Below are 56,727 nucleotides of genomic sequence, written 5' to 3' on the forward strand. Positions count from 1 at the left end.
GCAAGGCCAGCCCTGTGGCATCGTCCACCGGCATTCGCTCTCCGATGCACTGCTCAAGCCTTTTGCCACCGACCTGTTCGCCCGCAAGCCGATCAGCCGTTTAATGAGTGATGACTTCCTCGCCGTTGAGATGAGCCAGTCGTTGCAACAAGTGAGTCGCCTGATCACCAGCCGCGCGCGGCAGCGCATCGAAGAAGACTTCATCATCACCCTCAACGGCGGTTACCTGGGACTGGGCCGAGTGATCGACGTACTTAAATTGATTACCGAACTGAAAATCCAGCAAGCCCGTTACGCCAACCCGCTGACCCTGCTGCCGGGCAACGTGCCGATCCAGCAATGCCTGACGCGACTGCTGCAACAGCAACGGGAGTCGGTGATCTGCTACGTCGACATCGACAGTTTCAAACCCTTCAACGACATCTACGGCTACGGCCGTGGGGACGAAGTCCTGCTGTGTCTGGCGCAATGCCTGAATGATCGCGTCGACCCTTCCCGCGACTTTGTCGGCCATATCGGCGGCGATGACTTCTTGCTGGTGCTCGGCCCGGAAGACTGGCGCAAACGCTTGAACCAGCTGCTGGACGACTTCCAGAGCCAATGCCGACGCTTTTATCGCAGCGAACATCTGGAAGCTGGCTGCTTCATTGCTCCCAACCGCCAGGGCGTGCGTCAGGAGTTTGCGTTGCTGTCACTGTCGATCGGCGTGGTGCATTTACATCCACAGGCCTGTGGACAACTCGATGCAAGCCAGCTGGCGGAGATGGCATCGCAGGCCAAGCATCACGCGAAGAATGTGCCGGGGTATAGCGTGCATGTGATTGATAGTCTGGCGGTGCCAGGGAAAGAGGATGCCTTGCTGGAAGGTCAACGCTGATTTGTCTGACGCCATCGCGAGCAAGTCGAATCGTCGCACCGCCGCTCCCACATTGGATCTGCGTCGCTCACAAATCCCCTGGGGAGCGAGCTTGCTCCGGGCGGCGTTCCGACGATGGCGTCCGCTCAGACAACACAGGTTTGGGTTACTGCTCTTGACCACGGGCCGCCAGCTCTTTCAGTTTAAGCTCGGCCAGCGGATGCCCTGCCTTCGCAGCGATTCCCCAAAACCGCGCGGCTTCAACCGCATCCGGCGCCTTGCTCGGCGTTCCGGCGAGGCTGATCACACCCACTTGATACGCCGCTTTGCCATCCCCCGCCAAAGCCGCCAGGCGCAGCAATCGAACACCTTCCTCACGAGCCCCCAGGCCAACGCCGCGAAAGGTCAGGATGTGGCCGTAGAAGCTCTGCGCGCCAACATCACCCAGGTTCGCCATACGTGCGAACTGGCCTTCGAGCCAGCTCCAGCCACGCGGCTGGCGCACAAACCATGACCAGTGAAACAAGCGGCGAGCCAGCCAGTAGCTGGCCCGCGCCTTGAGTTTTAAAAACACTCAGGCCTCCGCCGATTCCGGGTATTCGTACTCGAACACCCGCACCACTTCCGAGGCATGCCAGGATGCCGCCGCCACCCCATCGGACGGCCCGGAGAAACGCCCCAGACGCTCGACACACTCAAAGAACCCGGTACGCGGCAGGCGACTGGCGCCTTGGCTGATCACCAGCGAACTGCGCAGTGGCTGCTCGGCCTTGGCGTCCAGCGCGGCCAGATGCTCCAGGGCCGCCGTGAGGGTTAGCATGGCCGGCGTCGGCAATTGCAAGCGCTCCAGCAGCGCCCGATAGGTCAAAAGATGTCGTTGACGGCGCGCCTGATCCAGTTCCCCCAGCAACCCGTCCCAATGTTGACGACTGATGCGTACGCTCACGATTCATCCCTCCACCCTGGCACCGTCAATTCCCAGGCCAGGCTGCGGCGAATCGCAGCGTCGGGCAGACGCTCGCCACTTTCGATCAAGGCCAGATAAGACGGGCTGATGCCTACCGTGCGGGCCAGCGCCTCAATGGCGATGCCCTTCCCTTCGCGCAAACTGCGTAGTTGATCCAGACCCGGAAGAATCTGGTCTGGTGTTGCCGCGTGACGCTCTGGGGCTGCCCGCGGCGGCTGTTCATTGATGCCTGCTGCTTTCAGTAGAGCCTGATATTGAGCCCATGGGAGAACCGCATACTCGGGCTCTCCTTCGCGTGTAATTATCTGAATATCCATGACTACCCCGTAGGACAACAACACTTAGCGAGTCGGCACTTTTCCCTAGAAGTGTAATCCTAACAGCGGCCAAGGTCGCGGGGGTATCAATCTATGGATGAGACTGAATCAGTTCAGTTTTTTTTCGGCCCCTGAAGTTGAAGTTGTTCCGGGGTATCGGGAAGGCGTTCGACCACCGCAAGCTTTTCCGGCAACTGACGCTTGCGCCAGGCGCGGAAGGCGTTGAGTTCATCGTCGAGAACTTTCATCAGCCAGGCCAGCACCGCGATGTCATCGAGCATGCCGAACACTGGGATGAAGTCCGGAATGGCATCCAGCGGACTGAGGAAGTACATCAGGCCTGCCACCACCGATATCAGGGCTTTGGGGCTGATGGCCCGATACTCACCGCGCCAGTAAGCCAGGCAGAGTGCCTGCAACAGGCGCAGATCATCCTTGAGTTTGCCCAGCCGGTTACCCTGGCTGGCACCTTTGCTGGCTACCGCGAAGAGCAAGGTAGGCAAACGTCCACGCGCGAGCAGGCGTCCGGCCAGAGGCAGGAAACGAGCGAAATTCCAGGGTATTTTCATCATTCCTCCCACTGAAATGTTATCCACACAAATTGTGGATAACCTTGTGAACAGAGCTGCATTTCAAGGCTGAAAGCCCCGTTTCATAAGGGCCCAACTCAGATCGGGCGTTTTTTACTCACATAAAAAAACCCAAGATTTCATTGACTTGGCGCTCTGGCGCGGCTAGCACGGGCGTCCTCAATGGCTATGACTCCAGCCTACAGCATCCGTTCGCTTTGTTTACCTTTGCTGAACGCCAGATGCAACAACGCCCCGCATAAGCGAGGCGTTGTTTTTAGAGCAGACGCTGATTACTTGGCAGGAGCGTCTTGTTTTGCTGGATCCTTGATCGCCAGCAGTTCCAGGTCGAATACCAGCACCGAGTTGGCTGGAATCGCCGGGCTTGGGCTTTGGGCGCCGTAAGCCAGTTCGCTAGGGATGTACAGTTTGTACTTCTCGCCAACGTGCATCAGTTGCAGGCCTTCGACCCAACCCGGAATCACACCGCTGACCGGCAGATCGATCGGGCTGCCACGGTCGACGGAGCTGTCGAAGGTAGTGCCGTCGGTCAGCTTGCCGGTGTAGTGAACAGTCACTACGTCGGTCGGCTTAGGCTGTGCGCCATCCGCTTTCTTGACCACTTCGTACTGCAGGCCCGAAGCGGTGGTGGTTACACCGGCTTTCTTGGCGTTGTCTTCGAGGAATTTTTTGCCGGCAGCTGCCGACTCTTCGCTCATTTTGGCCATACGCTCTTCAGCACGCTTTTGCAGTGCTGCGAAGGCTTCGACCAGTTCGTCATCCTTCAGCTTCTGTTCTTTCTTGCCGACGGCATCTTCGATGCCTTGGGCTACGGCTTTGGAATCCAGATCATCCATGCCTTCCTGAGCCAGGCTTTTGCCCATGTTCAGGCCAATCCCGTAGGAAGCTTTTTGCGCCGGGGTTTTCAGCTCTACGCTGGTCTGCGAATCACAACCCGCAAGTACCAGGCTAACCAGGGCCACCGCCGCCGCCAACCGATGCTGTTTCATGCTATTTCCTTGTTCATGCGCCTAAAGGGCAATCGAATAAAGCCGCGAGCTTATCAGGCGGCCACGACCAATGGCTACCGGCATGAGAGCAGGAAACTTCTGATAAGTTCAGGGGTTTTAACGCATTTCGGGAATGGGCTGATGAAGCTTCTGTCATCTTGCGCTCACAGAGACGGGTACCGGATCCCCCTGCATCTGGCGTAATGGCCACTTGCCGCACCTCAGATGCTGAGGCATAAGGAAGCTATAAATCGACAAGGATGTTTATCTTGCACCTCTTCTTCCGCTTGCTGGTTCTGTTCGCAGTCCTGCTGGGGCTGGGCCTCGCCGTGGTTCTGTACTACGTCGCTAACCCGAAACTACCGGCCTGGTCACCCGTGCAGCAGGTGCATTACCTGGAGCAATGGAGCGCCGCCGACCGCGAAACTTACTACTTCACACCCCAAGGCACTCAGGTCAAAGGCTTGCGCTATGACTGGTTCAAGGCCCTTGAATTACCGTTCTCGCAACAGCGATTCGCCGCTCCCGAATACCTCGCCCGCTTCGGTTTTCTGATCGACCCCAGCCAGAGACCCACGCCGAACAACCCCGGCAATCTGCCCGTGGGTTTTGCCCGTCATCAGAACCCTGGAAGCCAGGACGAGTTTCTGGACATTACCTGCGCCGCCTGCCACACCGGCGAACTGCGCTTTAACGGCCGGGCCGTGCGCATCGATGGCGGTTCGGCGCAACACGTCCTGCCATCCAGCGTTCCTACGTTGCGCGGCGGCAGTTTCGGACAAGCGCTGGTAGCGAGTCTGACATCGACTTACTACAACCCGTGGAAATTCGAACGTTTCGCACGCAACGTATTGGGCCAGGACTACGATGCCCGGCATCAACAACTGCGCAAAGACTTCAAAGTCTCTCTCGACACCTTCTTGAAGGTGGCCTGGAACGACACCCATCGCGGGCTCTATCCCACCGAAGAAGGCCCCGGCCGCACCGATGCATTCGGGCGCATTGCCAACGCCAGCTTCGGCGATGCGATTTCCCCCGCCAACTACCGTGTAGCCAACGCTCCGGTGGACTATCCGCAACTGTGGGACATGTGGACCTTCGACTGGGTGCAGTGGAACGGTTCGGCGCAGCAACCGATGGCCCGCAACATCGGCGAGGCCTTGGGTGTGGGCGCCACGCTGAATTTCTTCGACGCTAACGGCCAACCGCTCAAAGGAGACGCCCGTTATCCGTCCAGTGTCCGCTTGCGCGATCTGCACCTGATCGAACAAACCCTGCAACGGCTCAAACCGCCATCCTGGCCGGAAGAACTGTTGGGGGCCATCGACAAAACCCAGGCCGCAAAAGGTCGCGAATTATTCACCGAGAACTGCGCCGGCTGCCATGTACCTCGATCGGTCCAGAGCGACGGGCGCTGGGTGCAACATTTGAAAATGCTGCCCGTGGAGTTCATCGGCACAGACCCGGGCGCCGCCAATAACATCGCCGACCATCGCTTCGACCTCACCGCCTTGCAATGGGACCCGGCAGAGCTGGCGCAACTGGATGTGCAATTGCAGCCGACGCCCGTTGAATCGCTGGATTTGAGCAAGCTCTCATCGGCTAAAGGGTTGGCCTACGTCACCGCTTTCGTCGGAAACCGTGCCTTCCGTGAAGCAAACATTCCTGCGGCCGAACGACCGGACATGGATGGCTTCGGCCTGCCGATTGGCGTGCGCGAATTGCGCGCCTACAAGGCGCGACCATTGGCGGGAGTCTGGGCGACCGCACCGTTTCTGCATAACGGTTCGGTGCCGAGCATTTATCAGTTGCTATCGCCTCAGGATGAACGCGCAACCACCTTCTACAAAGGCACTTTCGAGTACGACCCCAGGCACCTGGGTTATCGCACGGAGGCCTTCACCGATGGCTTTTTGTTCAACACGCGCATCACCGGCAATCACAACAGCGGCCACGAATTCCGGGCAGGCAAGCGTGGCAACGGCGTCATTGGTCGCCTACTGCAACCGGAAGAGCGCTGGGCGCTGCTGGAGTATCTGAAAGTGTTGGGCGGCCCGCTGGAGGCGCAATTGCCATGAGCAGACTCTGGATGCGTTTTGGCGCCTTTCTCGGCAAAACCCTGCTGTGGTCGCTGGGCCTTGGATTGCTCGGCTGGGCGCTGGCCACGGCGTGGTTCGCCTGGCAGCACAGCGGCCCGGTTTCGGCTGAAGAACTGATTCCGGATGGCGAATCAGCGATGACCCAAGACATCATCCAGACGGCCGTTCGCATCGTCGATCAGCACCGTGAAAGCACCCGCTACCTGCGCGACGCCCATGCCAAGGCCCATGGCTGCGTGAAGGCCGAGGTTCAGGTGCTGCCGGATCTGGCGGGCGAACTGCGCCAGGGTGTGTTCAGCGAACCCGGCAAAACCTGGCAAGCGACGATGCGGCTGTCCAACGGCAATGCCTACCCGCAGTTCGACAGCATCCGCGATGCACGGGGCATGGCAATCAAGTTGCTCGATGTGCCCGGTAAACAACTGCTGCATGATCAACAGAGTCGCGGTGAACAGGACTTCGTGATGTTCAGCCATCCGAATTTCTTCGTCAGCGATGTCGCCGAGTATCGTCAGAATGTGGCCGCACAGGCTGACGGCAAGAAGGTGATGGCATTCTTTCCGGGCTGGGACCCGCGGACCTGGCAGATTCGCCATCTGTTTATCGCGCTGGCGACACTTTCACCCGCTCCAGAAAGCCCGACCCAGACGACTTACTTTTCGGTTTCGCCCTACAAGTTCGGCGAAGCCAATGCCAAGTTCCGCGTCATGCCCGATCCGGCAAGCTGCCCGACTTACACCCTGCCTGCGCAAAACCAGAAGTTGCCGAACTTCCTTCGCAATGCGCTGAACCAGCAACTGTCGACCGACCGGATGCCGGCCTGTTTCGTCCTGCAGATACAACGCCAGGACCCGGCCAAGTACATGCCGATCGAAGACACGAGCATTGAGTGGCAGGAAAGCGATGCCCTGTTCGAGACCGTGGCACGGATCAACGTACCCGCCCAGGACTTTGATACGCCTGCGCTGAACGTGCAATGCGATAACCAGTCGTTCAACCCGTGGTTTGGCCTTGAGGCTCATCGCCCCATTGGCGGCATCAACCGGTTGCGTAAAGCCGTGTATGAAGCCGTGAGCGACTACCGACACAGCCGCAACGCCGAACAATAAGAAGGCAAAACGAAAAAAAGCGACCCGAAGGTCGCTTTCTCGGTGGAGCCTTGGCAGAAGCCAAACCCCAGACAGCAAAAAGCCCGCATTAAGCGGGCTTTCTGTGGTGACCTGGCGTTCAGCGTTCCAGGTTACCGAATATGGCGCAGCGGACGGGACTCGAACCCGCGACCCCCGGCGTGACAGGCCGGTATTCTAACCGACTGAACTACCGCTGCGCGTAGCGTTGAAAGTAAGTGGTGGGTGATGACGGGATCGAACCGCCGACATTCTGCTTGTAAGGCAGACGCTCTCCCAGCTGAGCTAATCACCCTTTACCTTCGTTGCGGGGCGCATTGTGCCACAGATTTTCATAAAGTGTTGATTTAATTGAATAATTTTTCAAAAAAATCTGAAAACCCATAAAACGACGCGACCTGCAGGAACAACTTACAAACGTTGGACAGAAAAAAACCCGCGTTAAGCGGGCTTTTCCGTGGTGACCTGGCGTTCAGCGTTCCAGGTTACCGAATATGGCGCAGCGGACGGGACTCGAACCCGCGACCCCCGGCGTGACAGGCCGGTATTCTAACCGACTGAACTACCGCTGCGCGTAACACTGGAAGCGAATGGTGGGTGATGACGGGATCGAACCGCCGACATTCTGCTTGTAAGGCAGACGCTCTCCCAGCTGAGCTAATCACCCTTCACTTTCGGTGTGGCGCGCATTCTACGGAGCGACCACATCTCTGGCAAGCACTTTTTACATTAATTTTTTCAGGCCTTCCAAAGGCTTAGAGAAGGGTTGGCCTATGGCGCCGCGAAGAGAATAATGCCCCCCTTTGTATAAAGGAGAGACTCGCCCCATGTGGTTCAAAAACCTGCTTATCTATCGCCTGACCCAAGATCTGCCTTTTGATGCCGAGGCGTTGGAAACTGCACTGGCCACCAAACTGGCGCGTTCATGTGCAAGCCAGGAGTTGACCACCTACGGTTTCGTCGCACCATTCGGCAAGGGCGAAGATGCTCCGCTGGTGCACATCAGCGGCGACTTCCTGCTGATCGCCGCGCGTAAAGAAGAACGCATTCTGCCGGGCAGCGTCGTGCGCGACGCCGTGAAGGAAAAGGTCGAAGAGATCGAAGCCGAACAAATGCGCAAGGTCTACAAAAAGGAACGCGATCAGATCAAGGATGAAATCATCCAGGCCTTCCTGCCGCGCGCCTTTATCCGTCGTTCGTCGACTTTCGCTGCTCTCGCGCCGAAACAGGGCCTGATCCTGGTCAACTCGGCCAGCCCGAAACGCGCCGAAGACCTGTTGTCCACCCTGCGTGAAGTCATCGGCACGCTGCCGGTACGTCCGCTGACCGTGAAGATGTCCCCTACCGCGACCATGACTGAATGGGTCACCACCCAGAAAGCCGCGGACGATTTCTTCGTGCTGGACGAGTGCGAGCTGCGTGATACCCACGAAGACGGCGGCATCGTGCGTTGCAAGCGCCAGGACCTGACCAGCGAAGAAATCCAGCTGCACCTGAGCACCGGCAAAGTGGTCACCCAGCTGTCGCTGGCCTGGCAAGACAAGCTGTCTTTCGTTCTTGACGACAAGATGGTGGTCAAGCGTCTGAAGTTCGAAGACCTGCTGCAAGACCAGGCGGAACAGGACGGTGGCGAAGAAGCCCTCGGCCAACTGGATGCCAGCTTCACCCTGATGATGCTGACCTTCGGCGACTTCCTGCCGGCGCTGGTTGAAGCCTTGGGCGGCGAAGAGACTCCGCAAGGCATCTAAATACCTGTGCTATCTACTGTGGGAGCGGGCTTGCTCGCGAATAGGGACTGACATTCAACACTGATGTTGACTGACACTCCGCTTTCGCGAGCAAGCCCGCTCCCACATTGGTTTTGTGGCGTTAATTAATAACAAGGATCAGGCCATGCGCGCATTGGCTGCATTGAGTCGTTTTGTCGGCAACACCTTCGCTTACTGGGTATTGATTTTCGCTGTCGTGGCGTTCCTGCAACCGACCTGGTTCATCGGCCTGAAAGGCGCGATCGTGCCGCTGTTGGGCCTGGTGATGTTCGGCATGGGCCTGACCCTCAAACTTGAAGACTTCGCCGAAGTCGCTCGCCATCCATGGCGCGTGGCCCTGGGCGTGGTTGCGCATTTCGTGATCATGCCCGGTGTGGCGTGGTTGCTTTGCCAGGCTTTCCACTTGCCGCCGGAGATCGCTGTCGGCGTCATCCTGGTCGGCTGCTGCCCTAGCGGTACCTCGTCGAACGTGATGACCTGGCTGGCCCGCGGCGATCTGGCGCTGTCGGTGGCCATCGCCGCTGTCACCACCCTCCTCGCCCCGCTTTTGACCCCGGCTCTGATCTGGCTGCTGGCCTCAGCCTGGTTGCCGGTGTCCTTCATGGAACTGTTCTGGTCGATCCTGCAAGTGGTGCTGTTGCCGATCGTGCTTGGCGTGGTTGCCCAGCGTCTGCTGGGTGATCGGGTTCGCCACGCGGTGGAGGTGCTGCCGCTGATCTCGGTGGTGAGCATCGTCATTATCGTCACCGCCGTGGTGGCCGCCAGCCAGGCGAAGATTGCCGAATCCGGCCTGCTGATCATGGCCGTGGTGATGCTGCACAACAGCTTCGGCTATCTGTTGGGTTACTTCACCGGGAGGCTGTTCAAGTTGCCACTGGCCCAGCGTAAATCCCTGGCGCTGGAAGTCGGCATGCAGAACTCCGGGTTGGGTGCAGCGCTGGCCAGTGCGCACTTCTCGCCGCTGGCGGCGGTGCCGAGTGCGTTGTTCAGCGTCTGGCACAACATCTCCGGTGCGCTGCTCTCGACCTATTTCCGCCGGATGAGCGAGAAAGAAGATCGGGAAACTGCGGCGCAGCAGGCTATCGACTGATCCGCAAACTTGATCCCCGGGTTAATGATGGGCACTCTATTGCACAACGCGAGGACGACCTCGCGGCTCGATCGAGTCATTAATCTGGGGACGACCCCGTCAATCGATGGAGGTCTCTCATGTCCTGGATCATTCTGTTTTTCGCCGGCCTGTTCGAAGTTGGCTGGGCCGTCGGCCTGAAATACACCGATGGCTTCAGCCGCCCTCTCCCCACCGCGTTGACTGTTGCCGCCATGGCCATCAGCCTCGGCTTACTGGGCCTTGCCATGAAGGAATTGCCGCTGGGCACGGCCTACGCGATCTGGACGGGCGTCGGTGCAGTCGGGACGGTCATTGCCGGGATCATTCTGTTCGGCGAATCCATGGCGCTGTTCAGGCTCGCCAGTGTGGCGCTGATCATTTCCGGGCTGGTCGGACTGAAGATCAGCGCCTGACTGATTGCTGCCATTACGAAAAAGCCCGCCCCCCTTTCGATACAGACAGGGGGAGCGGGCTTTTTCAATGGCGTGTATTAAACGATCAGCTCTCGGCCATCGCCATGCGTGCTCGCGCGACAGGAGCCTTTTCCGCACGCTCAAGCTGCATACAACGCTCCAGGAACAGGAACATGTAGTCGTAGCTCTTGCAGACGGCCTGACGCAATTCCACTTGCAGGGATTTGCTTGGGTTCACGCCCGCCAGTGTGCAGATGATTTCCAGCGCTTCCCACGGATGGGCATCATCGTACTGGGCATGCATCTTCAACCACTTCATGGCCCGCTTGCGATCTTCCTCCGGGAACGATGCCCCGTAGACGCCACTGGAACATACCAGCGCGGACCACTCCCCGGTCGCACCTTCAATGGCGTAGTTGGTGGCGGCAATGGCAACGATCAGCGAATCCGACGAACTGGTGTGCCAGCACCAGTGGCTCAAGGCGTGAAGTTCAGGCGCAACGTTTTGCGCGTGCAGATCTTCCAGGCTGACACCGTGAGCACGACTCCAGTGCACCCAATAATCGGCATGATTCAATTCGACGCGTATGTTACGCATCAGCCAGCGACGCGCCATGTCTTCACCTGGATGGCGGGCAAAGCGAGTCTTGCTCAGGTTCTGTGCCATATATAACGCGAACTGTTCGACTACCGGCCAGCCACCAACAAGGTACTGACGCATGGTCTTTGCACTGAGTTTGTTATCACGCAGACGCTGATACAGTTCGTGTTCGACAACCCGGCGTTTGCTCTCGCTACAATCCTGGATCAGGCGTTGAGCCCAGGCGGGATAACTTGCAGCTTCCATGAGTGGTCCGGTTCGGTTGAATGTGTCGATCACTGTCGAGCTCCTTTTGATTGTGATTATAAGGATCAGCAAGAGATTTCAACGGAATGTGCCAGGCGCCTTGAATAACAAAGACTGAGGCCTGGCTGGACGACTTTGTAAACTGTCGCAGGTAAACAAATGCGGGCGTTCAATAACATACCCTTGAGCGTAATCCACCCCGATCTCCAGCAATGCCTGCTCGATCTGTGGTGTTTCAACAAACTCGGCAATCGTACGCTTACCCATAACATGACCGATGTGATTGATGACTTCGACCATGGCGCGGTTAATCGGGTCGTCCAGCATATCCTTTACGAAACTCCCGTCGATCTTCAGGAAGTCTACAGGTAAATGTTTCAAGTATGCGAATGAGGACATTCCGGCGCAAAAGTCATCCAGTGAAAAGTGGCAACCTAAACCTTTGAGTTCATTAATAAATCTGATTGCACTTCCGAGATTGGAAATAGCACTGGTTTCAGTGATTTCAAAACAAATCATTTCAGGCGGTATGGAGTAAGTAACAAACTGTTCACGCAGGAAGTGCAGAAACGCCTCATCTCCGATAGTTGTGCCTGACAGATTAATCGCACACATGGCCAATGGTCCTTTGTGCTGTTCGGCGATGCATTGGGCAATGATCTTGAAAACGTTCTGTACAACCCAGCGGTCAAGGGACGTCATCAGACCATAACGCTCAGCAGCCGGAATAAAACTGTCGGGCAAAATCATGCGTCCGGCTTCGTCATGCAGGCGCAACAGAATTTCGATATGTCCACCGCCCTTCTCGATATGACCAAGTGGCGCGATTTCCTGGGCGTACAGACAGAAGCGGTCTTCTTCCAGCGCCATGTGCAGGCGCTGCACCCAAGCCATCTCGCCGAAGCGCAGGGACAGTTCCGAATCGTCGGCGTGATAGACCTGAACCCGATTGCGACCCTTTTCCTTGGCCATGTAGCAGGCCATGTCGGCAGCGCGCAGCGAAGCTTCGAGCGTGGTCGGATTCTGAGCGACGTGAACCAGCCCGATGCTCACAGTGGTTACGAATGGTCGGCCTTTCCAGACGAAGTGCAGGTTCTGCACGGTCTGACGCACGCCCTCGGCGATTTTTTCTGCGGCTTCCGGGGCGCAGTTCTCCAGCAGGATGCCAAACTCGTCGCCACCCAACCGGGCCAGGGTATCGCCTTCGCGCAAACCGGATTGCAACAGAGCGCAGATATGCCGCAGCAACTCGTCACCCGCCGCATGGCCGCAGGTATCGTTGACCAGTTTGAACTGATCCAGATCGAGGAACATCAGCGCATGGCGCCCCGATTGCCGTGTCAGGTTGTGCAGCGCCTGTTCCAGGCGATACTCGAATTCGCGGCGGTTGGCGAGCCCGGTCAAGGCGTCATGGCTCGCCTGCCAGGACAGATTGGCAATGTATTGCCGCTCCTGGGTCATGTCGTGCAATACCAGCACGGTACCGCTGACCTTGCCGGCGTTGCGGATCGGCGCACCGACCAGAGTGACCGAAACCGTGCTGCCATCCAGGCGCTGGATCAGTTTTGAGTGTTCGCTGCCACCGCTGAGCTGTCCGCTCAAAATGTGCTCGATGAGTGTGAAGCCATCGGCCTGAGCATTCTCGTCCAGCAGATTGAACAGCGCCGCCAGCGGCAAACCCGTCGCCTGCTCGGCCTTCCAGTGGGTCAGTGCCTCGGCAGCCGGATTCATATAGGCGATCGTGCCGTCGACATTCGTGGTGATTACGCCATCGCCAATCGATTGCAGGGTGATCTGCGCTCGGTCCTTCTCCAACTGCAGGGCCTCGGCGAACGCATTGCGGTGCTTGAGCAGTTTGTGGGTGCGCATCAAGGCCAGCGCAATCAAGCCCAGGGCCGTGGCGAGGTTGGTCACCAGCAGCACCCGCAGGATCATCCGCGAGCCTTCTCCCAAGGCATCGCTGAAGGCCTTCGCCGCCGGCGTCACACTTTCGTTGATGACGAATATCTGATCCTTCCAGCGCTTGATATCGGCATCAGTGGCCTGCCGGGTGGGGATGCGCTGATGCATCTCCCGCGCAATGGCATCGAGTTGCACCAGATACGCATCGCCCACCGCCCAGAGGTCGATGGCTTTTTTGTGGTAAGTGAAGTTCCGGAAATTCAGGTACAGCCAGATCACACTATTGATGTCATCCGGGTGGTTGCCGCCCTTGAGGATCGCCACGCGCGCGGCTTCGATATTCGGCGGTTGATGATCCAGCGCCACACGCAATTCGTGGCCACCCTGAGGCACGGCAATCGCGTTCTGGTATTTGTTGAATATCGTCTCGTCGCGGCTGTCGGCGTAGAGATTGAGGTAATAGATGGCGTCTTTTTGGCCTTTGGACCACAGGCTTTCACCGGCAACATAGCCGCGAACCGCCGACAGAACATACAGGCTGACACCGCCCAGCAAGGCTTGGAACAACACGACGGCAATAAATGGCCAGACGATGCCCAACAACCGTGGCGTTCCGAGAGTCCGTGCTTGATTCATGAGGTCCCTTGTTTTAGCACTGCCAGATCAGCATCCACCGTGATCGCTACAGCTAGACTAGGGTGCGTTCCCGGTTCCGGCAAGCAGAGGAGCGGCCTCAATGCCGTACACATGCGCGTCATATAGATATATACCGCCGATACCGGTTTCGAGATCTATTTACTAGGCACTTCGGGCTCCCCCTATCCGTTTCGGGAACCCTTTCAAAGGAGTGCGACATGACAGAGATGTCTTTACCTTCACCTGATCAGCCCACCCAGTTACCGGCGGATGAAGAGTTTCGCGCCAGACAGGCTCTGCGACTCGACGACGGCCCGGATATCGAAATCTTGGGCCTGCGCCCCACTGCCCGGGATCGAAGAGGATTCAAGGCTATTCAGCGCGCGACCCCCGACCTCGCGCAACACATGACCCTCGACACTTACAAGTCAAAACGCATCAATGTTCAAATCATCGACATCGTGAAGGCCTTCCTGAACGGCAAGCGTTCGTTAATCGGTCATCTCGGCGCCTCTGTACTGGCTTCCGCCTCCATGGATCAGCTGCGCGCGACGCCCTCTGTATTCCTCCTGCGAATGCTGAATACGGTCGAAGCAAAAGAGCTGGGGGACAGGCTGCTCAGGACGCTCAAGTGGTATGGCGCAGGCCCTGGCGAACAAACTTCGGCGTCCGTGCGCCATCAACTGGTTTGCAAAGCCATATGCCTTCACTTGCACGCCCCGTCAGCCGATGAGCCGCAGGAACTCGCCGGCTTCCGCTGGCAAGACCCGGCTCACTGGGGCAAAAGCTACCAGACCCTGCGCAGCGATTTTGAACAGCACTTGCTGCGCACCAAACGGGTCACTGATGCAAAAGAGGCGTCCTTTCTGACGCGGGTGTTCGAGACCCGCCTGTCAAAGGACTTCGCCGTGCGCGATATCCCGCCCGACCTTCCTTACAAAAGCTCGGTGGTGTGGGTGAACTTCATGCACGGCGTGCTGCTGGCAGATGACCTCGGCCTTGATCGATTGCAACCGCTGTCCTTTCAACAACTCGTCGACCTGCCCCTGACCCGGAGCGCCGACGCCTCGTCCGAACAACTTGAGCAGATTGCGCGACTGAGGATGGGTCCAGCACTGGAATGGGCGGTCTGCAGTGGCATCGTTCAATCGCGGACGGAATCCGATTACGACGAGGACGATATGACGCGGGCGATCGCAGCTCTGGAAAGCCACAGCGAGAGCCTGAACAACGCCGTCATGACACTCGATTTGCCGCCCCCTGAAAGACTGAAGATGGCCAAACAGGTAAAGGATGATCTGTTTGGCGATGCAATGTACGAATCGGACGGGCGCAAGTTGCTGCGTGATGAGTTACCGAGCAGCTTAGGGTTCGTAGAAATGCCCTCATTGGAGCTACCGGGCAAAACATTCACATTCCTCGATGTCTATGCCGATGGCCAATTCGATAACGCAAGCAAATGGTTTGTAACCCAATCCGATGGGAAAACACGAACCAGTCACTGGATCAACATCGACGACAAGCGAACCCTGCATCATGAGGAGTTTCGCAAGGATCATAGGGGGATCGAAAGGCGAATATTTACTAGCAGATACAGGGGCAAGACGCTGCCTGATATCAACGCGCAGTTTGAAACAGACTTCACAAACTACCTCTCGAAAATCAGGACGGCCTATCAGACCCTGATCGCCAGCCTACTGACTTCGCTGCCACTGGCCGACCGCCATGCCCTTGAACGGGGTGACGTCCGCTTGCTGAGCCTGCACTTGGGAAAAACACTCATCCAATCAAGGGGAGACATCCGGCCAAGAAAAGGTTTCGTTCTACAGGTGACCCACAATCATGAAATCACCTATTACGAACTGATCCCGAGTGCTGGCGTCATTCGTTGCCGACCCCACTTGAGGTTTTCAACAGTCGAAGGGGTTCGCACCACGTTTCCCTTGCACGCCTCAATCCCCGGACAAACCTATACGGCTGAAATCAGCACTTCTCTGCTTCTCGATTGGTCAGCGCACTTAAATGGCAAGCAGCCTGCTGACAGGGCGTACTGCATAGCGATCCTCGGCGTGGTAGGTGACGTGCCCGCCGCTGTATCGCCAAGCGCAGCCGTTAGCCATAGCGAAGGAACAGCGCAGGTATCCCCCCGTTTGAATGCAGTGGCCCACTACATTGCAACGAATTTTCTGTACGTAGACGAACGGCAGTTGCATACCCAAGCCCGCGGCATGACGGCATTCGACACCATCAGGGCTAGAAACAAACAACGATGGAATACGTTCGTAGAATTGGCCAAAGGGTTTGTGCCTTTCTGGGGCAGTATTGAGGACCTTTTGTCGGGCAAAACTGACCGGATACTCACAGGCGTGATCGGACTCGTATTGGACCTGGCTTCATTCCTCACCCCTGTCGGGAAATTCATGTCGGGTTCGGTGCGGTTGATCAGGGCCGGGACCACAGCCTCGCGCATGACCGTCAAAGCAAGCCTGCCCTCCTTTTCAACGTTGACCCGAAAACTCCTGACCGCTTCGCTGAGCAACCTCAATCCGGTGGACGGGGTACCGACACTACTCAAGTCAATAGGAAGCGGTGCATGGAAAGGACTGCACACGGCGCGCCGCATTGGTGTCAGCGGGCTCAAGAAACTGGCAGGGCACGCCGACAGCTACCGACTGGTGGACAACCTGCCCCAGACAATCGATCCGGGGCGCTGGAAGCCGCTGACAAACAATGATCGACTGGCAACGATCAACGGCGTCGATGATGTACTTGTGCGCAATACCAGCCCGTCGGACCTGAACCGATTCTACCCCGTCGATCCGGTGACGTCCTTGCCCTACGGCCCCCGCCTGCACAATCACAGCGACAACCTCTTACAGGGCCGGTCAACCTTCAAAACGTTATCTCCTACCGAATCCCACGTCCTGGTAGAACTCCCGGAAAACGCCCATATCCGTGAAGTACTTGAGGTCGATGGTCGAACCACACTGTTTGTTGATGACATTCCCTATCGTCTGGACGGCAACCAACTACGCCGCGCCGACTTGATTGATGATCAGGCGATGTTCCGATCCTTGCCTTGCCGGGCACGACGTAACCCGGGTGACGATGTATGCACGACCACATTCGTCACCCGTGATCCGGCACCGACGCCGGCCATTGGCAGTTTCGACGAAAGCAAAGGCTGGGCGCCGTGGTTCGGAGACAGTATCTATACGCCGGCCACTAAGGATCGGGCGATGTTGCTTAAAACCCTGAAGAAAAAAAGCCGGCTCCCGGCCACGATGGAGTTCCAAAAAGGGGTTTATGGGAGGATCAAGGTGAGTATTCCCTACGGGAACCAGAATCAATTTGATACCTTTCAGGCCGGTGCCACCCTCTTCCCGGCGATAGACGATTCGAAGCGCTATGTGTTCACCCGGCTGGATAGCGGAGCTTTTTACGTCGCCGAACTGGCGCAAGGTCAAAGCATAAGAGACACGCTGAATTTCAAGAAAGCTTCCACATTGCCGGAAGATCTCAAAGCAGAATTGTTGACTGTCTACACCGGATCGTTGAATGCCAACAATATGGCAAGGATTCACGGTACGGAAGCGGTGGAACATGCGTTAAAAACAATGGAAGAAATTGCCATTCCAATCGGCGGCCACGTGAACCCGCCCGATACGCTCAAGCTGCTCAAGGTCGATACCAATCCAGGCGAAGCGGTGCTGTTCGATCACTCGACCCGAATGATTGTCACCCAGCTGCCGAAGGGTGCGACAAGCTGGTCGCGCAGCAAGGTCGCATCAGAAGCCTTCCGTCAAAGAACAGTGGAAATTTTCGATACATTGTTCCTTGAGCCGATCATCGTGCTGAACAATGCCGACAGCGCACTGAGGATCGACAGCACGATGAAAAAGCTTCACAACCTTATCCCTCGTCACCAGCGCTCCTTCAATGCTAGAAACATCGCTTATGCCGAAGTAGTCACCACCACCGGGAAGCGGGAGGTTTATGTCAGTGTTTCGGGAGCGCAGGGGGCGACCGGACATCTGCCTTTGTTCAGAAATAATCGTGGCGCAGATCAGGTCAAGGTAGGCGAAACGACCTACTTCAATGTTGATATGAACGAAGTATTTCCCAGCACATCACTCCATGTATCTGATGAAGGCAAATTACTCGCTGTGCCGGCGACAATAAAAGATATTGAAAGCTATAGCCCGACACTGACTCGCAAGCCCACGTCACTGGACAGCGAAAGCAAGTTGATCCGCGTAATTCGCGAAAAATACCCCGATCCCAAATCGATCGAAACGGTTAATGTCGCCACCACCATGCCACCCTGCGAATCCTGCTCGGTTGTTATCAAGGAATTCGGTTTCGACGGCGGTGAAAATGCGCTGAACGTCCTGTGGCACTGATCTAATGTTGCTGCAAATGCCCATACAGCTTGGCGTACAAACCACCATCAGCAATCAATTGCTGATGGTCGCCATCCTCGGCAATCTGCCCGCCATCAAACACCAGCACGCGGTCGGCCTGTTTCACTGCCGATAACCGGTGCGCAATGATCAGCGTGGTGCGGTTGCTCAAGAACCGCGCCAGCGCCTGGTGCAGGTTGTATTCGGTGGCGGCATCCAGTGCCGAGGTGGCCTCGTCGAGGATCACCACCTTGGGATCGGCCAGCACCATCCGTGCAATCGCCAAACGTTGACGCTGTCCCCCGGACAAGCGCACGCCGGAACGTCCGACGATGCTGTCCAGACCATTGGGCAATTCACGCACCGTGTGGTGCAACTGAGCAATCTCCAACGCCTGCCAGCAGGCTTCGTCGCTGCGTTCGCGACCCATCGTCAGGTTGGCGCGGACGGTGTCGTTGAACAGCGCCGGGTGTTGCAGGACCACGGCGACATTTTCGCGCACGGTTTCCAGGCCGATCTCTTGCTGGGTCGAGCCGCCGAAACGGATCGTCCCGGCGAGCGGCGTGTACAAGCCCAGCAGCAACTGCACCAGGGTACTTTTGCCGCCACCGCTGGCGCCTACAATCGCGACCTTTTCGCCGGGGGCGATCGACAGGTTCATCTGGTTCAACACCAGCTCGTCGCCGTAACCGAAACTCAATCCCTGGACTTCGATGCCCACGGTTTCGCGACCGTTGAACGGGTCGACACCGCCCGGGTATTCAGGCTCATCAGCCCGGGCCAGCAACTCGTTGATCCGCGACAGCGCGCCGCCGGCTGCGTAATAGGCGTACTGCAGATTCAGCAGCTGTTCCACCGGACCGATCATGAACCACAGGTAGCTGAACACCGCGAGCATCTGGCCGATGGACAGGTCGGAAAACAGCACGGTGAGCATCGCCGCCGCACGGAAAATATCGATGCCGAACTGGAACAGCAAGCCGCTGGCACGGTTCGAGGCATCGGTTTTCCACTGCGAGTTCACCGCGTAATCGCGCACTTCCCGGGCGCGCTGACCCAGGCGCCCAAGGAAAAAGCCCTGACGGTTACCGGCACGCACTTCCTGAATGGAGTCGAGGGTTTCGGTCAGCGCCTGGGTAAAGCGCGAGGTGCTGTCGTTCTCGAGTTTCTTCAGGTGCTTGACCCGTTTGCCCAACTGTACCGTGGCATAGATCACCAACGGGTTGAACAGCAGGATCAGCAACGCCAGCTTCCAGTGCATCCACATCAGGATGGAGGCGGTGCCGACCAGGGTCAGCATGGCCACAAGGAAACGACTGAGGGTTTCGCCAACGAATTTGTCCAGCGTGTCCAGGTCGGTCACCAGGTGGGTGGTGACTGTGCCGCTGCCCAGGCTTTCGTATTCACCCAGCGAAATGCGCTTGAGCCGTTCGATCAGCCGCACACGTATGCGGTACACGATGTCCTTTGCCAGCGCCGCAAACAACCGCGCCTGCACCACGTTGAACAGCAATGCAGCGCACCGCAGTCCCAGCGTCACCAGCAGCATCAGACCGATGTAACCCGCAGCTTTCTGCCAGTTTTCGGGCAACGCGTGGTTCATGATCTTCAGCGCGGCGTCGCCGTGTCCCAGCAGCACTTCGTCCACCAGCAACGGCAGGAGCAAGGGAATTGGCACGCTACACAGGGTTGCCAATACCGCCACGCCGTTGGCAATCCACAGGGATTTTTTGTGATGCAGCGCCAGGCGACGGATTTCCGCCCAGCTCAGACGGTCGACACGCGAAGCAGGTGGCTCGTCGTCGGGCTGATCATGCACAGGCAGCGCGCTCCAGCCAGCGGCCGAGCAACGGAGACAATACGCTGAGGGGCTGATAGCCATTGGTCAACAGCGCCAATTGACCATTACGCTCAGCCAGTAAGGTAGGGAAACCGGCAATCCCCAGGTCCTGGACCCAGGTGAAATCGGCCGCCGTCGCGGCATGCTGATCGGCACGGTCGAACGCGGCGGCGAACTCGATACGCGGCAGACCGGCTTGCTCCGCCAGCTCCACCAGAACATTGGCATGCGTGACGTCGCGACCTTCGGTGTAAAACGCGTGCTGAATCAGCCCGAGCAGTTTCCACGCGCAATCCGGCGCCAGGCTGCGTGCAGTCACCAGCGCCCGACAGGCAGGTTCGGTGTCGTAGACAAACCCGTCGGGCAACGCGCCTTCCAGCTTGAACGGTTGGCCAGTCGCCTCGTTGACCGCCTGCCAATGCTCAAGGATGTAGCGCCGAGTGGTCGGCTCCAGCGCGGAGCCGCTGCCGGTACGCAAACCGCCCACCACCAGGTGCACGTCCACACCCGCTGCTTGCGCCTGCTCGACCAGCGCGTTGGCCACCGGCGCGAAGCCCCAGCACCAGGAACACATCGGGTCCATCACATAGAGCAGGCGTTGCGCAGACATGGTTCAAGCCTCGGAAGGAGTTTGCTTGTAGTTGTAACCGATCGGGTGAGGCAGGTTGCGAGCCTTGGCCAGTTCGATCTGCTTTTGCCGGTCGATGGCACTGCGACGGGTCTTCTCGCTCAGCTTATCCCAGCAATGCGGGCAACTGATGCCGGCCACGTAGTGCTCGGATGTGCGGTCGGAGGCGCTGATCGGTGTACGACAGGCATGACATTGATCGTAGTCGCCTTCGCTGAGGTCGTGACGCACGGTCACGCGGTTATCGAACACGAAGCAGTCGCCCTGCCATTTGGTTTCTTCCTGCGGCACCTCTTCGAGGTACTTCAGAATGCCGCCCTTGAGGTGATAGACCTCGTCGAAGCCCTGGCTGAGCATGTAGCTCGACGCCTTTTCACAACGAATGCCGCCGGTGCAGAACATCGCGACTTTCTTGTGCACGGCCGGGTCGAAGTTGGCTTTGATGTAGTCGGGGAATTCGCGAAAACTGGTGGTCTTGGGGTCGATGGCGCCTTCGAAGGTGCCGATCGAGACTTCGTAGTCGTTGCGGGTGTCGATCAACAGCACTTCCGGATCGCTGATCAGCGCGTTCCAGTTCTCTGGATCGACGTAGGTGCCGACCTTTTTGTTCGGGTCCACGCCCTCAACGCCGAGGGTGACGATTTCTTTCTTGAGTTTGACTTTGGTGCGATAGAACGGCTGGTCGTCGCAGTACGACTCTTTGTGGTCGATGTCGTCCATGCGCGGGTCGTTCTTGAGCCAGGCCATCAGCCCGTCAATGCCTTCGCGGCTGCCGGACACGGTGCCGTTGATGCCTTCTTCGGCGATCAGCAGGGTGCCTTTGATGCCGTTGTCGACCATCGCTTGCAGCAGTGGCTCGCGCAGGGCGACGTAATCTTCCAGAGTGACGAACTTATACAGTGCCGCCACGACAATCTGTTGTGTCATGGGTGATTCTCCAGGTGGCTACCCTCGTAAGGGGTGAACCGGATGCGAAAAAAAACGCGCCGGGTGAGCGGCGCGTTGCGGATTCTAGCAAAAAACCGATGCTTAATGCTTGCTGCCGCCAGCACAGGTCGGCGAGGCCGGAGCCGCGTCGATCTGTGCCCATTCCTCTGGCGTGTAGGTATGCAGCGCCAACGCATGGAACTCGCCCATCAGCTCGCCGAGCGTGCCGTAGACTTTCTGGTGACGCTTGACGCGGTTGAGCCCTTCGAACTGCTGGCTGACCACCACGGCCTTGAAGTGGGTCTGCAACCCACGGCTGTGCATGTGGCTTTCATCCAGCACTTGCAGATGCTGCGGCTGCAACAGGCCCAGCGTCGATTCGATGCGTTGTTGCATGGTCATACCGAACTCCGCTTAAGGCTTTTTCTTGGCTGGAGCGGCGGCGCCTTTAGGCTCCAGCTCGGCCGTCATGTCAGCCAGCAGTTTGTTGACCACAGGCACGGCGCTTTCCAGCTTGGCTTGAGTCATCTGGGCCGATTGCTGAGTCAGCTGCGGCATTTTTTCCAGGACTTTCTTGCCCAGTGGCGACTTGTAGAACGCAACCAGGTCTTTCAGCTCGGATTCGCTGAAATTGGTGGTGTAGAGCTTGACCATGTCCGGCTTCAGCTTGTTCCAGCCAATGGCTTGGTCCAGCGCGGCGTTGGCTTTAGCCTGGTAGGTTTCCAGCAAGGCTTTTTTCGATTCAGGTGCTTTGGTCTGTTCAAAGCGCTGAGCGAACATTTGCTGCACTTGCATGTACACCGGAGTGCCCAATTTGTCAGCGTGCGCCAGAGTCAGGAAAGCTTCGGCACTGGCGTTGTGGCTGGCGGTATCGGCAAAAACAGGGCCGCTGGCGCAAACCAGTGCAACCGCGGTACAGATGGCACGAAGACGAGTCATCGAGTTTCCTTTCTAGCAGGCGAGGTCATTACCCCAAGGGGGACCATTCTGCACCTAAAAAAGTGTGTCACTCAACCCCAAGCCTTGTCTGGCCTGATTTAGAGGGGTTGAATGGTCAAAAAACAGACTGATGGAACCACGGCCGGCGATCACGGCCTAAACTGCGCTATCGACCTACAGGAGTGTGCATGATGAGCCGTATCGAAACTGACAGCCTTGGCCAGGTGGAAGTCCCGGATGAAGCCTACTGGGGCGCTCAGACGCAACGCTCGCTGATTAACTTCGCCATCGGCAACGAAAAAATGCCGCTGGCGGTGCTGCATGCCCTGGCACTGATCAAGAAAGCCGCGGCGCGAGTCAATGACCGCAACGGTGACCTGCCCGCCGACATCGCCCGGCTGATCGAACAAGCCGCCGACGAAGTACTCGACGGCAGCCATGACGACCAGTTCCCGCTGGTGGTGTGGCAGACCGGCAGCGGCACCCAGAGCAACATGAACGTCAACGAAGTGATCGCCGGTCGGGCCAACGAACTGGCCGGTAATGCTCGTGGTGGCAAGTCGCCGGTTCACCCTAACGATCACGTCAACCGCTCCCAAAGCTCCAACGACTGCTTCCCGACTGCCATGCACATCGCGGCAGCCCAGGCGGTGCAACAGCAATTGCTGCCGGCGATCAACGAACTGTCGGGCGGATTGGCCGAGCTGTCCGCGCGGCACATGAAGCTGGTCAAGACTGGTCGCACCCACATGATGGACGCGACGCCGATCACCTTCGGTCAGGAACTGTCGGCGTTCATCGCGCAACTGGATTACGCCGAGCGGGCGATCCGCAGCTCGCTGCCGGCCGTCTGTGAACTGGCCCAGGGCGGCACCGCAGTCGGCACCGGGCTGAATTCGCCCCACGGTTTTGGTGAAGCCATCGCTGCCGAACTGGCCGCCCTCTCCGGCCTGCCGTTCGTCACCGCACCCAACAAATTCGCCGCCCTGGCGGGTCATGAGCCGCTGACCACGCTGTCCGGCGCGCTGAAAACCCTCGCCGTGACCCTGATGAAAATCGCCAACGACCTGCGCCTGCTGGGCTCCGGGCCGCGTGCAGGTTTCGCCGAAGTCAAACTGCCGGCCAACGAACCGGGCAGCTCGATCATGCCGGGCAAGGTCAATCCGACTCAGTGCGAAGCGCTATCGATGCTGGCGTGTCAGGTCTTGGGCAACGACGTCGCCATCGGGTTTGCCGCGAGCCAGGGGCACCTGCAGCTGAACGTGTTCAAACCGGTGATCATCCACAACCTGCTGCAATCGATCCGCCTGCTCGGTGACGGCTGCAGCAACTTCCAGCAGCATTGCATCGCCGGTCTGGAACCGGATGCAGAGAAAATGGCTGAACATCTGGAGCGTGGGTTGATGCTGGTGACAGCGCTGAATCCGCACATTGGTTATGACAAATCGGCAGAGATCGCCAAAAAGGCTTACGCAGAAGGGCTGACCTTGCGTGAGGCAGCGTTGCAACTTGGGTATCTGACGGATGAAGAGTTTGATGCGTGGGTAAGGCCGGAGAATATGCTGGAGGCTGGTGCCAAAGGCTGAGATCTGCGGTGACTGACAGTCCGCCATCGCGAGCAAGCTCGCTCCCACAGGTAATCGCATTCTCCTGTGGGAGCGAGCTTGCTCCGGGCGGCGTTCCGACGATGAACGATGACGCGGTCTAACTTGCCGCTATCCGCACCTTCCGGGCCCTGAGCCCCGCAATCAACGATGGCCCCAACGCCACCAGCGCCGACCCCAGCACCACCAGCACCGCCCCGCCATAACCCAGACCATTGATCGTCTCGGCATGCACATACTCCGGCCATAACCACGCCGCCACTGCCACCGCAGCAAACGTCACCAGCGGCGTAATCGCCAGCGTCGCACTGACCCGTGACGCCTCCCAATGGGCCAGAGCCTCGGCAAACGCGCCATAGGCGATCAGCGTGTTCATGCAGCACGCCAGCAAAAGCCAGCCTTGCAGCGGACTCAGTTGCAGCGCTTCCAGCGGATGCACCCATGGCGTCAGCAACAGCGCACAGAACAGGTAGATCACCATCATCACCTGCAGCGAATTCCACACCGTGAGCAATTGCTTCTGGCCCAAGGCGTAGAACGTCCAGACCGTGGACGCCAACAACACCAACAGCACGCCGGTGGTGTACTCGGTCAGCGAGGTCAGCAACTCGGCGAGCCGCTGATTGAAAAACAGGGCAAAGCCGATCAACAGCACCAGCAGGCCAATCCCCTGCCCCACGCTGAACCGTTCCTTGAACACAAACAGACTGGCGATCAGCAACATGATCGGGCCCATCTGCACCACCAGTTGCGCGGTGCCGGGGCTAAGCAGGTTCAGTCCCATCAGGTACAGCACGTAGTTGCCCACCAGGCCGAGCACCGCCATCAACACCAACCAGCCACCACGCGGCCCGAGCACCTTGCGGCTCGGCAGGCGTTTGGTCGCCGCCAGATAAATGAACAGGCACCCGCCGGACACGATCAGGCGAAACCAGGTCACCGTCACCGGGTCCATCACCAGCAGCACTTGCTTGAGTTTGATTGGCAGGATTCCCCACAACAGCGCGGTCACCAAGGCCAGGAACAGACCGTAAACCCAGCGACCCGATGAAATGTGCATTGCGAACCCCGAAGCCGAGTGGCGAGAAAGGTCATTCTAGGCTTAGAGCCGTTCGGCACACAGGGACAGTTGGGTGTTGGCCGCGAATGAAACTGTGCAGGTCGCACCATTAAATTGGCGCTATGCCGTCGATCGGGTGGCCAGGCGTTGCAAGTGGTTCATGCATAAGCTCATGGGATTCGCCAACAGAAACATTCCTCAGGAGATCGCCATGTACGGCAAACGCGCCCAGGACAATGCCCCCGCCACGCACTTTCGCTGCGACCGGGTGTGTCGTGTGAATGGGGATTTGTATTTCAGCACCCGGGAAAACACCCTGGAGGGACCGTTTGAAAACCCGGAGAGGTTGGCGCGGGAGGTGCAGGCTTACATTGAGCGGATGCTGCTTTTGCGGATGAGCCTGTAGGCCGCGGCGGCGCCATCGCGAGCAAGCTCGCTCCCACAGGGATCTCATGCGTGACATAGATCCAATGTGGGAGCGAGCTTGCTCCGGGCGGCGCTCCGACGATAGCGGTTAATCAGGCAACACAAGTCTTCCGGATTAACGCACTGCTTCAAACAACCCGGTCGCCCCCATCCCGCCACCCACACACATGGTGACGATGCCGTAACGCACGTTGCGGCGCTGCAATTCACGCACGAGATGCCCCACCTGACGCGAACCGGTCATGCCGAACGGATGGCCGATGGAAATCGAACCGCCATTGACGTTGTACTTGTCGTTATCAATCTCCAACCGAATGCGGCTGTACAAACATTGCGAGGCGAACGCTTCGTTGAGTTCCCACAGATCAATGTCGGAAATCCGCAAACCCTTGGCCTTAAGCAACTTCGGCACCGAGAACACCGGGCCGATGCCCATTTCATCCGGCTCGCAACCCGCCACGGTGAAACCACGGAAGAACGCCTTGGGCTTCAACCCCAGTTCCAGTGCTTTTTCCAGGCTCATCACCAGCGTCATCGACGCGCCATCGGACAGCTGCGAAGAATTGCCCGCCGTCACCGAACCGTCTTCGGCAAACACCGGTTTCAATCCCGCCAGGCTTTCCAGGGTGGTGCCCGGACGATTGCAGTCATCGTGATCGACGATGCCGTCAAGGATCTGCACCTGACCGGTGGCCTTGTCTTCAACCCGATACTTCACCGCCATCGGCACGATTTCATCGTCAAACAATCCATCGGCCTGAGCCTGAGCGGTACGTTGCTGACTTTGCAGCGCGTACTGATCCTGTTCTTCGCGCCTGACGTCGTAACGACGAGCGACGATTTCAGCCGTCTGGCCCATCGGGAAATAGATGCCGGGCACCTGCTCTTTCAGCAGCGGGTTGATCAGGTTGTCGGTGTTGATGCTTTTCATGGTCAGGCTGATGGACTCGACGCCACCGGCGACGATGATGTCGCTGCAACCCGAGGCGATCTGGTTGGCGGCGATGGCGATCGCCTGCAAGCCCGACGAGCAAAAACGGTTGAGGGTCATGCCGGCCGTGCCGGTGCCCAGGCGCGACAGCACCGCGATGTTGCGACCGATGTTGAAGCCCTGGCCACCTTCGTTGGAGCCGGCACCGACGATGCAATCCTCGACGCTGGCCGGATCGATGCCCGAGCGCGCCAGCAATGCATTGACGCAATGGGCCGCCATATCGTCCGGACGGGTCAGGTTGAACTTGCCGCGAAAGGATTTGGCCAGGCCGGTCCGCACGCTGTCGACGATCACCACTTCACGCATGGCATACCTCATTGTTGTTGTCGGTTGAGAGTGGACCGAGCATAAGTCCACTGCATTACCGACCGCGACAATCATTCACCCCGCGTATGCGCAACCATCGCTCACTGCTTGTGCTGTTTCACTTTCCGGTCGTGTTTGTCGGACTTTTCGAACGCCTCTTCCAGCGCCAGATTGATGGTGCGCAGGACTTTGACCCGCGCCCAGCGCTTGTCATTGGCTTCCACCAGCGTCCAGGGCGATATCTCGGTGCTGGTGCGATCAACCATGTCGCCGACTGCCGCGCGGTAGGCGTCCCATTTGTCACGATTGCGCCAGTCATCCTCGGTGATCTTGAAACGCTTGAAGGGGATCTCTTCCCGCGCCTGGAAGCGCTCCAGTTGAGTCTGCTTGTCGATGGCCAGCCAGAACTTGACCACAATCACCCCGGCCTCGGCGATCAGCTCTTCAAAATCATTGATTTCACTGTAAGCCCGCAACCAGTCCGCCGGCGGGCAGAAGCCTTCGATGCGCTCCACCAGCACCCGCCCGTACCACGAACGATCGAACACCGTGAACTTGCCCTTGGCCGGGATGTGCCGCCAGAACCGCCACAGATAAGGCTGCGCCCGTTCCTCTTCGGTGGGCGCAGCAATTGGCACGATGCTGTACTGACGCGGATCGAGGGCCGCCGCAACCCGGCGGATCGCTCCGCCCTTGCCTGCCGCATCATTGCCTTCGAACACCGCCACCAAGGCGTGCCGACGCATGCGCTTATCGCGCATCAGGCCGGAGAATCGCGCCTGCTCGGTAATCAGTTGTTCTTCGTAATCGTCCTTGTCCAGACTCTGGGTCAAATCCAGGCTGTCGAGCAGGTTCAACTGATCGACATGGATGGGCAACGGCGCGGCATTGACCTTGTCGGGATGGATCTCGGGACGCTTCAGAGCATTTTGCAGACCTTCGAGCAGGATCTTGCCCACCGCCAAGCTGCGGTAATGAGGGTCCACCCCTTCGATCACATGCCAAGGCGCGTAGTCGCGGCTGGTACGGCGCAACACGCGTTCGCCGTACTTCACGAATTTGTCGTAGGTTTTCGATTGTTGCCAATCCAGTGGACTGATGCGCCAGCTGTGCAGCGGATCATCCGTCAGGGCCTTGAGCCGCGCCTTCATTTGCTTCTTGGAGAGGTGGAACCAGAACTTGAAGATCAGTGCGCCTTCATCGCAGAGCATTTTTTCAAAACGCTCGGACTGGTTGATCGCCTGATCCAGCACCGGGTCCTTGAACAAGCCATGAACCCGGCCTTGCAGCATCTGGCTGTACCAGTTGCCGAAGAAAATCCCCATACGGCCCTTGGCCGGGAGCATCCGCCAGTAGCGCCAGGCCGGGGGCCGCGCCAGCTCTTCGTCGGTCTGCTGATCGAACGTGCGAACCTCGATCAGGCGTGGGTCCATCCATTCGTTAAGCAACTTGACCGTCTCGCCCTTGCCAGCGCCTTCGATGCCATTGATCAGAATGATCACCGGAAAGCGGCGCTGCTGATGAAGTTCGAACTGTGCTTCGAGCAAGGCTTCACGCAGGGCCGGTTCTTCGGCGTCGTAGGTTTCTTTGTCGATGGCGTGACCGATTTCGGCGGATTCGAACATGGATGGCTCCTTCCAGGATTGAGCAAGACTAGCGGATTGACCTCTCCTGCGTGGGAGAAATCCATCTTTGATGGCTGATATGAAACCTGTGGCGAGGGAGCTTGCTCCCGCTGGACGGCGAAGCCGTCCAGGTATCGGCAAACTTGCACTCGGGTGGTGCACAGATAACCCGTTTACGGCTGCTTCGCAGCCGAGCGGGACGGTGCGGCGATCCGACAAGCTCCCTCGCCACAAAAGCAGCGATTGTCCCTGACACCCCCAACCTGACACTTGCCATGGATCAAGCACCGCTCCGGCGATCGGCTAGAATGGCCGCCTTGCCGTTGCCGAGCCTGCCATGAAACCTGTATTGCCCCACGCCCAGCTCGACTGGGACGACCAAGGGCTCCCGCGTTCGCGGGTGTTCGATGATGTGTATTTTTCCGATCTGTCGGGGCTGGACGAAACCCGCTACGTATTCCTCGAACAGAACGCGTTGCGTGAACGCTTTGCCGCGTTGCCGGCCGGCGGTCGATTGGTGATTGGCGAAACCGGTTTCGGCACCGGACTGAATTTCCTTTGCGCCTGGCAGTTGTTCGAACAGCACGCGGTGGCCGGGGCGCGGCTGCATTTTGTCAGTGTCGAAAAGTACCCGCTGAGCCTGCCCGATCTGCAGCGTGCCTTGGCCTTGTGGCCGGAGCTCAAACCGTTTGCCGATCAACTGCTGACGCAATACATCGCGATCCACCCAGGCTTCCAGCGCCTGGTGCTGGACAACGGCCGCGTGACCCTGACCCTGCTGATCGGCGATGCGCTGGAACAATTGCCGCAACTGGACGCGCAGATCGACGCCTGGTTTCTCGACGGTTTTGCCCCGGCGAAAAACCCTGACATGTGGACCGCCGAGCTGTTTGCCGAACTGGCGCGCCTGGCGGCCCCCGGCTCGACCATCAGCACCTTCACCAGCACCGGTTGGGTGCGCCGTCTGCTGAACGCGGCGGGCTTCAAGATGAAGCGCACGCCCGGCATTGGCCACAAATGGGAAATCCTGCGGGGCGTGTTTCTCGGCTGGCCTGAGGAAGTTCCGGTGCCCGCCGTGGCTAAACCATGGTTCGCGCGCCCGATTCCACAAACCGGCGAGCGTCGTGCCTTGGTAATCGGCGCCGGACTGGCCGGTTGCGCCAGCGCCGCCAGCCTGGCGGCGCGGGGTTGGCACGTCAGTCTGCTGGAGCGTCACAATGCGCTGGCGCAGGAAGCCTCGGGCAATCCTCAGGGCGTTTTGTATCTCAAGCTTTCGGCCCATGGCACTGCGTTGTCGCAGTTGATTGTCAGTGGTTTCGGTCACACCCGTCGTTTGCTCGAACATCTGCAACGGGGTGTCGACTGGGATAATTGCGGGGTTTTGCAACTGGCCTTCAACACCAAGGAAGCCGAGCGTCAGGCGCAATTGGCCGCCGCCTTTTCGCCAGACCTGGTGCACTTGCTCGATCAACCGCAAGCCCAGGCTCAGGCCGGCATCGCCCTGGAGCACGGCGGATTATTCTTCCCGCAAGGTGGCTGGGTTCATCCGCCGGCGTTGTGCCATTGGCAGGCGTCTTCGGCGAACATCCAGTGGCTGCCCCATCGCGATGTCCTGGAACTGCGCAAGGTTGATGATCAGTGGCAGGCCTGGGACGGTGATGATTTGCTGGCCAGTGCCCCCGTTGTGATCCTGGCCGGCGCCGCCGAGATCAAACGATTCCCTCAAAGCGCCGAGCTGCCCCTCAAACGCATTCGTGGCCAGATCACCCGACTGGCGCAAACCCCTGAAAGCCAGACCCTGGCCACCGTCGTCTGCGCCGAAGGCTATGTGGCGCCGGCGCGACTGGGCGAACACACCCTCGGCGCCAGCTTCGATTTCAAGAGCGATGACCTCACCCCGACCCTCGCCGAACACCTCGGCAACCTGGCCTTGCTCGAGGAAATCTCCCCCGACCTGGCCACGCGACTGCACGCACAGGCACTGGACCCGCAACAGCTTGAAGGACGCGCCGCGTTCCGTTGCACCAGTCCGGACTACCTGCCGATCGTTGGCCCGTTGGCCGAACCAGCAGCCTTCGTCGACGCCTACGCCGTACTGAGCAAGGACGCCCGGCAAGTACCGGACATTCCCTGCCCCTGGCTTGAGGGTTTTTACGTCAACAGCGGCCACGGTTCTCGCGGCCTGATCACCGCGCCACTGTCGGGTGAATTGCTCGCGGCATGGATCGAAAACGAACCGCTGCCCCTGCCCAGAACCGTCGCCGAGGCCTGCCATCCCAACCGTTTCGCCGTGCGCCAATTGATCCGCGGAAAAGTCTGACGGCGCGCCTTATAACTTATCGGTCTAAAACTCCGGGGATTCAGCCGGGTCAGTTTCAGAGTACCCGCCATTTTGGCGCGGTATCGATTGACCCTCCCCAACGGAAAAACCGGTAAGGAATTTATGTGCGGATTAGCTGGCGAGTTACGTTTTGATCATCAACCTGCAGACCTTGCAGCCATTGAGCGAATCACCCATCACCTGGCCCCTCGCGGCCCTGACGCATGGGGCTTCCATGCCCAAGGGCCGATTGCCCTGGGCCATCGTCGCCTGAAAATCATGGACCTGTCGGACGGTTCGGCGCAGCCGATGGTCGACAACCAATTGGGCTTGTCCCTGGCCTTCAACGGCGCGATCTACAACTTCCCGGAACTGCGCACCGAGCTTGAAAGCCTCGGATATGCCTTCTATTCCGGTGGTGACACCGAAGTGCTGCTCAAGGGCTATCACGCCTGGGGCGAAGCGCTGCTGCCCAAACTCAATGGCATGTTCGCCTTCGCCATTTGGGAGCGCGACGCCCAACGCCTGTTCATCGCCCGCGATCGTCTCGGCGTGAAGCCGCTGTACCTGTCGCGCACCGGCCAGCGCCTGCGCTTTGCCTCGGCGTTGCCGGCGCTGCTCAAGGGCGGCGACATCAACCCGATCCTCGATCCGGTGGCACTCAATCATTATCTGAATTTCCACGCCGTGGTCCCGGCCCCGCGCACCTTGCTGGCCGGCATCGAAAAACTGCCACCGGCGACCTGGATGCGCATCGAAGCGGATGGCACCACCGAGCAGAAAACCTGGTGGACCCTGCCCTACGGCCCACACGCCGACGAGATGAATCTGACACTCGAAGACTGGCGCGACCGTGTACTCGACAGCACCCGCGACGCGGTGGCGATCCGTCAACGTGCGGCGGTCGACGTGGGTGTTCTGCTTTCTGGTGGTGTCGATTCGAGCCTGCTGGTCGGTCTGTTGCGTGAAGTCGGTGTTGAAAACCTGTCGACCTTCTCCATCGGTTTCCAGGATGCCGGCGGCGAGCGCGGCGACGAGTTCCAGTATTCGGACCTGATCGCCAAGCACTACGGGACCCAGCATCACCAATTGCGCATCGACGAAAAAGAGATCATCGAGCAACTGCCCGCAGCGTTCCGCGCCATGAGCGAGCCGATGGTCAGCCATGACTGCATCGCCTTCTATCTGCTGTCCCGCGAAGTGGCCAAGCATTGCAAAGTGGTGCAGAGCGGCCAGGGTGCCGACGAACTGTTCGCCGGTTATCACTGGTATCCACAAGTCGACGGTGCCGAAGATCCGTACGCCGCCTATCGCGATGCGTTTTTCGACCGCAGCTACGACGACTATGCCGCCACCGTGCAGCCGAAATGGCTGACAGCGAATGACGCCGCTGGCGACTTTGTGAAGGAACATTTCGCACAGCCCGGCGCCGATGCAGCGGTAGACAAAGCCCTGCGTCTGGACAGCACGATCATGCTGGTGGACGACCCGGTCAAACGCGTCGACAACATGACCATGGCTTGGGGCCTGGAAGCGCGTACGCCGTTTCTCGACTATCGCCTGGTGGAATTGTCGGCCCGCGTGCCGGGCAAATTCAAACTGCCGGACGGCGGCAAGCAAGTCTTGAAAGAAGCGGCGCGGCTGGTGATTCCGAGTGAAGTGATCGATCGCAAGAAAGGTTACTTCCCGGTGCCGGGTCTGAAGCATTTGCAGGGCGATACGCTGAACTGGGTGCGCGAACTGCTGCTCGATCCGAGTCAGGATCGCGGACTGTTCAAGCCAGAGATGCTCGACCGCCTGCTGACCGACCCACAAGGCCAGTTGACCCCGTTGCGCGGTTCCAAGCTGTGGCAATTGGCGGCCCTGAACCTGTGGCTCAGCGAACAAGGAATCTGATCGATGAAACCCCACGCCACGGCCTACAGCCAACGCTTGTTGCGCGGTCAGGCGCCCTCGTACGAACGCTTGCAGGCGCGCCTGGCCGAAGACGGCAGTGAATTGGGCGCCGCACCGATTGCCGTGCATTGCGGTTGGGGCCGGTTACTGATCGGCCACACCTTCCCGGATGCAGCGAGCCTGGCCCAAGAGTTGCTCAACGAGCACACCGGTGAGCGCGACATCGCCCTGTACGTGGCTGCGCCTCAGCAAGTGCTGGGACTGGAGCCGGCCCAGCTATTCCTCGATCCGTCCGACACCTTGCGCCTGTGGTTCAGCGATTACCGCCAGTCCACTCGGGTGTTTCGTGGCTTTCGCATCCGCCGGGCCCAAAGCGACGCGGACTGGCAAGCGATCAATCAGCTGTATCAGTTGCGCGGCATGCTACCGATCGACGCCAGTCTGCTGACCCCACGTCATCAGGGCGGCCCGGTGTATTGGCTGGCCGAAGATGAGGACAGCGGCGCGATCATTGGCAGTGTCATGGGCCTCAACCATCACAAGGCGTTCAACGATCCGGAAAATGGCAGCAGCCTGTGGTGTCTGGCGGTCGATCCGCAATGTTCGCGACCGGGTGTCGGTGAAGTGTTGGTGCGGCATTTGATCGAACACTTCATGAGCCGTGGGCTGAGTTACCTGGACCTGTCCGTGCTACACGACAACCTGCAGGCGAAAAGTCTTTACGCCAAGCTCGGGTTTCGCAACCTGTCGACCTTCGCGATCAAGCGCAAGAACTGCATCAATCAGCCGTTGTTTCTGGGCCCGGGTCCCGAGGCCGAATTCAATCCTTATGCACGGATCATCGTCGAGGAAGCTCACCGTCGCGGCATCGAAGTGCAAGTCGATGACGCCGATGCCGGCCTGTTCACCTTGGTCCATGGCGGTCGCCGCGTACGTTGCCGTGAATCCCTCAGCGATCTGACCAGCGCCATCAGCATGACGTTGTGCCAGGACAAAAGCCTGACGCACAAAGTGCTCAAGGCTGCTGGTTTGAACCTGCCAGCGCAGCAACTGGCCGGCAACGCCGATGACAATCTGGCGTTTCTCGACGAGCACGAACGGGTGGTGGTCAAACCGCTGGATGGCGAACAGGGCCAAGGCGTCGCGGTGGATTTACGGACCATCGAAGAGGTCCAGCAAGCCATCGAATCCGCCCGCCAGTTCGACAGTCGTGTGCTGCTGGAGAGCTTCCACGAAGGCCTCGATTTGCGAATTGTGGTGATCGGTTTTGAGGTGGTCGCCGCGGCCATTCGCCGACCGGCAGAGGTGGTGGGCGATGGTCAGCATTCCATTGGTGCGCTGATTGAAGCGCAGAGCCGGCGTCGTCAGGCGGCGACCAGCGGTGAAAGCAAAATCCCTCTGGACCATGAGACCGAGCGCACCGTGCACGCAGCGGGTTATGACTACAGCAGCATTCTGCCGGCCGGTGAGCATCTGTTCGTACGGCGTACGGCGAATCTTCATACCGGCGGCATTCTTGAGGATGTCACGGCGGTCCTGCATCCGACCCTGGTGGATGCGGCAGTGCGGGCGGCGCGGGCGCTGGACATTCCAATGGTCGGGCTCGACCTGATGGTGCCCGCTGCCGATCAACCGGAGTACGTGTTTATCGAAGCCAATGAGCGCGCCGGGTTGGCCAACCATGAACCGCAACCGACGGCCGAACGGTTTGTGGATTTGTTGTTTCCGCACAGTCAGCCGGCGGCTTAGCCCCCCTTCCTGATCGTTCCCACGCTCCGCGTGGGAATGCCTCACCGGACGCTCTGCGTCCGCTTTTGGGACGCAGAGCGTCCCTGGCTGCATTCCCACGCAGAGCGTGGGAACGATCAACGCTTACCTAATCAGGAGTTTCCATGACCAGCAAAATTCCGGAACCGGATCTGATCTACCTGCAAAAAGTGCTGCTGGAAATGCTCGCCATTCCCAGCCCGACCGGGTTCACCGACACCATCGTGCGCTATGTCGCCGAACGGCTTGAAGAGCTGGGCATTCCCTTTGAGATGACTCGCCGCGGCACCATCCGCGCCACCCTCAAGGGCAAGAAAAACAGCCCCGACCGTGCGGTCTCCGCTCACCTCGACACCATCGGCGCGGCGGTTCGCGCGATCAAGGACAACGGCCGTCTGACCCTGGCGCCTGTCGGTTGCTGGTCCAGTCGCTTTGCCGAGGGCAGCCGGGTCAGCCTGTTTACCGACAATGGCGTAATCCGGGGCAGCGTGCTGCCGCTGATGGCTTCCGGGCATGCGTTCAATACTGCCGTGGATGAAATGCCGATCAGTTGGGATCACATCGAATTGCGCCTGGACGCCTATTGCGCCACGCGTGCCGATTGCGACTCGCTGGGGATCAGCGTCGGTGATTTCGTCGCCTTCGACCCTTTGCCGGAGTTCACCGAAAGCGGCCACATCAGCGCCCGACATCTCGATGACAAGGCCGGCGTTGCCGCATTGCTGGCGGCGTTGAAAGCGATCGTCGACAGCGGCGAAGAGCTGATGATCGACTGTCATCCGCTGTTCACCATCACCGAGGAAACCGGCAGTGGCGCGGCGGCGGCATTACCGTGGGACGTGAGCGAGTTCGTCGGCATCGACATTGCTCCGGTCGCGCCAGGTCAGCATTCCAGCGAACACGCGGTGAGCGTGGCAATGCAGGATTCCGGCGGACCCTACGACTATCACCTGTCGCGGCATCTGCTGCGTCTGGCCAGTGACAACGAGTTACCGGTGCGTCGCGACCTGTTCCGCTACTACTTCAGCGATGCCCATTCGGCGGTCACTGCCGGACATGACATTCGCACCGCCCTGCTCGCCTTCGGCTGCGACGCCACTCACGGCTACGAACGCACCCACATCGACAGCCTCGCCGCCCTCAGCCGTCTGCTCGGCGCCTACATTCTGAGTCCGCCGGTGTTTGCCAGCGATGCACAACCGGCCAAGGGTTCACTGGACCGGTTCAGTCATCAGATCGAACATGACACGCAGATGGAAAGCGATACGCGGGTGCCGTCGGTGGACAGTCTGGTGGGGCAGCGGTCTGATACCTGACTCTGACTTTTTCGTCGCCTGAGAGATCGCCATCGCGAGCAAGCTCGCTCCCACAGGAATACGCGGTCACCTGTGGGAGCGAGCTTGCTCGCGATAGCGGTAGGTCAGGCAACACGTGAGGCCGAGGCTAGCCGCAACCTCCCATTCGCCGTAGCATCGCGCCATTGTTTAGCCGAGGTACCTATGCTGATTCCCCACGACCAACTTGAAGTCGACACCCTCACCCGCCTGATCGAGGATTTCGTGACCCGTGACGGTACGGACAACGGCGATGACACGCCGCTGGAAACCCGTGTTCTGCGTGTTCGCCAGGCATTGACCAAGGGCCAGGCGCTGATTGTCTTCGACCCGGAAAGCGAGCAATGCCAGTTGATGCTCAAGCACGATGTGCCCAAGCACCTGTTCGACTGAGGTCTTCAGCGCCCTTTGTTTTTCGCCAGTTTGACCTGGATGCGGTCATAGACCTCGGCCCGGTGCACGTTGACGTTCTGCGGCGCTTCAACACCGAAGCGCACACTGCCTCCGTTGACGGCAAGAATGCGCACGGAAATGTTGTCACCGATGGAAATCATCTCGCCCACAACACGACTGAGTACAAGCATGGCATTAGTCCTTCAGGGTTATCGAACCCTGAAGATGCCCTGCACCGAGTGGGGCTTCAATGCGACAGCGGCAAATCAGTCCCGCCCTACAGCGCCATCCGAACAGATCCTATGGAAACGTCCGACAAACCGGTTGAATGAAGGACCGATCCTTCAGGAAGCGGAGAAACGCGGGCCGAAAAGGATGACGCTCGCCCCGATTACACACAACGCCACGCCGAGCCAGTCCGAGCCCAGCGGACGAATCCGCTCGACCACCGCCAGCCAGCCGATCGACGCGATGATGTAGATGCCACCGTAAGCGGCATAGGCGCGACCGGCGTAGGTCGCTTCGATCCGGGTCAGCAGCAGCGCGAACAAGGTCAGACTGAGCAGAGCCGGCACCACCCACCAGGCGCTTTTACCCTGGCGCAGCCACATCCAGAAGGCAAAGCAGCCGGCGATTTCAAACAGCGCGGCGAGGAAAAACCACAAATAATTGAGCATGCAAACGTCCCGCGAGGATGGCCGATGGCGGCCACCCTAACGACGGTGTTGCGTACAGGCAAGTTCAGCCTGCGGTTTGTTTGGCCTTGGCGCGCATTTTATCGGCCATGGCGGTCATTTCGTCGTAGAGCAATTGCGGGTTCTTCTGCTTGAGCGCCCAGGCCATACGGCCCTGTTCGTGAGGCAGAATCATGAATTCGCCAGCGGCAACGTGCTGATAGATGTAGTCGGCAATGTCGGTCGCGCTGATTGGCGAGCTTTCCAGCAACTTGCCGACCTGGGCTTTCATGGCCGGTGTCGGGCCACGGAACGAGTCCAGCAAGTTGGTCTGGAAGAACGATGGGCACACCACATGCACGCCGATTTCCTGCTGCGCCAGTTCGACCAGCAGGCTTTCGGATAACGCCACCACGCCAGCCTTGGCCACGTTGTAGTTGCTCATGGCCGGGCCTTGCATCAGGGCGGCCATCGACGCGATGTTGATGATCTTGCCTTTGCTTTTTTCCAGCAGCGGCAGGAAAGCCTTGCAGCCCTTGACCACACCCATCAGGTTGATCGCGATCTGCCAGTCCCAGTCTTCCAGGGACAGTTCACTGAAGAACCCGCCCGAGGCAACGCCGGCGTTGTTGACGATGACATCGATGCCACCGAGTTTCTCGTCGCAGGCTTGGGCGAAAGCGGTGAGCTGACTGTAATCGCGCACGTCGCAACGCTGGATAAAACCGTCGCCGCCGGCTTCTCGAACCAGTTTCAGGGTTTCCTGCAGACCGGGCTCGCTGACATCCGACAAGGCCAGCTGCCAGCCTTCACGCGCCCAGCGCAGCGCGATTTCGCGACCTAAGCCCGAGCCCGCGCCAGTGATCATCATGCGATTTTGCATAGCAAACAGCCTTGTTGTTCCGGGGAAGATGCATCGAGTGTAGCGAAGGACAATGCCTGACCCACGCTCCATCAGATTGCTGAATGGCCCGAGCAAACCGGGAGAGTGCCTGAACCCACTAGAGCAATAAAAAACGAAATAAGCCTTTCTTCGAAAAACATTAAAAAAACTTGGAATTTTCTTTCATGTGCGACAGTCGGATTTTGTAAGCAGCCCGGTTTTATAGCCTCCCGGCTGACCATTAAACGCCAGGCAATTCCAGAACACTTCCAACAAGGAAATAGACATGGGCACAATTCTTATCGTAATCCTGATCCTGTTACTGGTTGGTGGTTTGCCAGTGTTCCCGCACTCCAGAAGTTGGGGTTATGGCCCGTCGGGTATCATCGGCGTGGTGTTGGTGGTGCTGTTGATCCTGCTGTTGCTCGGCAAGATATAAAGGTTTAACAGGCAAAAAAAAGAGGCCCTTGAAGAGCCTCTTTTTTATTGCATCAAGACTTAGTCCGGCTTGCCATCAACCACACCGGCGGTGTTGTCGATCAGGCTCTTGGTCGCCGTTTGCAGGAACGCTTCGAGCTTGAGCTTCAGCTCAGCGGTACGCGGTGCATCCGGAACGATCTCGGCGTGAGGTGTCGCGCCCAGTTCGTACTGGTACATCTTCGGCGCCATTTCCTTTTCCTTCGGCAGCACCAGAATCTGATCAGCCGTGATGATGGCGGTGGTCTGCTCGCTACCCGACGGCTTGATCACGCCAAAACCGGTGTCGCCCTCTGGCAGGTTGAGCAAATCGCGGCCCCAGCACTGATGACGCACTTCGCCACCGATACGGCCCATGATGGTCGGCACGATGTCGATCTGCGTGCCCACGGTATGGTCTCGCTCGCCGAACTTTTCCTGGATGCCCGGTGCGATCATCAGCATCGGCACGTTGAAGCGGCCCAGGTCCATTTCGGTGATCTGACGCTCGTTGCCAAAACCGTGGTCGCCGACGATCACAAACAGGGTTTCCTTGAAATACGGCTCCTTGCGGGCCTTTTCAAAGAACTGGCCCAGTGCCCAGTCCGCATAACGCATGGCGGTCAAATGCTCGTTCAGGCTACCGCGATCGGTCACGGGCTCAACCGGCAATGGGGTCGGCAAGGCGTATGGCGTGTGGTTGGACAGGGTTTGCAGCAACGCATAGAACGGCTTGCCGTTTTCCCGTGCCTTGAGCTCTACCAGACCACGGTCGAACATGTCCTGGTCGGACACGCCCCAGGTCGGATCGGAGAACACCGGGTTCACGAAGTCGTTACGACCAATGAAGTTGGTCATGCCCTGGTTGCTGAAGAAACCCGACTGGTTATCCCAGGCAAAGTCGCCGTTGTAGACGTACACGTCGTCATAGTCACGGGCACTGAGCAATTGCGGCAGGCCGGACAACTTGTGGCTGCCTTCCGGCGTCTGCATCAGGTATTCGAAACCTGGCAGGTTCGGGAAGCACGCCATGGTGGCGAACATACCCTGGTGGGTATGGGTGCCGTTGGAGAAGAAGCGGTCGAACATCAGGCCTTCCTTCGACAGTTTGTCGAGGTACGGCGTGATGTTGCCCGGTGCGCCCAAGGCGCCCACCGAGTGACCGGCCATGCTTTCCATCAGGATCACGACGACGTTCTTGATCGGCAGAGTCTTGTCGGCCGGTGGCGTGTAGTCGCGACGTACGGCTGCGGTTCCGGCATCCACCAGTTTGTCGTCCGCCATCACCAGCATGTCACGCACGACTTTCTGCGCTTCAGGCTGTGGCAGGGTGGCTTTCCAGATGTTGTCGCGATCTTCGGACATCCGGCTCTTGGCCGCGGCGACCAGCGACAAGGTGCCGTTGAGGCCCAACTGGTTGGCGAAGTTCGAGTCGGTGGTGTAGACGTCACCCCAACGCATTGGCGGGCCCTGACGCAGGGTGCCACGAGCGGCGACCACGCAGACCAGCAGGCAGACGACAAACACCGCGATGCGTGAATACCACGGGGCGACCTTGCGCGTGCCGATGCTGCCACCGCTGAAGGGACCACGAGGACGGGTGGCGCGATCGGCGCCCTTGAACGCCAGGGTCAGGATCAACGTGCCCACGGCCCAGGCCAACAGGTAGCGAACCACCGGAAAACCGTACCAGAGCATGCTCATCACGGTTTTCGGGTCTTCCTTTACATACTGGAAGACCAGGCCGTTGAGGCGCTGGTGGAACTCGCGGTAGAAGTCCATCTCCATCAGGCCGAGGAACAGCGCGATACTCGAGGCAATGGTCAGCCAGAACCGGAAGAATCCACGTGCGGCCATCGCTCGGGCGCTGAACAGCGCCAGCAGCAACGGAATGCTGAGGTAGACCACCAGGCGCAGGTCGAAACGCAGACCGTTGGCGAACGCTTCGAGAAAGGTCGAGGCCGGGGTGTCGAGGATCATCTCGCGGTTGTAAACCAGCAGCGCAACGCGCAGCAGGCTGAACATGACCATCATGACCAGGGCACACAGCAGCGTGTAGGCCAGATGCGATTTGACGGTCGGTTGCAGCAGGCGACTAGAAGCTCGCTGCTGACTCAGGGCGTCCGGGTTTGCCATGTCGTTTTAGGACCCATTGGAAGTTGAAGTTTCAAAAATACAGCGGCGCCTTGCCCTCTGTTGGCCAGTTCTCGACCCCGGGGCTTGCGCGGTGCGCAAATGTTGCACGATCAACCGCGGCATTGCCATTGATTACTGCCCGCATGTTGGCGCGGGCGAATTGTCTTGGAGGCTTTGTGAAAATTTCGTGCAACGCATATTCGGAAACAAAATAAAGTCGATTGCTCTGAATGCCCGTTAGTTCGGGGGCATATCCGTTTCTTTGGTAACGGCGGCTGGCGGTTTCGCTTTTACAGCGAGTCACTTGGAAAAGCCCCAAGTAACCAAGGGCTCCTGCCCCGCCATTCGGTGCCTCGCCTAGGCTCGGCATGCCGTAACGAAGGCATTGCTCCGGGGGCCCGCCGCCATCGGCCATCCATGGCCGGGGGCGGCTACCGCGGCATCCTTGCCGCGGTGCCCCCTGCGCAACGCCTGCGTTCGGCCTCTGGGAAAGGGGCAACAGATCAAAATCAAAAGCCACAGCCACAGCAAGATCAAAAGATCGCAGCCTCGTTTCACTCGACAGCTCCTACCGGGGAGAGGGGGTGTACGCACGCTCCTCACCACTCAACAGGCCGAGCGTTAGCTCGCCTGCAGCTTTTGATCTTGATGCACCGCCCCATCGAGAGGCCGAGTGGAGATTCTGCGCAGTGGGCAACCCGGCATGGATGCCGGGTTAGCCGCCCCCGGCCATGGATGGCCGATGGCGGCGGGCCCACGGAGCAGGACCGGAGCGAGGGCATGCCGAGCCTAGGCGAGGCACCGAACGAAAGGGGCAAGAACCCTTTGGTTACTTTGGGGTTCTTTTCCAAAGTGACTCGCTGTAACAGCGAAACCGCCAGCAGCCGTAACCGCAAAAACGGATACACACCGCCGACTTTGGCAAAAAGAGCAGAGCGCTTACTTCTCAGCGCGTGCCTTCAGGGCTTTCAAGGTATTAAACGGCGCATCAACCACAAACTTGTTAGCAACCATCGACGGAATGCTACCGCCCGGCTCGGTATGCACCTGATAGGTCACTTCGATCTGATCGCCCTTGGGCACGAACTTCCAGAAACCGTCGACCTTGGTCACCCGCACAAAGCCTTTTTCCTCAGGAATGTACTTCGGCACACCTTCAAGTTTGCGAGTCAGACTGCCATCGGCGCCTTCGATGGTGGTCACATGCAACACGGAGTCACGCGCGGTAACCGGCCAAGGCGTATTGAACTGGGTGTAGGTCCAGTTTTGATCGCCTTCGTGCTTGAGCAACTTTTGGGTTTTGCAGTCGTGAATCCAGGCGCAAGCGCCTGACACGTCTTCCTGCAAAGCGCGCAGTTTGGCGATGGTGGTCTTCATCAGGGTCACGCCCTGGTAAGCCTTGTAATCGGAGCCAGCCACTTCACTCAAGGAAACCTTGATACCGTCTTCATTCTTGGCAACTTTCCAGTCTTCTGCCTGAGCGGCCGTGGAAGCCAGCAAAACCGTCAAACCACACAGCACAGCCATACGTTGCAGCGAACCCATAGTCTTATTCCTTATTGTTGAAGATCCGTTCGTTGAACACATCACGCCGCCGTCATTTCCTCCCACCAGCCCAGCAATTTGATTGCTTCGTCATCGCTGCTGCCACAGACCTCGACGTCGGCTTCAAACGCCGAACAAACGGCCGGCCTTTCCGGTTTACCGAAAATACTGCACAGGTTTTCGATTGAAAGTTGTACGCAGCGTTCTCCCGCGGGTTTGCCATTAGGCATACCGGGAATCGGTGAACTGATGGAAGGGGCAATGCAACAGGCGCCACAGCCTTCACGGCATTTCATGACGACGAGCTCCTCGACGGGCGATGTGTTAAAGGACGTGGCACAGGGTAACCGCTAAAACGCTTGTTTAAAATTGCCTGGACCCGGGTTTTTTCGCTTAAACGAGCGTGACTGACCAGTCTCCGACAAAGCGTCTGGCCAGCGGGTCACGGACGGGGAGAAATTATCGTTTGAACTCGAATTCCAGAGCTGCGCCTTCGACTTCATGACGCTCTTCGTTGCGCAGTTGCAACTGCATTTCGTTGCTGATCAGCCTCCCGTTGAGCTGAAACGGACCAGCCTTGTCACCAAACATTTGCGGCAATAGTGCATCGTGCCGTGGCAACGCCACCGTACCGAGCGGTTTCAGCTCCTCGGCCATGTCTTGGGGCAGGCTCAAATCCAGGTCGGCCGAAGGAAGCTTGGTTTTTACGATCTCACTGGCGGGTTTGGACTTGGAGGCAATCGGCCGTCGCTTTTTCACCTTGGCCACTGTCTTTTTGACCGGTGCGGCTTTCTTGACCTGTGTCGGTTTTTTCGCGGTGGCGCTTGCTGCCGGTTTTTCTTGAACGGAAGCCGCCAATACGCCTTCGGCCTGGAAGGTCATCAGCAGGCAGATCGATAGCCAGACGGCGGGAAAAATCGGCTTCATGGACCCAACGGTACAAACGGCAGGACCCATATGCTCCCCTGTTGCACGCAACATGACAAGCTCGGGCAGGAATAACCTGCCCGCCCCCTCAAAAGCCGCCGACCATCTCCTGACAGAGCTGGGTGGCGAGCATGCCCAGGGTCATCAACGCACGCTCGGCTTCACGGTTCCAGGGTGTGCCGCAGTTCAACCGAATGCAGTGGTTGAACTGCTCGGTGTTACTGAAAATCAGCCCCGGCGCGATACTGATGCCTTGCTGCAACGCACGAACGTGCAGCTCCTGCGTGTTGACCCGCCCCGGCAGGCTGACCCACAGAATGAACCCGCCGGTCGGCCGAGTCATCTGCGTGCCTTCAGGGAAGTATTGCTGCACCGCCAGCTGGAAAGCGCTGAGGTTCTTGCGGTATTCCTGGCGGATGTAGCGCAAATGTCGGTCGTAACCACCGTTCTCCAGGTACGCCGCAATGCCCATCTGCGTGACGCTGCAGGCCGAATGGGTGCTAAAGGTCTGCAAACGCTGGATTTCCTGCTGGTACTTGCCGGCAATCATCCAGCCGATCCGCACGCCCGGCGACAGGGTTTTGGAGAAGCTTGAGCAATAGATCACCCGATCCAGCCGATCGTAGGCTTTAAGTGATTTGGTACGACCCTGCTCGAACATCAGTTCGCCGTAGATATCGTCTTCGACAATCTGGATATCGAAATCCGAGGCCAGGCGCAGCAGTTGCTTCTGCCGCTCTTCAGGCATGGTGCCGCCCAAAGGATTGCTCAGACGAGTGGTCAGCACCAGCGCCTTGATCGACCATTGGTTGGCCGCCAGCTGCAGGGCTTCGAGGCTCATACCGGTGGCCGGATCGCTCGGAATCTCGATGACCTTGAGGCCCAGCAGGTCGGCCAGTTGCAGCAAACCGTAGTAGGTCGGCGACTCGGCGGCGATCAGGTCGCCTGGGCGTGTCAGCACTCGCAGGGACATCTGCAAGGCATCAACGCAGCCGTGGGTAATCACCACTTCCGACGGATCGACCACCACGCCGGCATCGCGCATGCGGATCGCCACTTGTCGGCGCAACGGTTCGAAACCCGGGCTGAACATGTAGCTGAACGCCCGCGGGCTATGGAAACGGGTGACTTTGGCCAATTGCTGATGCAGCGCCCGCACCGGCAGATAATCAACGCTCGGCACGGCCGCGCCCAAGGGAAACACACCTTCGCGGCGGGATTCGACCAGAACTTGCTGGATGATGCTGCTGCGAGTGACCAGACCAGGACGCTCGACCCGGGCGATGTCCGGTGTCGGCGCGGTCAGGGCCGGGGTCTGGTGCACGTAGTAACCGGACTGCGGCCGGGCGCGGATCAGCCCTTGATCCTCGAGGTTGGCGTAAGCCTGCAACACCGTCGCATGGCTGACGTTGAGCTGCGAGCTCATCTTGCGCACCGAAGGCACGCGCTCCCCCGGTTGATAGACGCCACGGCGGATGTCTTCGGCCAGTTGTTGAGCAATACGTTGGTAGAGCAAGAGATTGGTCATGACGCAGCACTCGATTTCACGGGCATTTTATTCTTGTGTGAAACAATACCGGAACAGTTTAGAAGTGTACTGGGACAGTTGCCACAATAGTCGACCGTACAGTGCAGTGTCAGCAAAAACTGTACTGTTTTGTGAGTTGATCAGCAGGCGTAAAAAAACCCGGCGCTGACGAGCAGGCCGGGTTTTCCAGTGACGCAGCCCTTAGCGGGCGGCGCCGAGCTGGCCTTTTTCGTCAGAGAACACAATTTCCACCCGACGGTTCTGTGCACGTCCCCGTTCGGAGGCGTTTACGTCGACAGGGTATTCATCACCGTAGCCTTCGACCTGAATACGTTTATCGTCGATGCCCAAATCCATCAGCACGTCCGCCACCGATTGCGCACGGTCACGGGACAGCTTGAGGTTTTCCTGCTTGCCGCCGGTACTGTCGGCATAACCTTCGATACGCACCACGCGCTTGGGGTTGAGCTGCAGGAACTGCACGATTTTCAACACCACGCGGTTCGCCGAGTTTTTCAACTCCGCTTCGCCCGTGTCGAACAGCACGTCGCCCAAGGTCATCACCAGGCCACGGTCGGTCTGGGTGGTCGCCAACGCGACAATCTGTTCCTCGAGCCACTTGCCCTGCTGCTGCACACTGAACAATTTGGATTCGCGCAGGGCCAGTTGCAGGCGCTGACGCTCCAGTTCGAGCTTCGCCGCACGTTCTTCGTTGAGCACCTGATTGGTGTGTTCGCGCGCGATTTCGCTATAGCGTTCACTCAGGTAAGCGTAATGCAGCACGTCCGATCCACTGCCCCAGTAGCTGGACAGACGATCGGCACGGGCCAGCGACTCACCGGCGCGAATCACATCCTTGGGCGCGATTCGCAGCACGTTGGAATCTTCCTTGACCTTCTGGAAGTCAGTACTGGCCTGCTGCAACGCGGCCTCGCTGTGCTGACCGGCACAACCATAGAGGCTGGCGCAGCCTGCCAGGATCAAACCGCCCAGGGCTTTGGTCTTGAGGCTCATTGGGCATCTCCCAGTTGCTTGCGCAGGCGAGTGATGCGGGTGTTGAGCACGTTCAACTGCTCCTCGCTCTTGAGGGTCAGAACCCGGGCTTCGGCCAGACGCGCGTCCAGCTCGGCCTGCTCGGACCGCATGCGCGCGTTCTTGAAGGATTGGTCGTTCATGCTGCCCTTGGCGCGGTTGAACTTGTCTTCGGCCAGTTTCATTTCCGGCACATCGGCGGCGGTGGCGCCCACGGCCTTGGCCTGCTCGAGTGCCTGTTCGGTCAGGCGCATTTGTTCATTCGGCGCCGGATCGGCTGCACAACCCGCCAGAGCCAGAACGGCCAGGGCAGCGAAAAGAGGTCGAATACTCACTAAAAATCCCTACTGTTTTGGGGTACTGACAGGTTGTTGCTGCGGTTGTGAGAGCTGCGCCTTCCAGCGCTCGATATTGCGTTGCAGCACGGCTTCCGTCAGTCCGGACGCGGGCAATTCTGTCATCTTTTTGGCCAGCTGTCCGCGCAACCACGGATCGTTGCAGGCGGAGTTGTGGGAAACCGCGAGGAACAGGCCGGGTTTGTCGATCGGTTGTGGACGGGCGATCAGGTCGTTGGCCAGGTTAAGTGTCTGCGCGGCCGCCATGCCCGAGTAGCGTCCGGCAAGGACAAATTCCACTTCGCCCAGCAGCAACTTCTGAAAGGCCTGGGTCAGGTTAGGTGTACGTACGAGGGTCAATTGCTGCTCGGCGAACGTGCCAAATGCCGGGGTCATACGAGACTTTTCCGACAATGCGCCGGGATGACCGTGAAGGTCCTGCGCTTCGTTGTAGATCAGCGTCGAGTCTTTGCGGGTCCAGACCAGGTAATCGTTTTCCAGTAACGGCGGATGAATGTAATCCAGAGTGTCCAGTTCGCTGACCGTCAATGACGCATCCGCCAGCATGTCCATTCGTCCACTGCGCACCTCATCCAGGGCCTGGGCACGTTTACCGGCGTAAAGCAGTTCGACCTTGATCCCCAGCTCCCCCGCCACTTGCTGCAACAGATCGGCACTGGCGCCGATCAGGTGCTTGGGGTTTTGCGGGTCTTGCCACAGGTACGGCGGCGCATCCGGGCTGCCGGTCACCACCAGGCGTTCGCACTTGCCCGCAGCGACGGACAGCGCCGGCAACACCGTCAGACCCAGCAACAATGACCAGCCGTAAACGCGGCGCAGATCCATGGCGACACTCTCCCACTCAAATCCGAAACAAAAAAAAGCCCGACCAAAAGGTCGGGCTCTTTATAAGTCAGGCCGCTGGATTAGACCAGCTTCTCGAACTCAGGGATTGCTTCGAACAGGTCTGCCACCAGGCCGTAATCGGCCACCTGGAAGATCGGCGCTTCTTCGTCCTTGTTGATCGCAACGATCACTTTGGAGTCTTTCATGCCGGCCAGGTGCTGGATCGCGCCGGAGATACCGACGGCGATGTACAGCTGCGGAGCAACGATCTTGCCGGTCTGACCGACCTGCATGTCGTTGGGTACGAAACCTGCGTCGACCGCGGCGCGGGAAGCACCCACAGCAGCACCCAGCTTGTCAGCCAGGGCGTACAGGTGTTTGAAGTTGTCGCCGTTCTGCATGCCGCGACCGCCGGAAACGACGATCTTGGCAGCGGTCAGTTCCGGACGATCGGACTTGGCCAGTTCTTCGCCGACGAAGCTGGAAATACCCGCATCGTGAGCAGCCGCAACGGCTTCAACAGCCGCCGAACCACCTTCAGCAGCGACCGGATCGAAACCGGTAGCACGCACGGTGATCACTTTGACCGCAGCGTTCGATTGAACGGTGGCGATGGCGTTACCGGCGTAGATCGGGCGCTTGAAAGTGTCAGCGCTTTCGACCGAGATGATCTCGGAGATCTGGTCAACATCCAGCTGAGCGGCAACGCGCGGCAGGATGTTTTTGCCGTTGGAAGTGGCAGCAGCCAGGATGTGGCTGTAGCCCTTGCCCAACTCTGCAACCAGCGGTGCAACGTTTTCCGGCAGTTGATGAGCGTAGGCGGCGTTGTCGGCCACCAGCACTTTAGCCACGCCAGCGATTTTCGCAGCGGCTTCAGCAACAGCACCCACATTCTGGCCAGCGACCAGAACGTGAATGTCGCCACCAATTTTGGCGGCAGCAGCAACGGTGTTCAGGGTGGCAGGAGCCACAACCTTGTTGTCGTGCTCAGCGATTACCAAGATAGTCATGATTAGATTACCTTCGCTTCGTTTTTCAGTTTCTCGACCAGTTCAGCAACCGACTTGACCTTGATACCCGCGCTGCGTGCAGCAGGCGCTTCGACTTTCACGGTCTTGTTGGTGGAGGCGGTGGAAACGCCCAAAGCGTCCGGAGTCAGCACTTCGAGAGGCTTCTTCTTGGCTTTCATGATGTTTGGCAGGGACGCGTAGCGCGGCTCGTTCAAACGCAGGTCGGTGGTGACGATGGCCGGCAGTTTCAGGGAAACTGTCTGCGCGCCGCCGTCGACTTCGCGAGTCACGGCAACGGTGTCGCCGCTGATTTCGACTTTCGAAGCGAACGTGCCCTGACCGTAGCCGCTCAGTGCAGCGAGCATCTGGCCAGTCTGGTTGTTGTCGCTGTCGATGGCTTGTTTGCCAAGGATCACCAGCTGAGGCTGTTCCTTGTCGACAACAGCCTTGAGCAGCTTGGCAACGGCCAGCGAAGTCAGGTCTTCAGCGGATTCGACGAGGATGGCGCGGTCGGCACCCAGAGCCAGCGCGGTGCGCAGTTGCTCTTGAGCGGTGGACGGGCCGATGGAGACGACGACGATTTCAGTCGCAACACCTTTCTCTTTCAGGCGTACGGCTTCTTCCACTGCGATTTCGCAGAACGGGTTCATCGACATCTTGACGTTGGCGAGGTCTACGCCGGAATTGTCCGCCTTGACGCGAACCTTGACGTTGTAATCCACAACGCGTTTGACAGCTACAAGAACCTTCATGGATTCCTCGTTACTCTCCGGTGAAAAGAAAGTCGCCTAGGCGAACCTGGCGGTTTGATGCTCATCGGCGCAAGGGCACCTCTAAAAACGCTGGCAAAGGTGTCAAGTGACAAGCGCTCACGATGAAGATGACCGTTCGTCAGTGGTGACTGACGAGTCATTCATTATCGCGGCGTGTAAACTGCGCGCCGGAACCTGCGCTGCGCATCACCTTGTACTGCCATCGCCCTGTCTTTAGAGGTGCTCTTGATACCAACAGTCAGCCTACGGCGAGCGCAAAACCGACCGTATCTTGACCGGAACGCCTATTCCGGTCAATACGGCAAAATGGCCAGTCATAAGCCGCGTGACTTTGATTTCTCTGGCTTTGAGCCGATTCAAACAAACGTTTGTATTGGACGCTAGGAGTGGTGTAGATATAATGCGCCACCTTAGAGAGAAAGGTGGTTCATCGATTGTCCTCTTCCTGCATTGCGCAGGGATTCATGGATGCGACACCAAACCTCCAATTAGAAAAAAAACTGTTGAGCCTTGAGTAGGAGATAACCTGTGGAACGCGAATACATGGAATTCGACGTGGTCATCGTCGGTGCCGGCCCCGCTGGTCTTTCCGCCGCCTGCCGATTGAAGCAGAAGGCCGCCGAAGCCGGTAAGGAAATCAGCGTCTGCGTGGTCGAAAAAGGCTCCGAAGTGGGTGCTCACATCCTGTCCGGTGCCGTGTTCGAACCACGCGCCCTGAACGAATTGTTCCCGGACTGGAAAGAACTCGGCGCCCCGCTGAATACGCCAGTCACCCGCGATGACATCTTCGTTCTCAAGAACGCCGACAGCGCGCAAAAGATTCCCGACCTCTTTGTGCCCAAGACCATGCACAACGAAGGCAACTACATCATCTCCCTGGGCAACCTGTGCCGCTGGCTGGCCCAGCAGGCCGAGAACCTGGGCGTGGAAATCTACCCAGGCTTCGCCGCCCAGGAAGCGTTGTTCGACGAGAACGGCGTAGTCCGCGGGATCATCACTGGCGACCTGGGTGTTGACCGCGAAGGCAACCCGAAAGAAGGCCTGTACACCCCGGGCATGGAACTGCGTGGCAAGTACACGCTGTTCGCCGAAGGTTGCCGTGGCCACATCGGCAAGCAACTGATCAAGCGCTTCAACCTCGACAGCGATGCCGACGCCCAGCACTACGGCATCGGCCTGAAAGAAATCTGGGAAATCGACCCGGCCAAGCATCAACCAGGCCTGGTGGTCCACACCGCCGGCTGGCCGCTGGACATCATGGGCACCGAGAACACCGGCGGCTCGTTCCTCTATCACCTGGAAAACAACCAGGTCGTCGTCGGTCTGATCGTCGATCTTTCCTACAGCAACACCTACCTGTCGCCATTCGACGAGTTCCAGCGCCTCAAGCATCACCCGGTGCTCAAGCAGTACCTGGAAGGCGGCAAACGCATCAGCTACGGCGCTCGCGCCATCTGCAAAGGCGGCCTGAACTCGCTGCCGAAAATGGTCTTCAAGGGCGGCGCGCTGATCGGTTGCGACCTCGGCACCCTGAACTTCGCCAAGATCAAAGGCAGCCACACCGCGATGAAGTCCGGCATGCTCGCCGCTGAATCCGTGGCCGAGGCGCTGTTCGCTGAAAAGGACGGCACCGAAGAGCTGACCACTTACGTCGACGCGTTCAAGAAGAGCTGGCTCTACGACGAACTGTTCGCCAGCCGCAACTTCGGCCCGGCGATCCACAAGTTCGGTGCCATCGTCGGCGGCGGTTTCAACTGGCTCGACCAGAACATCTTCGGCGGCAAACTGCCGTTCACCTTGCACGACACCAAGCCGGATTACGCTTGCCTCAAGCTTGCGGCCGACTGCAAGAAGATCGACTACCCGAAACCGGACGGCAAGATCAGCTTCGACAAACTCAGCTCGGTGTTCATCTCCGGTACCAACCATGAAGAAGAGCAGCCGTGTCACCTGAAGTTGACCGACCCAAGCATCCCGATCGCCAAGAACCTGCCGCTCTACGATGAGCCTGCCCAGCGTTACTGCCCGGCCGGCGTGTACGAAGTGGTGACCAAGGAAGACGGCGAGAAGCGCTTCCAGATCAACGCCCAGAACTGCGTTCACTGCAAGACCTGCGACATCAAGGACCCTGCACAGAACATCACCTGGGTGGCGCCGGAAGGCTCTGGCGGCCCGACTTACCCGAACATGTAAGTCGAATGTCTGAACATCAAGGCTCCCGAACGGGGGCCTTTTTGTTGCCCGCGGTTCAAGCCACACCACAATCCCCCTGTGGGAGTGAGCCTGCTCGCGATTGCGGTGGGTCATCCAGAATAGATGTCGACTGACACACCGTAATCGCGAGCAGGCTCACTCCTACAGGGAGATCCATTGCCAACTCAGGCAGCGCGTTCGTCACCGGGATTACGCTCGAAGTAGCGCTTGTACTCGCGACTGAACTGCGACGTGCTTTGATACCCGACCCGATGCGCCACCTGCGCCACGCCCAACCCCTCGCCCAGCAGTAACTGCTGGGCCCTGAGCAAACGCAAGCGCTTCAAGTACTGCACTGGCGATAACAAGGTGCTGCGTTTGAAATGCTCATGAAAGGTCGACGCGCTCATATTCGCGCAACTGGCCAAGGTCTCTACGTTCAGCGGCTCGGTGTAATGCGCATGCAGATGACTCAGGGACGCCGCGATCCGGGCGAACTGCCCCTGCTGTTCCACCAACGCACGCAACACATCAGCTTGCGGACCACGCAAAGCAACGAACAACAATTCCCTCAGCCGCGCCGGCCCCATGATCTGGCATTCCAGCGGATCGTGCAGGCAACGCAACAGCCGCTCCACACAACCACGCATCGCATCGTCGAGCACCGCCGAGGTCATGGACTCTGGCGTTTGCGCCGCAATACTACGCCCCGGCGCCAGCCCCATGGCCAAGACCAATTCACCGAGCAACACACGATCAATGGCAATCGAAACCCCAAGCATCGGCCCATCCGGTGCTGAAAACGTTTCGCACTCAAAGGGCACCGGCAATGCCTGAATCAAATAATGCCCGGCACCGTACTCCAGCGTACGCGGCCCCAGATACGCCAGCTTGCTGCCCTGGGCGATGATGACCAGGCTCGGCTCGTAAATCTGCGGGCCGCGAACCACATCACAACTGGCCCGTAAAACCTGCACACCCGGCAACGCCGTAGGCGCGAAACCATCGCGATCAGTCAAAGGCTGAATCAACGAAACCAGCGTGGCATTGGCATCGAGATGACGGGTCAACAACATGAGGGCTCTTCACAAAAAAGTCGCGAAAATCGGGATAAAAGCATCATCGCAGGTCTGATGGCCAATGCGACCCATTGAAGGCTGATGCCGGAGGATTAGGCATGACACCCGGAGGAATCGCCATGGCCGGAGGCCGGTGCGGCGCCCAAAATACGCCACCTCACCCGTCACAGCTTTTGCGAGGTTCATCATGTACACCGCTATCGGATACGCCGCCCAATCGGCCACCACTCCCCTCGCCCCCGTAAAATTCGAGCGCCGCAGCCCACGGGCCGACGACGTTGCGATCGATATTCTCTACTGCGGCGTCTGCCATTCCGACATCCACCAGGCACGCAACGAGTGGGGCATTGCCGTTTACCCATTGATGCCCGGCCACGAGATCGTAGGCAAAGTTACCGCGATTGGTGCGAACGTCACCCAGCACAAAGTCGGCGATCTGGTCGGCGTCGGCTGCATGGTTGATTCCTGCCGCAGCTGCGAAGCCTGCCAATCGAACCTCGAGCAATACTGCCTCGAAGGTCCGACCATGACCTACGCCACCCCGGACCGCGTCGATGGCAGCAACACCATGGGCGGCTACTCCGACAGCATCGTGGTCAGCGAACACTTCGTGGTGCGCATCCCGGAAAAACTCGACCCGGCCAGCGCCGCGCCGATCCTCTGTGCCGGCATCACCACCTATTCGCCGCTCAAGCACTACGGCGTGAAGGCAGGCGACAAGGTCGGGATTCTCGGCATGGGCGGCCTCGGCCACATGGGCATCAAGTTCGCCAAGGCGATGGGCGCGGAAGTCACGCTGTTCACCCGCTCGGCGAGCAAGGCTGAAGAAGGTCGTCGCCAGGGTGCGGACCACGTGATCGTGTCCACCGATGCCGAACAGATGAAGGCCGCAGCAGGCCATTTCGACTTCCTGCTGGACACCATTCCGGTGCAGCACGACCTCAATCCCTACCTCGATACGCTACGTTTCGACGGCGTGCACATTCTGGTGGGCTTGATCGAACCGGTCGATCCACCGGTCCACGCCGCCAAACTGGTATTGGGCCGTCGTGTGCTGGCCGGCTCGCTGATCGGTGGCATCGCCGAAACCCAGGAGGTGCTGGATTTCTGCGCCGAGCACAACATCACCTGCGACATCGAAATGCTCGACATCCGCCAGATCAACGAGGCTTACGCCCGCATGATCGCGGGTGACGTGAAGTATCGTTTCGTGATCGACATGGCAACGCTGAAGGTCTAAACCTTAGCGCCAAGCTCCGCCGACAGCCGGGCTGTGACCCCTTTGATCAGGGGAATCAGCTCGGCCATTTTTTCCAGCGGCATGTACGGCACGGTGCTGGCGATGCTGATACCGGCGACGATACGTTTGCTGGCATCGCGGATCGGCGCCGCCACACAGCGGATCGACGGTTCGTTGTCTTCCAGATCGAACGCATAACCGCCCGCCACGTACTCGATCATGCGCTGCTGAAATTGCTCCCAGGACTGCTCCGGGTGCTGCGGCCAGAACTGATTTTTCCCACCCGCCGGCAAGCTGACTTCGTACAGCCGCTGCCATTCTTCCTGCGTGTCATCGAGCATCAACGCCTTGCCGATCCCGGTGCGCGCCAACGGCATGCGATGGCCAACCCGCGAACGCATTTCCGGGCCATTGCGCCCCGGATTCTTGTGCAGGTACAGCACCTCATCGCCTTCTCGAATCGCCAAATGAATGGTGTCGCCGGTCAACGCCGACAACTCATCCAGATACGGCCCGGCAAGGGTCACCAGCGGCAGCTCTTCGCGTGCCTGGAAACCCAGCTCGATCAGCTTCGGCCCCAACAAATAACCGACTTGCGGCACCACGCGCAGATAACGCTCGTCCACCAGGCAACTGGCCAGACGATGGGTAGTGCTGCGCGTAGTGCCGATCAGCCGGGCGATTTCCTTGAGATCGCGGGCGCCACTGGCCACCGCCTGAACCACACCCAAGCCACGAAGCAGTGTCTGGGTGCCGGTCGGTGCGGCGTCCTTGGCGATTTTTGGGGCGTCTTCCTGCATATCCAGCCTTTACCGTTGAGCGAGTGAACGGGCGGCATTATGGTCGCCCGCATGCCGCAACTACAACTTGATACGCTCGACTTTGCCGACCAGCAAGATGTAGGAAAGCGCGCCAATCAACGCCAGAACCGAGATATAGGTGATCGCGGGAGCGAACGAATCACCGGTGGCGAGGAAACCGATGACGATCGGCGTGGTAATCGCCGACAGATTGCCGATGAAGTTGAACACCCCGCCGGTCAACCCGAGCAAGCGCGCCGGGGCTAACGTTGAAACCAGCGACCAGGTGATCGACGCGAGCCCGTTACCGAAGAACGCCAACGCGAGGAAGGCAATCACCAACGGTGTCGACTCGACGAAGTTGGCGCCGATGATCGAGGTGGAAATCAGCAGGCCGCCAATGATCGGCAACTTGCGGGCGAAACCCACGGTGTAGCCGCGGCGGATCAGCCAGTCGGAGAAGAACCCCGAACAGAGCACACCGACGAAGGCGGCGAGAAACGGCAGCGACGCCAACAGGCCGGACTTGATGAAGTCCATGCCGCGATATTTCACCAGGTAGGTCGGGAACCAGGTCAGAAAAAACCACAACGTCGAGTTGAGGCAGAACTGGCCGAGGTAGATGCCCCACAACTTGCGTTTGGTCAGCACGATGCCGAGATCGGTCCAGCTGAATTTGGCTTTGACTTTGGCTTGTTCAGCCTGGATATCCACCAGCCCGCCGCCATCGCGGATCAGCTCGATTTCGGCATCATTGGCGCCTTTGAAATCCCGTGGCTCGCGATACACCGCGTACCAGATCACCGCCCAGAGAATGCCCACCGCACCGGTGCTGACAAACACCATGTGCCAGCCATATTGATGCTGCAGCCAGGCCAATACCGGCGTCAGGAACGCCAGACCGACGAACTGCCCGGACGTGTAGAAACCGATGGCTGTGGCGCGCTCGCGCTCGGGGAACCAGGTGGTGACCACACGACTGTTGATCGGGTACGCCGGTGCTTCCAGTGCCCCGACTGCCATGCGCAACACGAACAGTGCGATGAAGCTGGCAGCGAAGCCGAGCATGACGGTGGCGATCGACCACAGCAGCAGCGCGACGCTGTAAAGGATGCGCGGCGGGACGCGATCCACCAGCCAGCCGCCGGGGATTTGCATCGCGGCGTAAGTCCAGCCGAATGCCGAGAAGATCAGCCCGACGTGGATTGGATCGATGCCCAGTTCGCTGGTGAGTGCCGGGGCGGCGATGGACAGGTTGCTGCGGTCCAGGTAGTTGATCACCACGGTGATAAACAGCAGCACCATGATGAAAAAACGCTTGCGACTGGGCGTCACCAACGACGCCTGCCCGGTGAGGGTTTGCGGTTGCATGGGAAATGCCTCTTCTTATGTTTATTGAGGTCGATGTGAAATCCGGGTTTGCCGCAAATCTCCCTGTCCATGGAGATCAAACTGTGGGAGCCAGCCTGCTGGCGATGGCGGTGTGTCAGATGACATCAATGCTGGCTGATAGACCGCTATCGCGAGCAGGCTCACTCCCACAGAGGGTTTGCGGTGGATTAGAGATCACTCACCACTCGGCAAAACTGCCATCGGCATGGCGCCAGATCGGGTTGCGCCAGCGGTGGCCGACGGCCGCGCGTTCGATCACGTATTCCTCGTTGATCTCGATCCCCAAGCCCGGGCCGTTGGGGATTTTCACGAAGCCTTTGTCGTAGTCGAACACCCGCGGATCCTTGACGTAATCCAGCAGGTCATTGCTCTCGTTGTAATGAATGCCCAGGCTTTGTTCCTGGATGAACGCGTTGTAGCAAACCGCATCCAGCTGCAAACACGCCGCCAGTGCAATCGGGCCCAACGGGCAGTGCAGCGCCAGCGCCACGTCGTAGGCTTCGGCCATGTTGGCGATCTTGCGGGTTTCGGTGATACCTCCGGCGTGAGACGCGTCCGGCTGGATGATGTCGACGTAACCTTCACTGAGCACACGCTTGAAATCCCAGCGCGAGAACAGACGCTCGCCGAGAGCGATCGGCGTACTGGTCAGCGGCGCCAATTCTTTCAGCGCTTCGTAGTTTTCGCTGAGTACCGGCTCTTCGATGAACATCAGTTTGTATGGATCGAGTTCCTTCATCAGCACCTTGGCCATGGGTTTGTGCACCCGGCCATGGAAATCGACGCCGATGCCGACGTTCGGGCCCACCGCATCGCGCACGGCGGCGACGTTGGCCAGGGCCAGGTCGACTTTCTCGAAGGAATCGAGGAACTGCAGCTCTTCGGTGCCGTTCATTTTCACCGCAGTGAAACCACGTTCGACGGCTTCTTTTGCAGCGCGCGCGGTGTCCGCCGGCCGATCGCCACCGATCCACGAATAAACGCGAATCTTGTCCCGCACCTGCCCACCGAGCAGGTCGCTGACCGACACACCCAAAGCCTTGCCCTTGATGTCCCACAACGCCTGGTCGATACCGGCCAGGGCGCTCATGTGGATTGCACCGCCCCGGTAGAAGCCGCCGCGGTAAAGCACGGTCCAGATGTCTTCGATGTTGCGTGGGTCTTTGCCGATCAGGTAGTCGGACAATTCTTCAACGGCAGCGGCGACCGTGTGAGCGCGGCCTTCAACCACGGGCTCGCCCCAACCGGTCACGCCCTCGTCGGTTTCGACCTTGAGGAAGCACCAGCGTGGCGGAACGATGAAGGTGGTGAGTTTGGTGATTTTCATCTTTTTGTCTCTCTTATAGATGTAGCGCTCGCAGCGCCAAAAAGTCTTAGCGAAGGGCTTTCCAGGCAGCCACGTAGGCCTTGGCGTTAAGCGCCACTTCCTCAGGCGTCATGCCCGGTTTGAACAACCCGGAACCGAGGCCGAAACCTTTGACGCCCGCGTCGATAAACACCTGCATGTTGTCCGGCGTGATTCCGCCGACCGGCGCCAGAATCGTTCCCGCAGGCAACACTGCGAGCCAGGCTTTGACGACTGCCGGGCCCATCTGCTCGGCCGGAAACATCTTCAACACGTCCGCCCCTTCGGCCAATGCCGCAAAGGCTTCAGTCGGCGTCGCCACACCCGGCGACAGGAACAACCCCGCCGCTTTTGCTGCGCGCAACACCTTGGCATCGCTGTGCGGCATGACGATCACCTGACCGCCCGCCGCTTTCACTTGCTCGACCTGCTCCGGCGTCAACACCGT

Annotated in this window: 51 protein-coding genes and 4 tRNA genes (2 of these 55 cut by a window edge); 17 read left to right on the plus strand and 38 right to left on the minus strand. The window is 59.0% G+C overall.

Features of this window, described 5'->3' with window-relative positions; translation table 11 throughout:
• On the plus strand, positions 1–877 hold the end of the coding sequence (locus ACMXYJ_RS25320) for a bifunctional diguanylate cyclase/phosphodiesterase (RefSeq protein WP_415757396.1). It extends 914 nt beyond the left edge of the window; 877 of the gene's 1,791 nt are visible here — the last part of the coding sequence; the start codon falls outside the window, past its left edge; the stop codon is at positions 875–877.
• A 145-nt stretch (positions 878–1,022) separates the two neighbouring features.
• Here the strand turns inward: ACMXYJ_RS25320 and ACMXYJ_RS25325 are convergent, their stop codons facing one another.
• The 5 genes from ACMXYJ_RS25325 to ACMXYJ_RS25345 form a co-directional block, all read right to left on the minus strand.
• Complete coding sequence (locus tag ACMXYJ_RS25325) at positions 1,023–1,430, minus strand: sel1 repeat family protein (RefSeq protein WP_415757397.1); 408 nt, start codon at positions 1,428–1,430, stop codon at positions 1,023–1,025.
• Complete coding sequence (locus ACMXYJ_RS25330; RefSeq protein ID WP_046049139.1) at positions 1,431–1,802, minus strand: hypothetical protein; 372 nt, start codon at positions 1,800–1,802, stop codon at positions 1,431–1,433.
• On the minus strand, positions 1,799–2,140 hold the full coding sequence (locus tag ACMXYJ_RS25335; protein ID WP_415757398.1) for a helix-turn-helix domain-containing protein: 342 nt from the start codon (positions 2,138–2,140) through the stop codon (positions 1,799–1,801). Before ACMXYJ_RS25335 ends, ACMXYJ_RS25330 begins: the two co-directional genes overlap by 4 nt.
• A gap of 113 nt (positions 2,141–2,253) precedes the next feature.
• The gene (locus ACMXYJ_RS25340; RefSeq protein WP_309677252.1) at positions 2,254–2,709 is read right to left on the minus strand and encodes a YkvA family protein; all 456 of its coding nucleotides are present in this window, start codon (positions 2,707–2,709) and stop codon (positions 2,254–2,256) included.
• 293 nt (positions 2,710–3,002) lie between these two features.
• Positions 3,003–3,719 carry an FKBP-type peptidyl-prolyl cis-trans isomerase gene (locus tag ACMXYJ_RS25345; protein ID WP_415757399.1) on the minus strand — a complete coding sequence of 239 codons (717 nt, stop codon included), beginning with the start codon at positions 3,717–3,719 and terminating at the stop codon, positions 3,003–3,005.
• 269 nt (positions 3,720–3,988) lie between these two features.
• Between ACMXYJ_RS25345 and ACMXYJ_RS25350 the strand changes: the two genes are divergently transcribed.
• Complete coding sequence (locus ACMXYJ_RS25350) at positions 3,989–5,797, plus strand: di-heme-cytochrome C peroxidase (protein WP_415757400.1); 1,809 nt, start codon at positions 3,989–3,991, stop codon at positions 5,795–5,797.
• Positions 5,794–6,927 carry a catalase family protein gene (locus ACMXYJ_RS25355; RefSeq protein WP_415757401.1) on the plus strand — a complete coding sequence of 378 codons (1,134 nt, stop codon included), beginning with the start codon at positions 5,794–5,796 and terminating at the stop codon, positions 6,925–6,927. Before ACMXYJ_RS25350 ends, ACMXYJ_RS25355 begins: the two co-directional genes overlap by 4 nt.
• A gap of 141 nt (positions 6,928–7,068) precedes the next feature.
• On the opposite strand, the gene ACMXYJ_RS25360 is transcribed toward ACMXYJ_RS25355, so the two are convergent.
• The 4 genes from ACMXYJ_RS25360 to ACMXYJ_RS25375 form a co-directional block, all read right to left on the minus strand.
• A tRNA-Asp gene (locus tag ACMXYJ_RS25360) sits at positions 7,069–7,145 on the minus strand.
• Positions 7,146–7,164: 19 nt separating this feature from the next.
• Positions 7,165–7,240: transfer RNA gene (locus tag ACMXYJ_RS25365), tRNA-Val, on the minus strand.
• A 200-nt stretch (positions 7,241–7,440) separates the two neighbouring features.
• Positions 7,441–7,517 (minus strand) — tRNA-Asp (locus ACMXYJ_RS25370).
• A gap of 19 nt (positions 7,518–7,536) precedes the next feature.
• A tRNA-Val gene (locus ACMXYJ_RS25375) sits at positions 7,537–7,612 on the minus strand.
• Between the two features lie 160 nt (positions 7,613–7,772).
• Here ACMXYJ_RS25375 and rdgC point away from each other — a divergent pair.
• The 3 genes from rdgC to sugE all read left to right on the plus strand — a co-directional run bounded on the left by rdgC (position 7,773) and on the right by sugE (position 10,238).
• A complete protein-coding gene (rdgC, locus tag ACMXYJ_RS25380) occupies positions 7,773–8,693 on the plus strand; it encodes a recombination-associated protein RdgC (protein ID WP_415757402.1) in 921 nt (306 codons plus the stop codon).
• A 145-nt stretch (positions 8,694–8,838) separates the two neighbouring features.
• Positions 8,839–9,804: a bile acid:sodium symporter family protein gene (locus ACMXYJ_RS25385; RefSeq protein ID WP_056742477.1), complete on the plus strand. Its 966-nt coding sequence runs from the start codon at positions 8,839–8,841 to the stop codon at positions 9,802–9,804.
• Positions 9,805–9,923: 119 nt separating this feature from the next.
• Positions 9,924–10,238 carry a quaternary ammonium compound efflux SMR transporter SugE gene (gene sugE, locus ACMXYJ_RS25390; RefSeq protein ID WP_008151200.1) on the plus strand — a complete coding sequence of 105 codons (315 nt, stop codon included), beginning with the start codon at positions 9,924–9,926 and terminating at the stop codon, positions 10,236–10,238.
• A gap of 85 nt (positions 10,239–10,323) precedes the next feature.
• Here the strand turns inward: sugE and ACMXYJ_RS25395 are convergent, their stop codons facing one another.
• Both ACMXYJ_RS25395 and ACMXYJ_RS25400 read right to left on the minus strand, forming a co-directional pair.
• On the minus strand, positions 10,324–11,085 hold the full coding sequence (locus ACMXYJ_RS25395; RefSeq protein ID WP_415757403.1) for a TenA family transcriptional regulator: 762 nt from the start codon (positions 11,083–11,085) through the stop codon (positions 10,324–10,326).
• A gap of 78 nt (positions 11,086–11,163) precedes the next feature.
• A complete protein-coding gene (locus ACMXYJ_RS25400; RefSeq protein WP_415757404.1) occupies positions 11,164–13,623 on the minus strand; it encodes an EAL domain-containing protein in 2,460 nt (819 codons plus the stop codon).
• 218 nt (positions 13,624–13,841) lie between these two features.
• Between ACMXYJ_RS25400 and ACMXYJ_RS25405 the strand changes: the two genes are divergently transcribed.
• Positions 13,842–18,026 carry a hypothetical protein gene (locus ACMXYJ_RS25405; RefSeq protein WP_415757405.1) on the plus strand — a complete coding sequence of 1,395 codons (4,185 nt, stop codon included), beginning with the start codon at positions 13,842–13,844 and terminating at the stop codon, positions 18,024–18,026.
• Between the two features lies 1 nt (position 18,027).
• On the opposite strand, the gene ACMXYJ_RS25410 is transcribed toward ACMXYJ_RS25405, so the two are convergent.
• The 5 genes from ACMXYJ_RS25410 to ACMXYJ_RS25430 all read right to left on the minus strand — a co-directional run bounded on the left by ACMXYJ_RS25410 (position 18,028) and on the right by ACMXYJ_RS25430 (position 22,360).
• A complete protein-coding gene (locus ACMXYJ_RS25410; protein ID WP_415757406.1) occupies positions 18,028–19,845 on the minus strand; it encodes an ABC transporter ATP-binding protein in 1,818 nt (605 codons plus the stop codon).
• Positions 19,838–20,440, minus strand: a complete 603-nt coding sequence (locus tag ACMXYJ_RS25415) for a DsbA family protein (protein WP_415760805.1) — start codon at positions 20,438–20,440, stop codon at positions 19,838–19,840. The genes ACMXYJ_RS25410 and ACMXYJ_RS25415 overlap by 8 nt, the downstream gene beginning before the upstream one ends.
• Positions 20,441–20,479: 39 nt before the next feature.
• Positions 20,480–21,421: a rhodanese-related sulfurtransferase gene (locus ACMXYJ_RS25420; protein WP_218537702.1), complete on the minus strand. Its 942-nt coding sequence runs from the start codon at positions 21,419–21,421 to the stop codon at positions 20,480–20,482.
• Positions 21,422–21,523: 102 nt separating this feature from the next.
• A complete protein-coding gene (locus ACMXYJ_RS25425) occupies positions 21,524–21,823 on the minus strand; it encodes a BolA family protein (protein ID WP_008151216.1) in 300 nt (99 codons plus the stop codon).
• 12 nt (positions 21,824–21,835) lie between these two features.
• Entirely contained in the window at positions 21,836–22,360 is a 525-nt protein-coding gene (locus ACMXYJ_RS25430) for a DUF2059 domain-containing protein (RefSeq protein WP_109633752.1), read from the minus strand.
• 191 nt (positions 22,361–22,551) lie between these two features.
• On the opposite strand from ACMXYJ_RS25430, the gene ACMXYJ_RS25435 reads away from it, so the two are divergent.
• Complete coding sequence (locus ACMXYJ_RS25435) at positions 22,552–23,946, plus strand: class II fumarate hydratase (RefSeq protein ID WP_415757407.1); 1,395 nt, start codon at positions 22,552–22,554, stop codon at positions 23,944–23,946.
• Between the two features lie 118 nt (positions 23,947–24,064).
• Here ACMXYJ_RS25435 and ACMXYJ_RS25440 read toward each other — a convergent pair whose 3' ends face one another.
• A complete protein-coding gene (locus ACMXYJ_RS25440) occupies positions 24,065–25,024 on the minus strand; it encodes a DMT family transporter (RefSeq protein WP_415757408.1) in 960 nt (319 codons plus the stop codon).
• Between the two features lie 211 nt (positions 25,025–25,235).
• On the opposite strand from ACMXYJ_RS25440, the gene ACMXYJ_RS25445 reads away from it, so the two are divergent.
• Positions 25,236–25,430, plus strand: coding sequence for a DUF6316 family protein (locus tag ACMXYJ_RS25445; RefSeq protein ID WP_415760806.1), 195 nt, complete (start codon positions 25,236–25,238; stop codon positions 25,428–25,430).
• Between the two features lie 135 nt (positions 25,431–25,565).
• Here ACMXYJ_RS25445 and ACMXYJ_RS25450 read toward each other — a convergent pair whose 3' ends face one another.
• Positions 25,566–26,750 carry a thiolase family protein gene (locus ACMXYJ_RS25450; RefSeq protein ID WP_415757409.1) on the minus strand — a complete coding sequence of 395 codons (1,185 nt, stop codon included), beginning with the start codon at positions 26,748–26,750 and terminating at the stop codon, positions 25,566–25,568.
• 101 nt (positions 26,751–26,851) lie between these two features.
• Positions 26,852–28,375 carry a polyphosphate:AMP phosphotransferase gene (gene pap, locus ACMXYJ_RS25455; RefSeq protein ID WP_415757410.1) on the minus strand — a complete coding sequence of 508 codons (1,524 nt, stop codon included), beginning with the start codon at positions 28,373–28,375 and terminating at the stop codon, positions 26,852–26,854.
• A gap of 337 nt (positions 28,376–28,712) precedes the next feature.
• On the opposite strand from pap, the gene mnmC reads away from it, so the two are divergent.
• From mnmC to ACMXYJ_RS25480, 5 genes are all read left to right on the plus strand, one after another.
• Positions 28,713–30,695 (plus strand): bifunctional tRNA (5-methylaminomethyl-2-thiouridine)(34)-methyltransferase MnmD/FAD-dependent 5-carboxymethylaminomethyl-2-thiouridine(34) oxidoreductase MnmC, encoded by a 1,983-nt coding sequence (gene mnmC / locus ACMXYJ_RS25460; RefSeq protein WP_415757411.1) that lies wholly within the window; start codon positions 28,713–28,715, stop codon positions 30,693–30,695.
• A gap of 123 nt (positions 30,696–30,818) precedes the next feature.
• Positions 30,819–32,591: an N-acetylglutaminylglutamine amidotransferase gene (locus ACMXYJ_RS25465; protein WP_008151236.1), complete on the plus strand. Its 1,773-nt coding sequence runs from the start codon at positions 30,819–30,821 to the stop codon at positions 32,589–32,591.
• A 3-nt stretch (positions 32,592–32,594) separates the two neighbouring features.
• Positions 32,595–34,340 carry an N-acetylglutaminylglutamine synthetase gene (ngg, locus tag ACMXYJ_RS25470; RefSeq protein ID WP_415757412.1) on the plus strand — a complete coding sequence of 582 codons (1,746 nt, stop codon included), beginning with the start codon at positions 32,595–32,597 and terminating at the stop codon, positions 34,338–34,340.
• Between the two features lie 143 nt (positions 34,341–34,483).
• On the plus strand, positions 34,484–35,674 hold the full coding sequence (locus tag ACMXYJ_RS25475; protein ID WP_415757413.1) for an osmoprotectant NAGGN system M42 family peptidase: 1,191 nt from the start codon (positions 34,484–34,486) through the stop codon (positions 35,672–35,674).
• A 183-nt stretch (positions 35,675–35,857) separates the two neighbouring features.
• A complete protein-coding gene (locus ACMXYJ_RS25480) occupies positions 35,858–36,085 on the plus strand; it encodes a YheU family protein (protein WP_003199186.1) in 228 nt (75 codons plus the stop codon).
• A gap of 5 nt (positions 36,086–36,090) precedes the next feature.
• On the opposite strand, the gene csrA is transcribed toward ACMXYJ_RS25480, so the two are convergent.
• The 3 genes from csrA to ACMXYJ_RS25495 all read right to left on the minus strand — a co-directional run bounded on the left by csrA (position 36,091) and on the right by ACMXYJ_RS25495 (position 37,642).
• Positions 36,091–36,276: a carbon storage regulator CsrA gene (gene csrA / locus ACMXYJ_RS25485; protein ID WP_415757414.1), complete on the minus strand. Its 186-nt coding sequence runs from the start codon at positions 36,274–36,276 to the stop codon at positions 36,091–36,093.
• Between the two features lie 153 nt (positions 36,277–36,429).
• On the minus strand, positions 36,430–36,762 hold the full coding sequence (locus ACMXYJ_RS25490; RefSeq protein WP_074878904.1) for a YnfA family protein: 333 nt from the start codon (positions 36,760–36,762) through the stop codon (positions 36,430–36,432).
• A 64-nt stretch (positions 36,763–36,826) separates the two neighbouring features.
• Positions 36,827–37,642, minus strand: coding sequence for an SDR family oxidoreductase (locus ACMXYJ_RS25495; RefSeq protein WP_056742507.1), 816 nt, complete (start codon positions 37,640–37,642; stop codon positions 36,827–36,829).
• 280 nt (positions 37,643–37,922) lie between these two features.
• On the opposite strand from ACMXYJ_RS25495, the gene ACMXYJ_RS25500 reads away from it, so the two are divergent.
• Positions 37,923–38,081 carry a DUF3309 family protein gene (locus ACMXYJ_RS25500; protein ID WP_169858239.1) on the plus strand — a complete coding sequence of 53 codons (159 nt, stop codon included), beginning with the start codon at positions 37,923–37,925 and terminating at the stop codon, positions 38,079–38,081.
• A 59-nt stretch (positions 38,082–38,140) separates the two neighbouring features.
• Here ACMXYJ_RS25500 and ACMXYJ_RS25505 read toward each other — a convergent pair whose 3' ends face one another.
• From ACMXYJ_RS25505 to ACMXYJ_RS25555, 11 genes are all read right to left on the minus strand, one after another.
• A complete protein-coding gene (locus ACMXYJ_RS25505; RefSeq protein WP_415757415.1) occupies positions 38,141–40,234 on the minus strand; it encodes an LTA synthase family protein in 2,094 nt (697 codons plus the stop codon).
• A 31-nt stretch (positions 40,235–40,265) separates the two neighbouring features.
• Positions 40,266–40,553, minus strand: a complete 288-nt coding sequence (locus ACMXYJ_RS25510) for a hypothetical protein (RefSeq protein WP_415757416.1) — start codon at positions 40,551–40,553, stop codon at positions 40,266–40,268.
• 620 nt (positions 40,554–41,173) lie between these two features.
• Positions 41,174–41,779: an START domain-containing protein gene (locus tag ACMXYJ_RS25515; RefSeq protein ID WP_415757417.1), complete on the minus strand. Its 606-nt coding sequence runs from the start codon at positions 41,777–41,779 to the stop codon at positions 41,174–41,176.
• 41 nt (positions 41,780–41,820) lie between these two features.
• A complete protein-coding gene (locus ACMXYJ_RS25520; RefSeq protein WP_415757418.1) occupies positions 41,821–42,075 on the minus strand; it encodes a YkgJ family cysteine cluster protein in 255 nt (84 codons plus the stop codon).
• Between the two features lie 163 nt (positions 42,076–42,238).
• Positions 42,239–42,706 (minus strand): translation initiation factor 2, encoded by a 468-nt coding sequence (locus ACMXYJ_RS25525; protein ID WP_415757419.1) that lies wholly within the window; start codon positions 42,704–42,706, stop codon positions 42,239–42,241.
• A gap of 88 nt (positions 42,707–42,794) precedes the next feature.
• Positions 42,795–44,234 (minus strand): PLP-dependent aminotransferase family protein, encoded by a 1,440-nt coding sequence (locus ACMXYJ_RS25530; protein ID WP_008146981.1) that lies wholly within the window; start codon positions 44,232–44,234, stop codon positions 42,795–42,797.
• Between the two features lie 201 nt (positions 44,235–44,435).
• A complete protein-coding gene (locus ACMXYJ_RS25535; RefSeq protein WP_415757420.1) occupies positions 44,436–45,248 on the minus strand; it encodes an OmpA family protein in 813 nt (270 codons plus the stop codon).
• Positions 45,245–45,601, minus strand: coding sequence for a DUF4398 domain-containing protein (locus ACMXYJ_RS25540; protein WP_095132108.1), 357 nt, complete (start codon positions 45,599–45,601; stop codon positions 45,245–45,247). The genes ACMXYJ_RS25535 and ACMXYJ_RS25540 overlap by 4 nt, the downstream gene beginning before the upstream one ends.
• 9 nt (positions 45,602–45,610) lie before the next feature.
• On the minus strand, positions 45,611–46,447 hold the full coding sequence (locus ACMXYJ_RS25545) for a substrate-binding periplasmic protein (protein ID WP_415757421.1): 837 nt from the start codon (positions 46,445–46,447) through the stop codon (positions 45,611–45,613).
• Between the two features lie 80 nt (positions 46,448–46,527).
• Positions 46,528–47,457, minus strand: a complete 930-nt coding sequence (locus ACMXYJ_RS25550; RefSeq protein ID WP_283181184.1) for an electron transfer flavoprotein subunit alpha/FixB family protein — start codon at positions 47,455–47,457, stop codon at positions 46,528–46,530.
• 2 nt (positions 47,458–47,459) lie between these two features.
• Positions 47,460–48,209, minus strand: coding sequence for an electron transfer flavoprotein subunit beta/FixA family protein (locus ACMXYJ_RS25555; protein ID WP_056745417.1), 750 nt, complete (start codon positions 48,207–48,209; stop codon positions 47,460–47,462).
• A gap of 549 nt (positions 48,210–48,758) precedes the next feature.
• Between ACMXYJ_RS25555 and ACMXYJ_RS25560 the strand changes: the two genes are divergently transcribed.
• Positions 48,759–50,423, plus strand: a complete 1,665-nt coding sequence (locus ACMXYJ_RS25560) for an electron transfer flavoprotein-ubiquinone oxidoreductase (RefSeq protein WP_415757422.1) — start codon at positions 48,759–48,761, stop codon at positions 50,421–50,423.
• 185 nt (positions 50,424–50,608) lie between these two features.
• On the opposite strand, the gene ACMXYJ_RS25565 is transcribed toward ACMXYJ_RS25560, so the two are convergent.
• Entirely contained in the window at positions 50,609–51,499 is an 891-nt protein-coding gene (locus ACMXYJ_RS25565) for an AraC family transcriptional regulator (RefSeq protein WP_415757423.1), read from the minus strand.
• Positions 51,500–51,689: 190 nt separating this feature from the next.
• Between ACMXYJ_RS25565 and ACMXYJ_RS25570 the strand changes: the two genes are divergently transcribed.
• On the plus strand, positions 51,690–52,742 hold the full coding sequence (locus tag ACMXYJ_RS25570) for an NAD(P)-dependent alcohol dehydrogenase (RefSeq protein ID WP_283181187.1): 1,053 nt from the start codon (positions 51,690–51,692) through the stop codon (positions 52,740–52,742).
• Here the strand turns inward: ACMXYJ_RS25570 and ACMXYJ_RS25575 are convergent.
• The 4 genes from ACMXYJ_RS25575 to ACMXYJ_RS25590 all read right to left on the minus strand — a co-directional run.
• On the minus strand, positions 52,739–53,542 hold the full coding sequence (locus ACMXYJ_RS25575; protein ID WP_223480819.1) for an IclR family transcriptional regulator: 804 nt from the start codon (positions 53,540–53,542) through the stop codon (positions 52,739–52,741). The two genes, ACMXYJ_RS25570 and ACMXYJ_RS25575, sit on opposite strands and share 4 nt — an antisense overlap.
• A gap of 60 nt (positions 53,543–53,602) precedes the next feature.
• Entirely contained in the window at positions 53,603–54,913 is a 1,311-nt protein-coding gene (locus ACMXYJ_RS25580; RefSeq protein ID WP_415757424.1) for an MFS transporter, read from the minus strand.
• 199 nt (positions 54,914–55,112) lie between these two features.
• Entirely contained in the window at positions 55,113–56,261 is a 1,149-nt protein-coding gene (gene dgoD / locus ACMXYJ_RS25585; RefSeq protein WP_008152275.1) for a galactonate dehydratase, read from the minus strand.
• A 46-nt stretch (positions 56,262–56,307) separates the two neighbouring features.
• Positions 56,308–56,727: the 3' portion of a 2-dehydro-3-deoxy-6-phosphogalactonate aldolase gene (locus tag ACMXYJ_RS25590; protein ID WP_415757425.1), read on the minus strand. The gene runs 201 nt beyond the window's last position; the window shows 420 of its 621 coding nt (coding positions 202–621); its start codon lies beyond the right edge, outside the window; the stop codon is at positions 56,308–56,310.

This window comes from Pseudomonas arabinosi (genome assembly GCF_047758675.1).
In the GTDB taxonomy this organism is placed as follows: domain Bacteria; phylum Pseudomonadota; class Gammaproteobacteria; order Pseudomonadales; family Pseudomonadaceae; genus Aquipseudomonas; species Aquipseudomonas arabinosi.

What these genes read in the sequence shown, in the direction of transcription:
- ACMXYJ_RS25335 (WP_415757398.1), bottom strand. Translation starts at nt 2,140, where the DNA reads ATGGATATTCAGATAATTACACGCGAAGGAGAGCCCGAGTATGCGGTT.
- ACMXYJ_RS25340 (WP_309677252.1), bottom strand. Translation starts at nt 2,709, where the DNA reads ATGAAAATACCCTGGAATTTCGCTCGTTTCCTGCCTCTGGCCGGACGC.
- ACMXYJ_RS25345 (WP_415757399.1), bottom strand. Translation starts at nt 3,719, where the DNA reads ATGAAACAGCATCGGTTGGCGGCGGCGGTGGCCCTGGTTAGCCTGGTA.
- ACMXYJ_RS25355 (WP_415757401.1), top strand. Translation starts at nt 5,794, where the DNA reads ATGAGCAGACTCTGGATGCGTTTTGGCGCCTTTCTCGGCAAAACCCTG.
- rdgC (WP_415757402.1), top strand. Translation starts at nt 7,773, where the DNA reads ATGTGGTTCAAAAACCTGCTTATCTATCGCCTGACCCAAGATCTGCCT.
- ACMXYJ_RS25385 (WP_056742477.1), top strand. Translation starts at nt 8,839, where the DNA reads ATGCGCGCATTGGCTGCATTGAGTCGTTTTGTCGGCAACACCTTCGCT.
- sugE (WP_008151200.1), top strand. Translation starts at nt 9,924, where the DNA reads ATGTCCTGGATCATTCTGTTTTTCGCCGGCCTGTTCGAAGTTGGCTGG.
- ACMXYJ_RS25395 (WP_415757403.1), bottom strand. Translation starts at nt 11,085, where the DNA reads ATGGAAGCTGCAAGTTATCCCGCCTGGGCTCAACGCCTGATCCAGGAT.
- ACMXYJ_RS25400 (WP_415757404.1), bottom strand. Translation starts at nt 13,623, where the DNA reads ATGAATCAAGCACGGACTCTCGGAACGCCACGGTTGTTGGGCATCGTC.
- ACMXYJ_RS25405 (WP_415757405.1), top strand. Translation starts at nt 13,842, where the DNA reads ATGACAGAGATGTCTTTACCTTCACCTGATCAGCCCACCCAGTTACCG.
- ACMXYJ_RS25415 (WP_415760805.1), bottom strand. Translation starts at nt 20,440, where the DNA reads ATGTGTTCCTGGTGCTGGGGCTTCGCGCCGGTGGCCAACGCGCTGGTC.
- ACMXYJ_RS25420 (WP_218537702.1), bottom strand. Translation starts at nt 21,421, where the DNA reads ATGACACAACAGATTGTCGTGGCGGCACTGTATAAGTTCGTCACTCTG.
- ACMXYJ_RS25425 (WP_008151216.1), bottom strand. Translation starts at nt 21,823, where the DNA reads ATGACCATGCAACAACGCATCGAATCGACGCTGGGCCTGTTGCAGCCG.
- ACMXYJ_RS25430 (WP_109633752.1), bottom strand. Translation starts at nt 22,360, where the DNA reads ATGACTCGTCTTCGTGCCATCTGTACCGCGGTTGCACTGGTTTGCGCC.
- ACMXYJ_RS25435 (WP_415757407.1), top strand. Translation starts at nt 22,552, where the DNA reads ATGAGCCGTATCGAAACTGACAGCCTTGGCCAGGTGGAAGTCCCGGAT.
- ACMXYJ_RS25440 (WP_415757408.1), bottom strand. Translation starts at nt 25,024, where the DNA reads ATGCACATTTCATCGGGTCGCTGGGTTTACGGTCTGTTCCTGGCCTTG.
- ACMXYJ_RS25445 (WP_415760806.1), top strand. Translation starts at nt 25,236, where the DNA reads ATGTACGGCAAACGCGCCCAGGACAATGCCCCCGCCACGCACTTTCGC.
- ACMXYJ_RS25450 (WP_415757409.1), bottom strand. Translation starts at nt 26,750, where the DNA reads ATGCGTGAAGTGGTGATCGTCGACAGCGTGCGGACCGGCCTGGCCAAA.
- pap (WP_415757410.1), bottom strand. Translation starts at nt 28,375, where the DNA reads ATGTTCGAATCCGCCGAAATCGGTCACGCCATCGACAAAGAAACCTAC.
- mnmC (WP_415757411.1), top strand. Translation starts at nt 28,713, where the DNA reads ATGAAACCTGTATTGCCCCACGCCCAGCTCGACTGGGACGACCAAGGG.
- ACMXYJ_RS25465 (WP_008151236.1), top strand. Translation starts at nt 30,819, where the DNA reads ATGTGCGGATTAGCTGGCGAGTTACGTTTTGATCATCAACCTGCAGAC.
- ngg (WP_415757412.1), top strand. Translation starts at nt 32,595, where the DNA reads ATGAAACCCCACGCCACGGCCTACAGCCAACGCTTGTTGCGCGGTCAG.
- ACMXYJ_RS25475 (WP_415757413.1), top strand. Translation starts at nt 34,484, where the DNA reads ATGACCAGCAAAATTCCGGAACCGGATCTGATCTACCTGCAAAAAGTG.
- ACMXYJ_RS25480 (WP_003199186.1), top strand. Translation starts at nt 35,858, where the DNA reads ATGCTGATTCCCCACGACCAACTTGAAGTCGACACCCTCACCCGCCTG.
- csrA (WP_415757414.1), bottom strand. Translation starts at nt 36,276, where the DNA reads ATGCTTGTACTCAGTCGTGTTGTGGGCGAGATGATTTCCATCGGTGAC.
- ACMXYJ_RS25490 (WP_074878904.1), bottom strand. Translation starts at nt 36,762, where the DNA reads ATGCTCAATTATTTGTGGTTTTTCCTCGCCGCGCTGTTTGAAATCGCC.
- ACMXYJ_RS25495 (WP_056742507.1), bottom strand. Translation starts at nt 37,642, where the DNA reads ATGCAAAATCGCATGATGATCACTGGCGCGGGCTCGGGCTTAGGTCGC.
- ACMXYJ_RS25505 (WP_415757415.1), bottom strand. Translation starts at nt 40,234, where the DNA reads ATGGCAAACCCGGACGCCCTGAGTCAGCAGCGAGCTTCTAGTCGCCTG.
- ACMXYJ_RS25515 (WP_415757417.1), bottom strand. Translation starts at nt 41,779, where the DNA reads ATGGGTTCGCTGCAACGTATGGCTGTGCTGTGTGGTTTGACGGTTTTG.
- ACMXYJ_RS25520 (WP_415757418.1), bottom strand. Translation starts at nt 42,075, where the DNA reads ATGAAATGCCGTGAAGGCTGTGGCGCCTGTTGCATTGCCCCTTCCATC.
- ACMXYJ_RS25525 (WP_415757419.1), bottom strand. Translation starts at nt 42,706, where the DNA reads ATGAAGCCGATTTTTCCCGCCGTCTGGCTATCGATCTGCCTGCTGATG.
- ACMXYJ_RS25530 (WP_008146981.1), bottom strand. Translation starts at nt 44,234, where the DNA reads ATGACCAATCTCTTGCTCTACCAACGTATTGCTCAACAACTGGCCGAA.
- ACMXYJ_RS25535 (WP_415757420.1), bottom strand. Translation starts at nt 45,248, where the DNA reads ATGAGCCTCAAGACCAAAGCCCTGGGCGGTTTGATCCTGGCAGGCTGC.
- ACMXYJ_RS25545 (WP_415757421.1), bottom strand. Translation starts at nt 46,447, where the DNA reads ATGGATCTGCGCCGCGTTTACGGCTGGTCATTGTTGCTGGGTCTGACG.
- ACMXYJ_RS25550 (WP_283181184.1), bottom strand. Translation starts at nt 47,457, where the DNA reads ATGACTATCTTGGTAATCGCTGAGCACGACAACAAGGTTGTGGCTCCT.
- ACMXYJ_RS25555 (WP_056745417.1), bottom strand. Translation starts at nt 48,209, where the DNA reads ATGAAGGTTCTTGTAGCTGTCAAACGCGTTGTGGATTACAACGTCAAG.
- ACMXYJ_RS25565 (WP_415757423.1), bottom strand. Translation starts at nt 51,499, where the DNA reads ATGTTGTTGACCCGTCATCTCGATGCCAATGCCACGCTGGTTTCGTTG.
- ACMXYJ_RS25570 (WP_283181187.1), top strand. Translation starts at nt 51,690, where the DNA reads ATGTACACCGCTATCGGATACGCCGCCCAATCGGCCACCACTCCCCTC.
- ACMXYJ_RS25575 (WP_223480819.1), bottom strand. Translation starts at nt 53,542, where the DNA reads ATGCAGGAAGACGCCCCAAAAATCGCCAAGGACGCCGCACCGACCGGC.
- ACMXYJ_RS25580 (WP_415757424.1), bottom strand. Translation starts at nt 54,913, where the DNA reads ATGCAACCGCAAACCCTCACCGGGCAGGCGTCGTTGGTGACGCCCAGT.
- dgoD (WP_008152275.1), bottom strand. Translation starts at nt 56,261, where the DNA reads ATGAAAATCACCAAACTCACCACCTTCATCGTTCCGCCACGCTGGTGC.